Raw genomic sequence first — 55972 nt, 5'->3', positions numbered from 1 at the left:
ACGGTCACGCTGAACACCGCTCTCGACCTCACCTACCGGGTCCGGTCGTTGCGCCCGCACACCACGCACCGCGTCTCCGAGGTGACCGAACGCCCCGGCGGCAAGGGCCTGAACGTCGCCCGGGTACTGACGGCCCTCGGCCACCGGGTGACCGTCACCGGATTCACCGGCGGCGCGACCGGCGGGGTGGTCCGCGAACTGCTCGCCCTCGCCCCCGGGGTGCGGGACGCCCTGGTCCCCGTCGGCGGCCCGACCCGGCGCACCGTCGCCGTGGTCGACGAGCGCACCGGTGACACCACCCAGCTCAACGAGCCCGGCCCGACGGTCACGCACGCCGAGTGGTCCGCCTTCCGGGGGGCGTACGAGGATCTGCTCGCGTCGGCGTCGGCCGTGGCCCTGTGCGGCAGCCTCCCGCCGGGGGTGCCGGTGGGGGCGTACGCCGGCCTGGTGCGCGCCGCGCGGACGGCGGGGGTGCCGGTGCTCCTGGACACCGGCGGGGAGGCGCTGCGCCGGGGGGTCGCCGCCCGCCCGGACGTCATCAAGCCCAACGCCGCCGAGCTGGCCGAACTCACCGGCTCCCACGAGCCGTCGCGCGCGGTGCGGGACGCCCGCGGGCGCGGCGCCCGGTCCGTGGTGGCCTCCCTGGGCGAGGCGGGGGTGCTCGCCGAGACCCCCGAGGGGCGCTGGCGGGCGGCGCCGCCGACCCGGCTGCACGGCAATCCGACGGGCGCCGGCGACGCGGCCGTGGCGGGACTGCTGTCGGCCCTGGTCGAGGGCCTGCCGTGGCCCGAGCGCCTGGCCCGTGCGACGGCCCTGAGCGCGGCGAGCGTCCTGGCACCGGCGGCGGGCGAGTTCGACCGCGGGACGTACGAGGACCTGCTGACCCGGACCTCGGTGACCGCCGAGGCCACCGCGGCCTGAGCGCGGGGCCTACTTGACCCAGCCCTTGACCAGCCACACCTGGTCGATGAGGGCGTCGCACTGGTTGCCCTGCTCGCAGGAGACCTTGACGGTGTTGGTGCCCTTGTTGAGCTGGATCCAGTTGTAGGTCTTCGTCCAGCCCTTCTCGAAGTCGCCCTCCGGGGCGTTCGCCCAGTTCTTCAGGCCGACCGGGGTGGTGGACGCGGTGCCGTTGACGGTGAGCGTGGCGTTCATGTCCTTGCCGGGCACGCTGTAGCCGACGTAGACGGTGTACTTGCCGCTCTTGGGGATGCCGTTCATGGACCAGGTGAGCGAGGAGCCTGCCTGGTTGAGGCCGCCCACGTAGACGCCGCCGTCGGAGCGGGCGCCCTTGACGTCGGACGCGGCCGCGGCGCTGCCGCCGAGGGCCAGCGTCTTGGCGTCCGCCTTCGGCAGCTCGGCCTCCGTCTCGGCGCCGCCGCCCTGCGTGGGCTTGGACGGGGCGGCCTCGGACTGCGTCGGGGTCGTCTTGGCCTGGTCGCCGGAGCCGCCCGTGTTGTCCTCGCCGCCCAGCATGGCCACGCTGATGCCGATGACGACCGCCGCGACCACGGCGATGGCGCCGATCAGCAGGCCCTTGGTGTTGGGCCCGCGGCCGCGTCCGCCGCCGGAGCCGGAGCCGGAGCTGTAGGACACGTGGGTCGTGGGGGCGCCGCCGGGCAGCGTCTCGGGGGCGGCGTAATGGGCGCCGGACTGGCCGTGGGCACCCGGCTGCTGCGGTATGCCGGGCGGGGCGGCCTGCTGCTGGCCGTACTGCCGCTGGCCGACCGTACGCACCCGGTTGACGGTGTTCGGGTAGCCGTAGCCCCCGGACGGGGGCTGGGCGCCGTTGGCCTGCCCGTCGGCGTAGAGGTAGCCGAACGGGTCGTCGTCCTCGGGCGTGGTGCCGCCGTTGTTGCCGGACGTCATCCCTTGGTACTCCTCACCAGGTGCGGGCTTCGATGCATGGGGTCAGAAGGGCGAGCCTACCCGCTCCGGCGGACCCAAACGGGTGACTCACACCGCATCAGCTCGCTGACCTGGACTTCATCCAGCTCGTCTGTGCTGTTTGGGACGAGATCGTTTCTCTACGTACATCCGCTCGTCAGCGGACTTCAACACTTCGTCCGCGGTCATTCCGCAATGTGCCCATCCGATGCCGAAACTGGCGCCCACGCGCACGCCGCGCCCCTCGGCGCTGATGGGCTGGATGATCTCGTTGCGCAGCCGGACCGCGAGGTCCTGGGCGTCGGCCCGGCCGAGCCCGTCCGCGAGGATCACGAACTCGTCGCCGCCGAGCCGCGCCACGGTGTCCCCGTCGCGCACGCCCCGGGTCAGCCGCCGCGCGACCTCGATGAGCACCGCGTCACCCGCGTTGTGCCCGAAGCGGTCGTTGATCGACTTGAAGCCGTCGAGGTCGCAGAAGAGCACCGCGAGCCCCTTGGCGCCGTCGTCCCGCCCGGCCTCCTCCGGTGCGACCGTGTGCACGTGGTGGTCGAAGCCGTCGGGGGAGGGGGAGCCGGGGAAGTCGAAGCCGTGCCCGTTGGCGTCGAAGACGGCGGGGTGGCCGTAGGCCGTGTCCATGGACTCCAGGGCCCCGGCGGGCGTGGGGCGCCGGCACAGCCGGGAGGACAGCCGCGCGCGCAGCTCCGCGGAGTTCGGCAGGCCGGTGAGCGAGTCGTGCGAGGCGCGGTGGGCGAGGTGGAACTCGCGGCGCTTGCGGTCCTCTATGTCCTCGACGTGGGTCAGCAGGAAGCGGGGCCCGTCGGCGGCGTCCGCGACCACGCTGTTGCGCAGCGACACCCAGACGTGGGTGCCGTCGCGGCGCCCGAGCCGCAGCTCGGCGCGGCCGCCCTCGGCCGAGGTCCGCAGCAGGGTGCCGATGTCCTCGGGGTGGACGAGGTCGGAGAAGGCGTAGCGGCGCATCGCGGAGGCGGGACGGCCCAGCAGGCGGCACAGGGCGTCGTTGGTGCGCAGGATGCGGCCGTGCTGGTCGCCGCCCATCTCGGCGATGGCCATGCCGGAGGGGGCGTACTCGAACGCCTGCCGGAAGCTCTCCTCGCTGGCGCGCAGGGCCTGCTGGTCGCGCTCCAGGCGGACCAGTGCCCGCTGCATATTCGCGCGTAGACGTGCGTTGCTGATGGCGATCGCCGCCTGGAAGGCGTACATCTGGAGCGCCTCGCGGCCCCAGGCGCCCGGCAGCCGGCCGTTGCGCGGGCGGTCCACGGACAGGACGCCGATCAGCTCACCGCACGCGCCGCCCTTCCCGCCGGGTGTGTACATCGGCGCGAAGAGGCGGTCGGAGGGGTGCCACTCGTCCTCGAAGCGGGGGGCGGGACCGTCGGTGTACCACTGCGGGACGTCGTCGTCGTCGAGGATCCAGCCCTCGGTGTGGGGTATGAACACCAGGTCGCCCCAGCGCTCGCCCATGTTCAGCCGGCGGTCCCAGGAGTCCCGGGAGCCGACGCGGCCGGTGATCAGGGCCTCGGCGGCGGGGTTGCCGGCGAAGGCGGCGACGACGAGATCGCCGTCGGGGCGCACGAAGTTGACGCACGCGAGTTCGTAGCCGAGGCCGTCGACGACGCCGTCGGCGACGTTCTGGAGTGTGTCCGCCAGGCTTCGGGCCGTGTTCATGTCGGCCATGACCTGGTGGAGTTGCCGCAGGGTCGCAAGGCGGACGTAGGGCTCCGACTCGGTCTCCATGCTCGCCCTCCCCCCGAGACCTCACAGCGAATCAAGGGTTCTCTTCGGCGTATCGTCCTTGCTGGGTCTACGCCACTGAATCACAGCGCGCTGCCCACTCGGTACACAGGGTCAACAATTATTGGCTCTTGTGACTCAAGTCACAGCAAAACATGAGCAATTGAGCGACTTTTCTGCGTTTTTCCTGTGCTTTTACCGAACGCGACCGTGCGGCTCGCGTGGAGAAACCGCCCGCCCTCCGGGCCACGGTACGTCGCGAGTCCTAGGTCCGTTCTCGGGCGCAGGCCCGATGTGCCGCGCGCGGGAGGGAGATTAGCGTTTCCGGCGTGCCGAAGTCTTCCTCCCCCGCTGCGCCCGTGACCGCCGTCCTCCCCGCCTCCCTCGGCGGTGCCCGGCATGCTGAGGGGGTGAGCAACGACGAGTTCCGTGCCGCGATGTCGCGGCTGGCCGCCGGTGTGGTCCTGGTGACCGCGCTGGAGCCGCCGCTGGACCCCGACGACCCGCACGCCCCCGCCGGCGAGGACGTCGGCATGACGGCCACGGCGTTCGTGTCGGTGTCGCTGGACCCGCCGTTGGTGCTGGTCAGCCTGCGGGAGGGCTCGCGCATGGACGACCTCCTCGACGAGCAGCCGCTGTGGGCGGTGTCGGTCCTCGCCGAGAGCCAGCGGCACATCGCGGGCCGCTTCGCCATGAAGGGCCGCCTCAGCGACCGGCTGCTGTTCGCCGACATCCCCTACACGCGCGGGACCGAGAGCGGCGCCCCGCTGGTGGGCGGCGCCCTCGCGACGCTGGAGTGCCGTACCGAGCGGCGGGTGGCGGCGGGCGACCACACCCTGGTGATCGGCCGCGTCCTGGCCGCCTCGCTGCCGAGCGCGGAGGGCGGGCCGCTGACGTATTTCCGGGGGCGTTACCGGCATCTGAGGTGAGTACGCCCGCGGGTGGGGCTCCCGCACGCACGGGAGAGGGCGCCGGGCGCGAGGAGGGGGCGGCGGGCGCCGGAGTTCACGCCGGGGCGCGGCGGAGAGGGCGCCGGGCGCGAGGAGGGGGCGGCGGGCGCCGGAGTTCACGCCGGGGCGCGGCGGAGAGGGCGCCGGGCGCGAGGAGGGGGCGGGGCCGGTCAGCCCCAGTCCCGGCCCGAGCGCCCCCGCTTGGTCTGCGAGCGCTGCTTCTTCTCCCTCAGCCGCCGCTCGTTGATCCCGCGCGGGACGCGGGTCGCCCGGCGCGGCCTGGGCGGCGGCGCGGTCGCCTCGGCCAGGAGCGCGGCCAGCCGGACCGCGGCGGTCTCCCGGTTGCGCCACTGGGAGCGGTGCTCGGAGGCGCGCACGGCGATCACGCCGTCGGCCAGGCGGCCGGCGAGCCGCTCCAGCGCCCGGCGCTTCCACACCTCGGGCAGCGCCTCGGTCGCCGCCAGGTCGAACCGCAGCTCGACCTGCGAGTCCGTGGTGTTGACGTGCTGGCCGCCCGGACCGCTCGACCTGGAGAAACGCCACATGAGCTCGGCCTCGGGCAGGGAGACGGAGCCGCGCACGACATACGGACCGGACATGCCGTCCATGGTCCCCCGCCTGTCCGGTCCACGTCACGCGAATATCGCCCGGGTGCGGCCTACGGGTGCTCTTTGGTAAAGAAAGTAAAGACACCTGGAACCTGTGGCACCCCTCTCCGCGTTCATAGGGGTAGCTGTAGCTTCTAGCCGTACCGCAACGAGGGAAGGGACTCCCAACAATGGCTGTAAGCCTGTCCAAGGGTGGCAACGTCTCGCTCACCAAGGAGGCTCCGGGCCTGACCGCCGTCACCGTGGGCCTCGGCTGGGACGTCCGCACCACCACCGGCACGGACTTCGACCTCGACGCCTCGGCGATCGCGGTCAACAACCAGGGCAGGGTCTACTCGGACGCCCACTTCGTCTTCTTCAACAACAAGCAGACCCCGGACAGCACGATCGTCCACACCGGCGACAACCGCACGGGTGAGGGCGAGGGCGACGACGAGTCGATCAACGTCAACCTGGCGGGTCTCCCGGCCGACATCGACAAGATCGTCTTCCCGGTCTCGATCTACGACGCCGAGTCGCGCACGCAGAACTTCGGCCAGGTCCGCAACGCCTACATCCGCATCGTGAACCAGGCCGGCGGCGCCGAGATCGCGCGCTACGACCTGTCGGAGGACGCGGCCACCGAGACGGCCATGGTCTTCGGCGAGCTCTACCGCAACGGCGCCGAGTGGAAGTTCCGCGCCGTCGGCCAGGGCTACGCCTCGGGCCTGGTCGGCATCGCCCAGGACTTCGGCGTCAACGTCTGACGCCCACCGCCTCCTGGAGCCCCCGGCAGCGCAGGCTGCGGCCGGGGGCCTCCGGCGTGCCCCGGCCCGGATCGATCCGCCCCGGCGGCTCACCCGGCTGTTCGGGCCGCCGTTCGATAGGTTTGCCGGTGTGATCCTCGACCCCCTCCCCCGCAGCCCCGACCACGGCATCCCGGCCCCGCTGCTCACCGAGCTCACCGCCCTGTACGCCTCCCACCGGGACTTCCACGCCCTCAGCGGCGACTTCCCGGACCCGGACGACGTCCGGCCGGAGCAGGTGGCGGCCGCACTGGCCGGCGAACTGGCGCAGCCGGAGGCGGACGTCCTGCTCGCACGCAGCGCGGGACGGCTGATCGGCGTCGTCATCACCCTGGGCCGCCACCCGGAGCCGTCCGACCCCGACCCCTGGATCGGGCTGCTGATGATCGACGCCGCCGCACAGGGCCAGGGCCACGGCAGACGGCTGGCCGCCCTGGTGGAGGAGCGGTTCCGCGCCGAGGGCCGCGCAGCGGTGCGCCTCGCGGTCCTCGACACCGACCCCGCCGCGCTCGCCTTCTGGACCGCTCTCGGCTACGAGACGATCGGCCACGGCAGGGACCGCGAGCGCGACCGCCCCTGCACCGTCCTGCGCAAGCCGCTGACCCCGGTGCCGCGCACCCCACGCCACGCCGCCCGGGTGGTCGTGCTGGACCCCGAGGGCTCGGTGTTCCTGTTCCGCTACGACAACTCCGAGGTCGGCGTCCACTGGGCGCCGCCCGGCGGAGGGCTGGAGGCGCAGGAGACCCCCCGCGAGGGCGCCCTGCGCGAACTGCGCGAGGAGACCGGCTGGACGGACCTGGAACCGGGCCCCCTGCTGTGCACCTGGGAGCACGACTTCACCCACACGGGCACGCCGGTGCGCCAGCACGAGCACGTCTACCTCGCCCACGGTCCGCACCGCGAGCCGACCGGCGACGGGCTCGCCGCGGCCCACGCCGCCGACGGCATCCTCACCTGGCGCTGGTGGCCCCGCACCGAACTGGCCGACGCCCCGGAGCCGTTGTGGCCCCCGGACCTGGCCCGCCTGCTGGCCGAGCGGGACCCGGACGAGGACGCCTGAACCGACGCCGGCCTTGGCGGGGCGGACGATGCGGGGGTGCCCCGGGGCGGGCGCACCGGTACCGAGAGGCGGCGCGGCGGGCAGCGCGTGGCCGGGAGCGGGCCCGGCCCCCGGCCAGGCGTGCGCGGGCAGCGCGGGACCGGCGCCGCAGCCCATCCGGCGCCGGGCCGGGTCGGTGCGGGTCGGGGCGGTACGGGGCGGGCCGGGGCGAGGCAGGGCGGTACGGGTCGGGCCGGTACGGGTCGGGCCGGGGGTGGGGCGGGCCGGTACGGGTCGGGGTGGGGCGGGTCGGGGCGGGTCAGGGCGGGGCGCCCCCGGGGTTCACGGCTTGCCCGGCTTGCCGTCGCCGTAGAGCCAGACGCGCCAGATCTCGCTGAAGTCCTCGCGCGGGGCGTGCTTCTCCACGTACGCCGTGAAGTCGGCGGTGGTCGCGTTGCCGTGGCGGCGGGCCGCCGCCCAGCCGCGGAGGATGCCGCGGAAGGCGTCGTCGCCGACCGTCCGGCGGATCTGGTGGAGGACCATCGCGCCGCGCTGGTAGACGGGCGCGCCCGAGAGGGTCCCGGCGCCGGACGGCTCGGCGGGCGGGAAGGACCAGAGGTCCTCGTCCTCCTCGTCGCCGCGGTCGTACACGGCCCGGAAGGTCTCCTGGGCGCTGTCGCCGCCGCGGTCCTCCTCCCACAGCCACTCGGCGTAGGTCGCGAACCCCTCGTTGAGCCACATGTCCCGCCAGCTCCCGGGCGTCACGGAGTTGCCGAACCACTGGTGCGCCAGTTCGTGGACGAGCAGTCCGGTGCCGGGGGCGCCGGGGAAGACGGGCCGGTTCTGGGTCTCCAGGGCGTAGCCGGAGACGCCCTCGTCGGCGACGATCGCACCGGTGGAGGCGAAGGGGTAGGGCCCGAAGTTCTCCTCCCCCCACCGCACGACCTCGGGCAGCCGGGCCAGCGCCCGGCGGCCGGGGCCGGACTGGGAGGGGGCCACGGCGGAGTACACGGGCAGTTCACCGCCCTCCTTCGTGGTGACGGTGGAGCGGCTCACGGCGTAGTCGCCGACGGCGAGGGTGGCCAGGTAGGTGGCCATCGGCTCCGCCGTCCGCCAGCGGAAGCGCACCCGGCCGTCCCGCACCGTGGCCCGCTCGGCCAACTCGCCGTTGGAGACGACCTGGAGCCCCCGCGGCACGGTCACGGCGATGTCGTACGACGCCTTGTCGGACGGGTGGTGGTTGCCGGGGAACCACGCCATGGAACCGACCGGCTCCCCGAGCGCCAGGACCCCGTCGCCGGCCGGGAGCCAGCCCTCCTTCGAGCCGTCGGGGTCGGTGATCGTCTCCGGGACGCCGGAGTAGCGGACGGTCACCCGGAACGTCCGGCCCCGGCCCGGCTCGTCGCGCGGGCGTACGACGAGTTCCTGGCCGCTGCGGCTGAAGCGGGCCCGGCGCCCGTCGACGACGACCTGCTCGACGTCCATCCCCCTGAGGTCGAGGTCGAAGGCGGACAGGTCCTTGAGCGCCCGCGCGGTGATCGCGGCCGTGCCGGACAGCCGGCGGCCGGCGGGGTCGTAGGAGAGGTCCAGGGCGTAGCGGACGACGTCGTAGCCGCCGTTGCCGGCCCGGGGGAAGTACGGGTCGCGCAGGCCGGAACCGCCGGGGGTGCCGTCGACACCGCCGCAGGCCGCCGGCCCGAGGACGAGCAGCACGCCGAGCGCGGCCCGCAGGCCCCGTACGGCCGGCGGGGTCCGCGGGACCGGGCCGCGGGACGGGACGGCGGATGCGCGACGGAACACGTCAGTGATCCTATGAGCGGGGCCGCGTGACACCATGCCCAGCGTGCTCGACATCGGCTACGCCCTCTCCAACCGCTTCCCGGACCCCCCGCAGACGGACTACCGCCGCGCGGACGTCCGCGCCCTGCGCCACGACCTGTTCTGCGGCGACGTCTACCTCGCCGACACCGAGGCGGACCGCGAACTGTCCACAGCCTGGGGATGGGTGCCGGTGCTCGACTTCGCCTGGGCCCTGTGCGACATCGCCGAACGACTGGACCGCGACCCGGCCGGCTCCCGGGCCGCCCGCCCCCAGCACGCCGAACTGGACTTCACCGAGTCCACCGACCGCATGCTCTTCGAGCGCCGCTTCGGCTGGGTGGACATCGAGGCGGACTGGATGCCCGCCGAGGAGCCCCCGCTGTCCTTCTCCCACTCCGCCCTGCGCCGCGAGGCCCGCGACTTCCTGCACGACCTGCTCGCCGACCTGATCGACCTGCACGAGGACCTGGGCGAGAACCCGGCCGTCTGGACCCTCCAGGCCCGCTTCCCCCGCACCCGCTGACCCACCCGGACCCTCCCCTCCCCCTTTCTTCTCCTTCCTTCTCCTTCCTTGTCCTGCCTCCCCCTCCCCTCCGCCCTCCCTCGTCACCCCTCCACGCGAATCCCCCACTGCGCCGCCAGCACCGGGGCCAGGTCGAGCAGTTGGGCCGCGCTGATCACCGCGCCCGCCAGCCGGTCCAGCCCCCGTACGATCTCCAGCTGGGCCGCGCCCCGCAGATCGACGTCGGTCAGGCTCGCCCCCGTCAGGTCCGCCCCCCTGACCGCGCAGTCGGCGAACTCCACCCGCTCCAGCCGGGCGCCCCCGAAGTCCGGCTCGACCAGGACGCACCCCTCGAAGACGACGTCCCGGAGCCGTGCCGTGCGCAGATTCAGGTAGTCGATCTTGCCGCCCCGGATCACCACCCGCTCCAGCACCGCGCCGTGCAGCTGCACCCCGCCCAGCCGGGCGTCGGTCAGCTCCACGTCCCGCAGGGTCGCCTCGGCGAGATCGGTGCCCACCCCCCGGGGTGCCGTGAGCACCGAGTCGAGGAAACGGGCGTGCCGCAGCCTCGTCTCGTCCAGGACGCAGCCCCTGAGCGCGCAGTCCATGAACCGCGCGCCCCCGCCGTCCTGACCGCTCAGATCCTCCTCGCCGAACTCCAGCCCGTCGTAGTCCCCGTCCGGTTCCAGGACGCCGCCGCCGAAGGGGTCCAGCGGCGGCAGCCGCACCCCGGGCCGCCGCGCGGCCCGCACCGCTCCCCTGCCCGGTCCGCCGCCCGCACCCGTCGCTCTCCTCACCATGCCCCCATGCTGCACCCCGGCACTGACAGTCCCCCCGCCCGAGCCCGGCCGTGCGGCGCGTCCCGCCGGCCCCGCCGGCCGCCGCCCCGCCCGGCGGACCGGTCCGCCCCAGATGCGACGCGACCCGAACCATGGTCTTCTGGCGAGATGACAGTCACCCGAACGGGTGAATCAGCCCGGGAAGCAGATCCCCGCCGCTGGTGGGGACTCGTGGTCATCGCCCTCGCGCAGCTGATGGTCGTCCTCGACGCGACCATCGTGAACATCGCACTCCCCTCGGCCCAGGAGGACCTGGGCATCTCCGACGGCAACCGGCAGTGGGTGATCACCGCCTACACGCTGGCGTTCGGCGGGCTGCTGCTGCTCGGCGGCCGGATCGCCGACCTCGTCGGCCGCAAACGCACCTTCGTCATCGGCCTCGTCGGCTTCGCCGCCGCCTCCGCGCTGGGCGGCGCCGCCACCACGGCCGGCATGCTCTTCGGCGCCCGCGCCCTCCAGGGCGTCTTCGCCGCCGTCCTCGCCCCGTCCGCGCTGTCCCTGCTGACGACGACGTTCAGCGACCCCAAGGAGCGCGGCAAGGCGTTCGGCATCTACGGCGCCCTGGCCGGCAGCGGCAGCGCGATCGGGTTCATCGTCGGCGGTCTGCTCACCGAGTACCTGGACTGGCGCTGGTGCCTGTACGTCAACGTCCCGATCGCGGTGATCGCCGTGATAGGCGCGCTCGCCCTGCTGCACGACAGCCCCACCCACGAGGGCGCCCGCCTGGACGTGCCGGGCGCGGTGCTCGGCTGCGGCGGCCTGGTCGCCCTCGTCTACGGATTCGCCGAGGCCGAACCGCGCGGCTGGACCGACCCCCTGGTGCTCGGCCTCTTCGCGGGCGGCATCGCCCTGCTCACCGCGTTCGTGTGGTGGCAGACCAGGGCACCCGTGCCGCTGCTGCCGCTGCACATCGTCAAGGACCGCAGCCGGGCCGGCTGCTTCCTGACCATGGCCCTGGCCGTCATCGGGATGTTCGGCCTGTTCCTGTTCCTGACCTACTACCTCCAGGTCATCCTCGACTACTCGCCGGTGCTGACCGGGCTCGCCTTCCTGCCCCTGACGGCCGCGATCATCATCGGCTCCACCCAGATCGCCGCTCGCCTCATGAACCGGGTGGCCCCCCGCCTGCTGATGGCCCCGGGCGCCCTGCTCGCGGCGGTCGGCATGGTGCTGCTGACCCGGCTGACCGTGGACTCCTCGTACTCCGGCGACATCCTGCCCGCGCTGATCCTGCTCGGCCTCGGCATGGGCCTGATCTTCATGCCGGTGTTCGCGACGGCGACGGCGGGCGTGGCCCCGCAGGACTCCGGAGTGACCTCGGCGACCGTCAACACCGCCCAGCAGGTGGGCGGTTCCATCGGTACGGCCCTGCTCAACACGATCGCCACGACCAGCAGCACGGCCTGGATCGCCGCCCACCTCACCGACCCCGCGCAGCGGGAGCTGGTGACCAAGCAGGGGATCGTGCACGGCTACACCGTCGCGATCTGGTGGGCCGCCGCCATCATGCTGCTGGCCGGTGTGGTCGCGGCCCTGATGGTGACGGCGAAGGCACCCCGGCACGGGACACCGCACCAGGAGCAGCTCGCGGAACGCGCGGTCTGAGCCCTGCCCGCGGGCGCCCGGCCCGGCACCGGGGTCCGGGCCCCGCGGCAGGGGCCCGTCGCGGCACCGGCCGTCCACGCTCCGCGCCCGGCACCGGCGCTCAGTGCCGCCCGGCGACCCGGTCCGCGATCCGGGCCAGCCGGGAGGACCCGGCCCCGCTGGTGCGGCGCTCGCGCCGGTCCGCCGCCCGGTAGGCGGCGTACAGCCCGTGCACCCCCAGCCAGCGCAGCGGCTCCGGCTCCCACTTGCGCACCTTGTGCCCCGCCCACGGCAGGTCGGTGAGTTCCGTGCGCCCGCCCTGCCCGGAGTCGAGCTGTACGAGGTCCCGCAGCGTGCGCGCGGCGAGATGGGCGGTGGCGACGCCCGAGCCGACGTACCCGCCCGCCCAGCCGAGCCCTGTCGAGCGGTCCAGCGTCACCGTCGCGCACCAGTCGCGCGGCACGCCCAGCACCCCGGACCAGGCGTGCTCGACCCGCACCCCGGCGAGCGCCGGGAAGAACGCGACCAGCAGCTCGCGCAGGGCCTCCACCGTCTCGGGCCGGGTGCGCCCGTCGTTGTCGGTGCGCGACCCGTAGCGGTACGGCACCCCGCGCCCGCCCAGCGCGATCCGCCCGTCGGCGGTGCGCTGCGCGTACATGTAGGCGTGCGCCATGTCGCCCAGCGTCTCGCGCCCCGCCCAGCCGACCGACGCCCACTGCGCGTCGGTCAGCGGCTCGGTGGCGATCATCGACGAGTTCATCGGCAGCCAGGTCCGGCGCTGGCCCTTGAGCCCGGCCGTGAAGCCCTCGGTGCAGCGCAGCACGTAGGGCGCGCGCACGGTGCCGTACGGGGTGACCGCGTGCTGGGGCCGGATCTCCGTCACCGGTGTCAGCTCGTGGATCGTCACGCCCAGCGCCTCGACGGCCGCCGCGAGGGCCTTGACCAGCTTCACCGGGTGCAGCCGCGCGCCGTGCGGCGTCCACGTCGACCCGACCGCGTCGGCCACCCGGATGCGCTCGGCGGTCTCCCGGGCGCCGAGCAGTTCGCGGTCCTTCTCCCCGAACGTCAGCTCGTGCGCGTGGAAGTCCTTCAGCCGCGCCCACTGCGCGGGGGTCCGGGCGACCTCCAGCACCCCGCCCTTGTGCACGGCGGCGTCGAAGCCCTCCTCGTCCGCGACGCGGATGACCTCGTCGACGGTGTCGTTCATGGCCCGCTGAAGCCGTACGGCCGCCTCCCGGCCGTGCAGCTTCGCGTACCGGTCGCGGCCCGCGACGCCGTTGTAGAGCCAGCCGCCGTTGCGCCCGGAGGCGCCGTAGCCGCAGAACCGCCGCTCCAGCACGGTGATCCGCAGGAAGGGGGCCGCCTTCTTCAGGTAGTACGCGGTCCACAGTCCCGTGTACCCGCCGCCGACGATCACCACGTCCGCCGCGGAGTCGCCGCCCAGCGGCTCCCGCACGGCGGGCAGGCCGTCGTCCGCGTACCAGAAGGAGATGCCGCCGTTCACCGTGCCGCTGACCGATCCGCTCATGCGAGGACGGTAGTTCGCGGCCGCCGATTCCGGGAGCCCCGGACGGCCCACGAGGTGATCGGCGCCCGTACGACGCCCCCGCGCGGCCGAGGCCCTGCCCGGCCGTACGACGCCCCCGCGGCCGAGGCCCTACCCTCGCGACCATGATTCGCACCGCCACCCCGGCCGACGTCCCCGACCTGCACGCCCTGATCCGCGAACTCGCCGAGTACGAGAAGGCCGTCGAGGAGGCCAGGGCGACCCCCGGGCAGCTGCACGAGGCCCTGTTCGGCGAGCACCCCGCGGTCCACGCCCATGTCGCGGTCGACGACCGCAGCGGCGAGACCGTCGGCTGCGCCCTGTGGTTCCTGAACTTCTCGACCTGGCGCGGGGTCCACGGCATCTACCTCGAAGACCTCTACGTCCGCCCCACCGCCCGCGGCGCCGGCCACGGCAAGGCCCTGCTCACCGAGCTGGCCCGGCTCTGCGTGGCCCGCGGCTACCAGCGCCTGGAGTGGTCCGTCCTGAACTGGAACACCCCGTCCATCGCCTTCTACGAGTCCCTCGGCGCCCGTCCCCAGGACGAGTGGACGGTGTACCGGCTGACGGACGAGTCCCTCACGGCCCTCGGCGGCGAACGCCGCTGAGTCCCGCGGAACGCACCTACCCCGCCCGCACCGCCGGCGCCCCGCACGCGGCCAGCTCCGCCAGTTGCCCGGCGACGGCCTCGCCGATCGACTCCGCGTCGGCGGGCCGCAGGTGGCTCACCACGGTGAGGGTGTACGTGTCGGCCGAGTGCACCAGGCACAGGTTCGCCGTGCCCGGCGGGGCGAGCTGCGGCAGCGGCACGATCCGCGCCAGCCCGCGCCCGTGCAGCCGGGCGGCGCCGTCGCGCCACTTGAACGCCGTGCACAGGCTGGTGGTGAGCTCGGGGCGGGCCAGCCGCCGGGCCATCACGTCGGCCAGCCACGGGAGCCGGCGCGCGGTCGCGAGCAGCGGCGGGAGGATCGCCCGGTGCGCGGCGCAGCGGTGCTCGAACCCGGCCACCTCCTCCTGGCAGGCCCGCAGCCGCGCCACCGGCGAGTCGAGGTCGACCGGCAGCGGGACGCGCAGCGCGGTGACGCCGTTGCCGAGTCGCTGCCCGTCCCGGCGCTCGCGCAGATCGACGGGCACGGTGGCGAACAGCGGGGCGCCCGCGGCCGGCCAGGCGGACAGCGGCCCGTGGCAGGCGCGCAGGGCACCGGCGTACGCGCTCAGCAGCAGCTCGTTGAGGGTGGCGCCGCGCCCGCCGGCCGGCTGTCTGCGGGCCTGCCGCATCACCTGCGGGTCCAGCGGCACCACCGCCACCGAGGGCCGCCGCTCGCCGGCGGCGGAGGCGGGCAGCGGCCGGCCGGAGGCGCCGATGCGGCGCAGCTCGCGTCCCACGGTGGCGAGTCGGACGGGCGGGCGGGGCGGCACGGCAGCGGCCGGTGACGGCGGACGCGGCGGCGCGGCGTCGTCCATCAGCATCCGGAAGAGGGTGTCCAGGGAGCGGCCGTCCAGCAGCGCGTGGTGGGCGAGCAGGACGACGGCGCACTCACCGGCCGCGGTGGCGTCGCGCGCCACCAGCAGCCGCCACAGGGGCCGGTCGTCGGGCAGCGCGTGCGCGACGCCGTCGGCCAGCAGGGCGTGCAGCGGCCGGTCGGTGGCGGTGACGTGCGCGACGGGGTCGAACGGCCGCGGCGTCCACCGGTGCCCCCGCAGCGCGGCCGGCCCGGCGGGCGGTGCGAGGACGAGGCTCATCCGGTCCAGGCCGCCCCATCGCTCCCGGACCCGGGACCGCACACGGGCCAGGTCGAACGGCGCTCCGCCGCCGGGGAACAGCGCGGCGATGCCGATCGTCCCCGGCAGCCCGTTGCGCAGGTGCCCTTCCTCGATGGCCGTCAGCCTCATCTTCCCCAGCCTTCCGTTCCCAGATCCCCGCCTGCCGCCCCGTCCCGCCGCCGCTCAGCCGGCCGGCCGGGCGTCCGGTGAGTCCAGGACGACACAGGCGTTGTGTCCTCCGAAGGCGAAGCTGTTGCTGAGCACCGGCCCGTCGGAGATCTTGCGCGCCTCGCCCGTGACCACGTCCAGCTCGCAGCGCGGGTCGAGCCGGGTCAGATGCGCCGTCGGCGGCGCGAGCCCCTCGCGTACCGACAGGGCGGTGATGACGGCCTCCAGCGCGCCCGCCAGCCCCAGTCCGTGCCCGGTCACCGCCTTGGGCGCGGTCACCGGCACCCCGGCCGGTCCGAACAGCGCCGTGATCGCGCGCGCCTCGGCCAGGTCGTTGAGCTCGGTGCCGGTGCCGTGCGCGTTGACGTGGGTGACGGCGTCGGCGGTGGTCCCTGCGTCCGCGAGCGCCTGTTCCATGCACGCCCGCGCACCGGCCCCGTCCGGATGGGGGGCCGTGAGGTGGAAGGCGTCGGAGGTGCGGCCGTAGCCGGTGAGCGTCGCGTGGATGCGGGCGCCGCGCGCGCGGGCCAGGTCCAGCCGCTCCAGCACCAGGAAGGCGGCGCCCTCGGCGAGCACGAACCCGCGCCGCGCGGCGTCGAAGGGCCGGGACGCGTACGCGGCGTCCTCGCGGGCGGTGACCATCGCGCCGGCCCGTCCGAAGGCCAGCGCGGTCGTCGCCGTCAGCGGGCTGTCGTGGCCGCCGGCGACGACGACGTCGGCGCAGCCCGCGCGGATCATCTGCATCGCCTCGCCCACCGCGTGCGTACCGGAGGCGCAGGCGGTGGAGACCGTCAGACTCGGGCCGGTGACACCGAGCCTGCTGCTGATCCAGTACGCGCCGGCGTTGTTCATCAGCCGGGGCGCGTACAGCACGTCGGGGTGCCCGATGCCGTTCTCCTGGCTGATCACGCCGCCGTAGCCGGTGCCGGTGACCACCGCCCGCCGGGCGCCGGGGACCTGGAGGCCGCCCGCGTCCTCGGCCGCGTCCAGGGCGGCGCACACGGCGAGCTGCACCGACCGGTCCGCCCGCCGCAGCTCCTTGGGCGCCAGGTACCCGGCGGGGTCGAAGTCGCGCATCGGGGCGGCGGGGTGGACGACGGCGCCCTCGTCGTCGAAGGTGTGCGCGGTGATCGCCGAACGGCCGTGCAGCAGGCTCTCCCACAGCGCCTCGGGGCTGGCCCCGGCCGCGCAGCGAACGCCCAGGCCGGTGACGGCGACCGCGTGCCGGCCGGTCACCGGACGAGCGGGCTGGGGACGTCGGGAGCACCGGCGCGCAGGCGCACGATCAGGTCGGCGACATCACCCACGGTGGACACCCGGGTCTTGTCGGTGCCCCGCAGGACCACGCCGAACAACTCCTCCGACGCGGCCTCCAGTTCGGTGATGTCCAGGCTGTCCGCCCCGAGATCGGCGACCAGCCGGGCCTGCGGCACCACCGCCTCCGCCGGCACCGACATCACCTGCGCGCACAGGGGGCGCAGCGCTTCCCATACGTCGCCGTGTTCCGCTTCCATGCAACTGCCTCCATCTCGTGGTGCCGTCAGGGAACCGACGGCGTCGCCGTGCGGGCCCATGTCTCGAACTCCGTGACGACCGCGTCGGCGAGCCGTCCGGCGTCGTCCGGGCGCAGGTGGCACACCACGGTGAGCGTGAACGCGTCCCCCACCTGTGCCAGGGCGAAGCTGGCCGTGCCCGGACGCTGGAGCGGCGGCAGTCCCACCGTGCGCACCAGCGGGCGCCCCTCGAAGGCGCCTGTTCCGCCGGGCCACTTCATGGCCGTGGTCGCGGTCGCCGAGAAACAGGTGTGGCGGCCCCGGTCGGTGAGCAGCCGGGTCACCCACGGCCCGGTGCGGCGAACCGCTTCTGCAGCGGGAAACAGCACACCGGCGTGGACGGCGGCCCGCTCGGGGACCGTGGCCATCGCGGCCTGGCAGGCCCGCAGCCGGGCGACGGGCCCCGTCACGTCCACGGGCAGCGGCACCCGAACGACCGTGACGGTGTTGCCCAGTTCCGCGGTGTTCGCGCCGGTGCGCAGATCGCACGGTACGGCCGTGTAGACGGGCTCGGTCCGCGAGCGCCACCGCTCCACCGGCCCGAACTCGGCGCGCAGCGCCCCTGCGACGGCGCCCACCAGCAGCTCGTTGAGCGTCGCCCCCCGGCCGTCCGCGGGTTGCCGCCGCGCGGAACGGACGGTCCGCGCGGGGAGTTCGCGCACATGTACCGACGCGCACGCCTCGCCGGGCGAACGCAGCGGTACGGACTGTCCGGTGGCGGTCAGCGTCCGCAGTTCCCGGCCCGCCTCGCGCAGCCCGCCGCGCACCGCGGGGGCCGGCCGCGCGGACTCCCGCGCGGTGGCGGGGCCGTCCGTGAGCCGGCGCATCAGCGTCGCGAGGGAACGGCCGTCCAGCAGCGTGTGCTGTGCCACGAGGACCAGCGCGAAGTCGCCGCCGTGCCCGGCGTCCGGGACGACGAACAGCCGCCAGGGGGGCGTCCCGTCGGGAAGCGGCCGGTCCACACTGCGTGCCAGCAGGTCGTCGAGGCCGCCGCGGACCACGGACACATGGGCGGCGGCGTCGAACGGGCCGGGCAGGGTCCAGCGGGCGGCGCGCGGGCCGAACGGCAGCCGCCGCGCGGCACCGTGGCCGCTCGCGGGCCGCTCCAGTACGCGGCTCAGCCGCTCCAGGCCCGACCAGCGCTCGGCGACCCGCGCCCGCACGAGGTCCGTCGCGGGCGGCTCGCCGGAGAAGACCGCCGCGAGGGCGATGACGCCGGGGCAGCCGTTGAGCAGCAGCATCTCGTCGGCGTAGGACAGTCTGCTGCGGGGGATCTTCAGCAAGGCCGACTTGCCCAAGGGACCACTCCTCGCCGTCCGTTCCGTCCAGCCTCGTGAGCCGACGAGATCACCATACACGTAGAGTCACGCCTCATCGACCGAGCGTCGCCACACGGTCCGTCCCGCTCCCGGAGGGGCCGGACGGCAGTCCGACGCCCGCCCCGTGACGGAGCGGGCGTGGAACGGAACGCCGTGGGCGGCTACTTGAGCGCCGAGCTGTTGCAGCCCATGTCCGAGCCGAGGTTGCTGGGCTGGGAGCCCGGCGAGCCCTCGCCGTTGAGCGCGTTGGCCAGGGCGCCGTTGAGAGCGCCGAGGTTGCCGAGGACGTCGATGTTCATGTCGTGCGAACGGCACTCGATGCCCTGCGTGACGTCGACGTCGTGGGCCGCCGCCTCACCGTGGGCGAAGGCGGTGCCCATGCCGAGGGAACCGACACTGCCGAGGACGGCGCCGACGAGGGCGGCCTTGTGGAGCTTGCGCATTTCTTCTCCGTTGGTCGAGCTGTTGGGGGGGGTGCGGCGGATCGACTCGGGCGCGGAAGCGCGCGGACGGCCTCAGCCGAGCCGGGGCAGGCCGAGCTGGCCCACCGGAGGCGCGGCGACCTGCCCGAGCCCCAGGCCGGGCACCTGCGGGGCGCTGGCCGGCGAGATCAGCGGGTTGATCAGCGGGTTCACCTCGGGGTTCACCTGCGGGTTCACCTGGGGCGCGACACGCGGCGCGGGCTCCGGGCTGAAGACCTGCGGCGCGGAGACCTGCGGCGCGACCTGCGGCATGACCTGGGGGGCGGCCTGCGGGGTCACCTGGGGCACGACCTGCGGCGCCTGGGGGGCGGCCTGCGGGGCGTTGGATGCCTGCGCGAAGCCGCCGGACGTGGCGGAGGCGGAGGCGTAGCCGCTCTGCTGCTGCGGGGCGGGCGCCGGGGCCTGGTACTGCGGCGCCTGCTGGTACTGCGGAACGCTCGCCTGGGCGGTCCCCGCGGACCGGGCCGACGCCGTCATCTGCGGAGGAGCCTGGTACTGGGGGGCCGGCGCGGGCGCGTACTGCGGGACCTGCTGGTACTGCGGGGCGGGCGCCGGGGCCTGGTACTGCGGAGCCTGCTGGTACTGCGGGGCCGGCGCGGGAGCCTGGTACTGCGGGGCCTGCTGGTACTGCGGCGCGGGCGCCGGCGCCTGGTACTGCGGAGCCGGGTACCCGGGGGCGGGCGCCGGGGCGGCGGGGCCGCTGTACCCGGCGGGATACTCGGCTGCCTCGCTCACGCCGGCGCCGATGGCGGTCAGACCGCCTGCTGCCGCCACGACGAGCGCGGCCTTGTGAAGCTTGCGCATGGAAACCCTCGGCCCTTCATTACCTGTACGGGGAAAACCGTTGCATTTCAGTGCAGTCGTGCGTGCGCTCAGTCTGATATTCGTACCGCGCCCTTACAGGGGTAATGCCTGAGCTGTCATGTGGACTTCACGCCGGAGTCGGCAGCGGATCCCGTTTCCCGTCTCCGCCATCCGATCACTGCCCTCACGGATGGCAACGACTTCCCCCCGCACAGGTCACGGGATCCTTAATTCCGTTCACCCCATTGCCGCGGTCCGATAAAAGGTTCTGCGGACTTTCAAAGCCGCGGAAAACCCCGTTTCATCGGGCACTTCTCATCGTTGATGATTTACACCCTGCGGCATACGGGTGAGGGGACCGCGCGGCACGTGACCGCGTCCGCCGCGATCTCGTTGCCCGCACAGGGTCGGAGCGATCGTCCGTCGCAGCCGAATTTCCGCACATTCCATGCACAGGTCAATGAAGGGCCGATTTCCATGCGCAAGCTTCACCAGGTCGCGCTCGTCGTAGCGGCAGCCAGTGGTCTGTCGGCCATCGGAGCCGGCCCCAGCGTCGCCGGAGACATGCCCGCCGGATACGGCGGCGGCGCACCCGCCGCCCCGCAGCAGGACGCCCAGGCCGCCTCCTGGACCAACGCGCAGGCGACCGCGCAGTCCTCCAACGTCCCGCGGACACAGCGGCAGGCGCCCGCCCCCCAGGCCCAGCGCGGCGCCGACGTCAGCCCGCAGGTCAACCCCCAGCTGAACCCGAAGCTCAGCCCCCAGCTGTCCCAGCAGCCCGCCGCCGCCCCTGCGGCCTCGGGACCGGTCCAGCAGGCCAACCTGTTCCGCCCGTACCAGGAGTGCAGCCCGCAGAGCCTGCTCAACGCCGCCGTGCCGGTCGCCGTCCTGGCCGCCGCCGAGACCAAGGGCGTCGACTGCGGCCAGGCCAACAGCCAGGCCAACTCGCTCTCCACCGCCCGCTCCACGCGCTAGCGGCGGCGCGGCGCGCGCTCCTCGCCGGGTCCGCGGGCCGAAGGCCGCGCTGGTCACAGCACTGGATCAGCGGGTGCGATGCGACGTCCGGGTGCTTCCGCGAGGAGGCCGCACATCTCGGCGTGCCTACGGGACATATCTGGATACTTCTTATTAATCTCCGGTAACTGTACGAAGTCGATCTCTCACGGATCGCACCCCACCTCACTCCACCGGAGATGACATGCACAAGCTTCGCAAGGCCGCGGTCGTGGCCGTCGCCATCGGCACCGTCGGCCTCCTGGGCGCCGGCACGGCCACCGCGCACGGCGACGGCGGCCAGGGCGGCAAGGGCGGCGACAAGTACAGCGTCCTGCAGAGCTCGAACTGCAAGTCGCACGACCTGAACCTGGACGTCCTCGGCCAGGTCGGCGTCCTCAACGGCCTGCTGGGCAGCGCGCTCAACGGCGAGGGCGACCCGGGCGCGCAGAGCACGAGCCTCGGTTCGACCATGGGCTGCAACAACAGCGCCTTCTGAGACCGGCGGTCGGACAGCCGACCTGAGCGGGACTCAGTCCCGGTGCCGAGCCGCGAGCTCGGCACCGGGACTTCTTTCTGCGCCGAATTCACTCGCACCGGCACACCATTTCCGAAAGATCGGCCAACGCGGTGAGACTTTTCCGAATTCGGGCGTGCCGTCCATTGCTCAGGGATATTTCCTATTAGCCTCTGTAACCGTACGAACTCGGTTCGCCACGGACCGAAACCCCTCCACTCCACCGGAGATGAACATGCACAAGCTCCGCAAGGCCGCCGTCATGGTCGCCGCTCTCGGGAGCGTCGGAATCCTCACCGCCGGCACCGCGACCGCCGGCGAGGGCGACTACGGTCAGACGGGCAGCAGCCTGAGCGTTCTGCAGAGCAGCAACTGCCGCTCGCACGACGCCAACGTCGACATCCTGGGCCAGGTCGGCATCGCCAACGGCCTGGGCGGCAACCTGCTGAACGGCGAGGGCAACCCGGGCTCGCAGGAGACCGGCCTCGGTTCCTCGATGGGCTGCAGCAACAGCGCCTTCGGCAAGTGACCTAGGGGAAGCCCTCCCCCAGGTGCCCCGGCCCCCGGCCGGGGCACCTGCCGTCGGCGGCCGTCGAGGCCGGCCCGCGCGGCGCCACGAAACGGTGAATGCCGAACCGGGAGCAGTCACCCGGTCCGGCATTCACCGTTCGTGCGTCAGAACTTGAACTTGGGGAGCTTCACACCCTTGGGCAGCTCGGCCCGGTTGTTGCACTCCACCGACGGACCGGACTGGGTCTTCCCGTCGCTCGCCGCCTGCGTGTTCGGCAGGATGAAGCGGGGCCGCTCGGTCGTCGAGCAGTCCTGCTTCTGGCGGACCACGTAGCCGGCGTCCTTGTCCTTGCGCACGACCTCGCTCTTCTTGACGCAGATGATGTCGCCCTGGTCGGAGATCGTGCAGGCGCCCTTGGTGTCGTCCGCGTACGCGGGCGCGGCACCGCCGCAGATCACCGCGAGGGCTCCGACGAGCCCCGAGACGGTTGCCATCCTCTGTCGACCGTTCATGTGCTGCTTTCCTTTTCGCGTAGGGGAGGGTCAGGACACGAAACCCGTCGCCTTACGCGTTTCGGATCGTCCGACGACGGCACCGCTGCAGCCCGGCCGCGCACCCCGAGGGGTGTTCCGCGCGTCCGGGCTGCTTCGGCTGATGAATTTCCGATGGATGTCGATGCGCCTCGCGAGACGGCCTGGGAGGCCCGCGGCGGTCCGGGATGCGGAACCGCGGGGCCGGCCGTCACAGCGACGACCGCGGTGCCCTGAAACTCGCGCACCGAACCCTCGGCGCTGCCTTACTGAGCGACGTACTCGCCGTAGCCGGACTCCGGGGCAGCCTGGGGGGCGGCCTCGGGAGCCATCTGCGGAGCAGCCTCCGGGGCGGCCTGCGGGGCAGCCTCGGGAGCCATCTGCGGGGCGGCCTGCGGGGCGGCCTCGGGAGCGATCTGCGGGGCGGCCTCGGGGGCCATCTGGGGCGCGGCCTCAGGAGCCATCTGCGGAACCGCCTGCGGAGCCGCCTGGGGGGCGACCTGCGGAGCGGCCTGCGGAGCGACGGCGGCCTTGTCGGACGGAACGCCCCACGTGCCCACCGCGTTGGCCGTCGAGTTGGCGACCGCGGTCACGGCCTGGCCGTTCCAGTCGCCCTCGCCGGCGAAGGCCGTACCGGCACCGACACCGAAGGCGGACAGACCGGCAACCACGGCGGCCACGGCCGCGACGCGCTGAATCCTGCGCATGTTCAACCCTTTCTTCCCAGGGCACGAAGCCCTTACTTGACTACTTAGTGTGAGCATATACACGCAATCTGTAGCAATTAGGGATCTATGGGTCTTCGCCGTGTCGGCTGTGGCTGTCCGCAAACGAAAACGAGCGGCGCCGATAACGGGTCATGGGAGCCTGGAAATCGTCACCCGTTTGCTTATCGGAGGGCACCGGCCGGGAAATATGAAAAAAGGGCCGGACCGGGGTGCCCCGGTCCGGCCCTTCGTATTTCTCCGCCGCGCTCAGCCCAGCAGTCGCGAGATGAGCGGGCTGCTCTCGTCCTGGTCGGCCGACTGGGCGCTGGGCGCCGGCGCCTGCTTGTTCATGTCGGCACAGGTGATGTCCGGGCCGATCCGGGTCTGCCCGCTGGACAGGACACCGGCGGTGGGCAGGGTCAGCGGCTTCGTCGGCTGGCAGTTGACCGTCCGGCGCAGGACGAACCCGTCGCCCTCGGGCGTCTGGCCCGTGACCTGCTGGGTGCAGATGATGTTGCCCTGGGCGTCGAGGCCGCAGACGGCCGTGTTCGCGGCGTGGGCCTGGCCGACGCCGATGCAGGTCATGGCGAGGCCGCCGAGCAGACCCGCGGCGGCGATCTTCTTCCCGTTGAACATGTCTTGCGTCTCCTTTGTGGGGGTGCGCCCGGACGCAGTGCACCGCGAACCGGTCGCGCCGGGCCGTGGGGGTGTCGAAGAGACAGGCCCTGGCGCCCGTTCCACACACAGGGGAACGTCGGGGGCCGTTTCGCTGGCGAAAAGCAGGACCGACCTGGGGCGACTGATCTGCGAGGGCCCAACCGCCCGTCGGATCAGCGGAGTTCAGCGGCGGCGCGCACGCCCGCGGACGCCGGGGGCGATCCCGCGCTCCGGGTGGCCGCACAGGAGCGGGCCCCCTCGGGAACGACCCCGAAAGGGCCCGCGGAAGGCGTCGCGCACGACTACGCGGCCGACGTCAGCCGGTGAAGGCGTTGTTGAACTGACCGCAGGTGGTGTCGAAGGTCTCGGAGAGACCGAGCACGGCGACCGGGACGTCGGTCGCGGCAACCGTCTGCGGGCTGCACTCCTGGTAGGGGCGGTACATGTCGGTCACGCTCGTACCGCCCTCGTACGCGACACCGGTGCCGGCGCCGATGGCGGACAGGCCGCCGGCCGCGGCCGCGACGATCATGACCTGGTGGAGCTTGCGCATGGAACCCTCGAATTTCATTACATGTACATGAGGCTGATTGCCTACAGTGACTGCGTGAACACTAGCAGTAGCGAACCTATTCCATGCCGGCACATGTCCCGTGTTCCGAAAGGGACATGGGGCGTACGGAGGTGAAGGGAAGGTCGCTCGAAAGGACGCTCGGCGAAGAAATGAAAAACGGCGGCGGGGCGGTGTCCGACGACAACCGCCCCGCTGGGGGAGCCCCCTGTCGGATTCGAACCGACGACCTGCTGTTTACAAGACAGCCGCTCTGGACCAACTGAGCTAAGGAGGCAGCACGCGCTCGTCCTCACGCACGCGCCCGTGCAGTGTACCCGCGTTCCGAGGGGGGCCTGTCGAAAATTTCCGCGAAGTTCACATGCCCCCGGGTACTGACAGAACAGGCGAACGCCAGGTACCGTCCAGAGCCAGTCCGCTCATGTGGACTAAACCAACCACCTTCCTACAACGGATCGTCCGGCACGTTCCTGCCGGTAGAAGGGGGCCCATTCACCATGGCCACTGTCTCGTTCGACAAGGCGACCCGGATCTACCCGGGCACCGAGAAGCCCGCCGTGGACGCGCTCGACATCCACATCGAGGACGGGGAGTTCCTCGTCCTGGTCGGCCCGTCCGGCTGCGGCAAGTCCACCTCGCTCCGGATGCTCGCGGGGCTCGAGGACGTCAACGGCGGCGCCATCCGCATCGGTGACCGCGACGTCACGCACCTGCCGCCGAAGGACCGGGACATCGCCATGGTGTTCCAGAACTACGCGCTGTACCCGCACATGACCGTCGCCGACAACATGGGCTTCGCGCTCAAGATCGCCGGCGTGCCGAAGGCGGAGATCCGCCAGAAGGTCGAGGACGCGGCGAAGATCCTCGACCTCACCGAGTACCTCGGCCGCAAGCCGAAGGCCCTGTCCGGCGGTCAGCGCCAGCGTGTGGCCATGGGCCGCGCCATCGTGCGCGAGCCGCAGGTCTTCCTCATGGACGAGCCGCTGTCGAACCTCGACGCCAAGCTCCGCGTCTCGACCCGCACGCAGATCGCCTCGCTGCAGCGCCGGCTCGGCATCACCACCGTCTACGTCACCCACGACCAGGTCGAGGCCATGACGATGGGCGACCGGGTGGCGGTCCTCAAGGACGGCCTGCTCCAGCAGGTCGACACCCCGCGCAACATGTACGACCGCCCCGCGAACCTCTTCGTCGCCGGCTTCATCGGCTCCCCGGCCATGAACCTCGTCGAGGTCCCGATCGCCGACGGCGGCGTGAAGTTCGGCAACTCCGTGGTCCCGGTCGACCGTGACGCGCTCGCCGCCGCCACCGACAAGACCGTCACCGTCGGCGTCCGCCCCGAGCACTTCGACGTGGCCGGCTCCGAGTCGGACCAGGGTCTCGCGGTCACCGTGAACGTGGTCGAGGAACTCGGCGCCGACGCGTACGTCTACGGCTCCGCCAAGGTGGGCGCCGAGACCAAGGACCTCGTGGTCCGCGTCAGCGGCCGTGCCGTCCCGGAGAAGGGCAGCACGCTGCACATCGTCCCGCGGTCCGGCGAGACCCACGTGTTCTCGACCTCGACGGGCGCGCGCCTCTCCGACTGAGCCGAGGCCGCCGTGCGGCAGCACAAACCCGGGTAATTCACCCACGTTGACGAAGAGGGCCCCGCAGAGCGCTGCGGGGCCCTCTTTCGATGTCGACAAATACCCCGGCATACCGGGCCATTTCGAGCGGCGTGCGTCAACGCCGCGGAGGGGTCCGGGAGTCGCAGGTCCCCCGAACCGGTGACTAAATGTCGCCATATCCGCACTGAACGCTACCCTCACTCGCGTGAAGCACTCCACCATCCAACAGACACGACGCGGTCACCGGGGCCCCGCCCGACAGCTCGGCCGCACGCTCGCCCTCGTCCTGCCCGTCGTCCTGGTGCTCTCCGGGACGCTCGCGGTCACCCGGGTCAACTGGTCGGGGAAATCCTCGGACTCGGTGCTCACCGCGACCGAGGTCTCCGGTGCGGGCGACGCGAAGAACCCGACGCCGCGCGCGCCGCAGGAGGTGCTGCGCGACAAGCTGCTGAGCGACCTCCAGGAGAAGAGTCCGGGTGCCGCCCTGACCGAGCTCCAGCAGGCGGTCGACGAGCGTCCCTCGCTCGCGCGGCACTGCGCGTCGATCGCCCGCTCCCTGGGGCGCGCTGCGGTGCGCATCTACGGGCCGACGCGCGCGCAGTCGTACGCCCGGCCCGTCTGCGACACCGCCTTCGCCACGGGGGTGGCGGCGGCGCACAGCTGACGGCCCGCGGTCCCGTCGCCCGGAACGGGGCGCCGCGTACAGTTCGGGCATGACTGATCCGAACGCCGCGTCCCGCCCCGTTCAAGCCGTGATCCTGGCCGGTGGCCAGGGGTCTCGGCTGCGCCCGTACACCGACGACCGGCCGAAGCCGATGGTCGAGATCCCCGGGACGGGGACGCCGATCATCGGCCACCAGCTGGTCTGGCTCGCCGAAGAGGGTGTGACGGACGTCGTGGTCAGCTGCGGGCATCTCGCCGAGGTGCTCCAGGACTGGCTGGCGGGCGCCGACCTTCCGGTGCGGGTGACCACGGTCGTCGAGACCGAGCCGCTGGGGCGTGGCGGCGGCCTGAAGTACGCGGCCGCGCATCTGCCGCACCCTGACCGGGCCTGGTACGCCACGAACGGGGACATCTGGACCCGGTTCTCGCTGCGGGACATGGCGGACTTCCACGCGGAGCGTGATGCCGTCGCCACGCTCGCGCTGGCGCGGCCGCGGCTTCCCTGGGGCGCGGTCAAGACCGACGGCTTCGGGCACATCACGGACTTCATCGAGGCGCCCCCGTCGACGTTCGAGATCAACGCGGGTGTCTACGTCTTCTCACCGGCGTTCGCCGGGCTGCTGCCCGAGCGCGGGGACCATGAGCGCACCACGTTTCCCCATCTCGCCCGTGAGCGGCGCCTTGCCGGCTTTCCGCTGCCGCAGGGCGCCTATTGGCGTGCCATCGACACGGCCAAGGATCTGACCGAGGCCGCCAGGGAGCTGCGGGCCCAGGGGCGCTGAGGACGCGCTGAGGGGCTGAGGGGCTGAGGGGCGGTTCTACGGCCGGGCTTGTGCCTGTGGGCGCTGTGCGGCTCTGCCGGCGGGCGGCTGTGCGGCTCTTGCCTGCGGGCGCCCTGCCTCCGTGCCTGCGGCGCCTGTGCCGGTACGTGGGGGCTTGTGGCGCGTGTGCGGTGCGTTGTGGGGCGGGGCGGGGCCGTGCCGGGGGTCCGTCCTCGGTCCGGCGGTTCTGTGGGCTCGGGGAGTGCAGCCCCTTGTGACGCCGGACGCTGCGGGCGGGCACCCCCCGGCACGGCCCCTCCTCGCCGTACGCGGGCGCCTGCGCCTCCCGGCCGGATGTCTTCTCGCCGTACGCGGCTGCCGGGTCCGCGTCCCCCGGCGCCGGCCCTTCCAGCCGTACGCGGGCTTCCGCGTGTTCGGCGCTGCACGGCGATGGGCCCCGGAGGGTTCCGGGGCCCATCTTGGTGGGGGGCGTCAGCCCAGGAGGCCGCCTACCAGACCTGGTTGGTCCGGGGATGAGCCGCCGCCTGTGGTGCCGCCGCCCGAGGTCGGGCCTCCGGAGGTGGGGCCTGTGGTGGTGCTGGGGGCCTCGTCGGCCGGGGTGGACTGCTGGGGCGGGGCCTGGCCGGCCGTGCCCTGTGTCTGGCTCGGTGTGCCCGCGCCGGTGCGTCCCGTGTCGCGGGTGGCGCCCGGTGCGCTCGCGGGGCCGGACGGGGTGGCGGAGCCCGATGTGGCGCCCTGTGTCGGCGAGTTGGAGGCCGACGGGGTGTTCTGGCGGGTCTCGGGCTCGTCGGGGAGGGGGGAGCCGGGCAGTTCGTTGCGCGGGGCCTCGCCGGGGCCGGGGACGACCACGCGGTCGGCGTCGCGCACGGCACCGCCGAGCACGGAACCGACGAGGAGGGTCAGGCCGATCACGATCGCCGAGACCAGGGCGCCGCGGCGCAGGACGTAGCTGCGCAGCTCCCAGATGTCGGAGCGCGGACCGAGGCGTCGCCACGCCATGCCCGCCAGCCGACCGTCGATGGAGTAGACCGGGGCGCCCGCGATGATCAGCGGGGACCAGGCGGCGAGGTAGATGATGTCGGGGGCGTCGTAGACGGGGACGCTCTTCCAGCTGACGGTGACCAGGAGCGCGGCCGACAGCAGCGCGCCGACGATCGCGGCGACCCGCTGCCAGCAGCCGAGGACCGTGAGGACGCCCACGATCACCTGGAAGAAGGCGATCACGAGGCCGGAGCCGACCGGGTGCGCGAGGGCGAACTGGCGCAGGGGCTCGGCGACTTCCCACGGGGGGTGCAGGGTGTTGAGCCAGGTGACCATCGAACCGCGCTTGCCGCCGTCGAAGTAGACGGGGTCGCACAGCTTGCCCATGCCGGCGTAGATGGAGATGAAGCCGAGGAAGACGCGCAGCGGGAGCAGGACGACGCCGAGGTTCATCCGGCGGCCCGGGTAGTACGCGTGGCGTGCGGGATCGTCGCCGGTGCGCCGGGGCGGGCCGTCGGGGTCCTCGTCGGTCTCCGCGGGCGTCTCGCGCCGGAAGTCCTCGGCGCGGTAGGTGAACTCCTCGTCGTACGCGCTCTCGACCGAGCGCATGCTGGGCAGCAGCCTGGTGTCGAGGGACTCGTGCCTGCGCTGCGCGCCCACGATCGGGGTCTCGACCGTGCGGGTCAACTCGTCGTCGTAGTCGTCGACTCGGGGGATGACCTGGGTGCCGACCGGGGCGGACTCGTCGCCGTGGCGGACGCTGCCGTCCCGCGCGGCCTGGAGGAGGCGGTGGGCGCCGGTGTCGTCCGGCGCGGACGTGCCGTTCCACACGGAGACCCGGCGGCGGGCGGGGGAGGCCGCGCCCGCCCTGCCGGCCGCGCCGACGAGCGGGACGCGGGCCGTGTCCTCGGTGGCGCTCAAGTGCCGTGCGATCCGCGGGGATCCGGTGCGCCCGGACGACGCGCCCAGCAGGACGCGGAAGCTCGCGTGATTGACGATGATCTGCGCCGGATCGCTCGGCACCTTCACCATGCTCAGCGCGGGAGCGTCGTCGTATCCCGACGAGCGGTCCCCCGTGGGTGTGCGGGGTGTTCTGGTGTCCACACTCAACTAACCGAGTGACGTGTGGTTAGGACACTGCCTTGACCGGTCCGATCTGTCCGGACCCCGTCAAAGATGCGCAGGTCGCACCACTGTCACCAGAATTAACCCGCACGGGTGATGCCACGCATGTCTGTTCAGACGCGTCGGCGAGCCGCCTCGTAGAGCACGATGCCCGCGGCCACACCGGCGTTCAGCGACTCCGCGCCGCCCGGCATCGGGATGCGGACCCGGATGTCGCACGTCTCGCCGACCAGGCGGGACAGGCCCTTGCCCTCGCTGCCGACCACGATGACCACCGGCCCGCCGAGGGCCGCCACGTCACCGAGTTCCGCCTCGCCGTCGGCCGCGAGGCCGACGACCACGACCCCCGCCTTCTTGTACGCCTCCAGGGCGCGCGTCAGGTTCGTGGCGCGGGCGACCGGGGTACGGGCCGCGGTCCCGGCGGAGGTCTTCCAGGCGCCCGCCGTCATGCCCGCGGCGCGGCGTTCGGGCACGACGACGCCGTGGCCGCCGAAGGCGGAGACCGAGCGGACGACGGCACCCAGGTTGCGCGGGTCCGTCACGCCGTCGAGGGCGACGATCAGCGGGTCCTCGCCCGCGCCGGCGGCTGCGCCGGCCAGGTCCTCGGGGTGGGCGTACTCGTACGGCGGGACCTGGAGGACCAGGCCCTGGTGGTTGAGGCCGTTGGTCATGCGGTCCAGCTCGGGGCGCGGGGCCTCCATGAGGTTGATGCCGCCGCGCTCGGACGCGAGCTGGAGCGCCTCGCGCACCCGCTCGTCGTTGTCGATGAACTGCTGGACGTAGAGCGTGCTCGCGGGGACGCCCTCGCGCAGCGCCTCGACGACCGGGTTGCGGCCGACGACGAGCTCGGAGGTGCCCTTGCCGCCGCGCCGCGGGGTCTGCGGACGCCCCTGTGCGCGACGCGTCTTCGCCTGGGCGGCGCGCTGCTTGGCGTGCCCCTTGCGCATCTCGGCCGGAGGCGTGGGCCCCTTGCCCTCCAGGCCCCGGCGCCGCTGGCCGCCACTGCCGACCTGCGCGCCCTTCTTGCCGGACATGCGGCGGTTGTTCGCGGCCATGAGCTACCTGTCTGTCGTGAGCGTTCGAATGTACGTCTATGAAGTGTGCCGCCCCCGGGGCCGGGCGGCACAATCGATCTTCCCGGGCGGCTGCCCGGTCAGCGCGGGCCGAGGGTCCAGCGCGGGCCCTGCGGGCCGTCCTCGATGGCGAGCCCGGACTGGTTGAGCTGGTCGCGGATGGCGTCCGCGGTCACCCAGTCCTTGCGCGCGCGGGCGGCCTCCCGCTGGTCCAGGACCATGCGTACGAGGGTGTCGACCACGCCGTGCAGATCCTCGCCGCGGTCGGTCTCGCCCGCCCAGTGCTCGTCGAGGGGGTCCAGGCCGAGGACGCCGAGCATGGCCCGCACCTCGGCGAGGCGGGCCACGGCGGCTTCCTTGTCGTCGGCGGCCAGCGCGCTGTTGCCCTGGCGGACGGTGGTGTGCACGACGGCGAGGGCCTGCGGGACGCCGAGGTCGTCGTCCATCGCCTCCGCGAAGGCGGGCGGCACGTCGGCGGACGGCTCGACGGGGCCCGCCTTCTCCACCACGCGCTGCACGAAGCCCTCGATGCGCGCGAACGCCGACTCGGCCTCGCGCAGGGCCTCGTCGCTGTACTCGATGGTGGAGCGGTAGTGCGGGGTGCCCAGGTAGTAGCGCAGGACGATCGGGCGCCACTGCTTGACCATCTCGGACACGAGCACGCTGTTGCCGAGCGACTTCGACATCTTCTCGCCGCTCATGGTGACCCAGGCGTTGTGCACCCAGTACCGGGCGAAGTCGTCGCCGTACGCCTTGGCCTGCGCGATCTCATTCTCGTGGTGGGGGAAGATCAGGTCGAGGCCGCCGCCGTGGATGTCGAAGGCGGGGCCGAGGTACCTGTGCGCCATCGCCGAGCACTCCAGGTGCCAGCCGGGACGGCCGCGGCCCCACGGCGTCTCCCAGTCCGGTTCACCGGGCTTGGCGGCCTTCCACATCGCGAAGTCGCGCGGGTCGCGCTTGCCGGAGATGCCGTCCTCGGCGGGCTGGCGCATCTCGTCGAGGTCCTGCCGGGACAGCTCCAGGTAGGAGGGCCAGGAGCGGACGTCGAAGTAGACGCTGCCGTCCGCCTCGTAGGCGTGCCCGCGCTCGATGAGCCCGCGCATCATCTCGACCATCTCGGTGACATGGCCGGTGGCGCGGGGCTCGTAGGTCGGCGGGAGGCAGCCGAGGGCGGTGTAGCCGTCGGTGAAGGCACGCTCGTTCTCGTAACCGATGGACCACCACGGGCGGTTCTGGCCGGCCGCCTTCGTGATGATCTTGTCGTCGATGTCCGTGACGTTCCTGACGAAGGTCACGTCGTGGCCGCGGTACGCGAACCAGCGGCGCATGATGTCGAAGTTGAGGCCGGAGCGGATGTGCCCGATGTGCGGGGCGGCCTGCACGGTGGCGCCGCAGAGGTAGATCGAGACGCGGCCCTGCCGGAGCGGGGTGAAGTCACGGATCTGCCGGGCGCTGGTGTCGTACAGGCGAATGGTCACGACACCAGGGTAGTGGGCCGGGGGTGGTGGATCGGCCGCTTGCGGGCAAGTCCGTCCGGGGGTGGGCGGAAATCGTCTGCCGGTGCCTCAGCCCTCCCGGACCACCAGTGCCGTGGCCACCGCCATCAGCCCTTCGCCCCGGCCCGGGAAGCCGAGCCCGTCCGTGGTCGCGCCCGACACCGACACGGGTGCGCCCGCCGCCTCGGAGAGGACCTTCTGCGCCTCGTCGCGGCGCTTGCCGATCCTGGGCCGGGAGCCGACGACCTGGACCGCGACGTTGCCGATCCGGAAGCCCGCCGCGCGCACGATCCGGGCCGCCTCCGCGAGGAGGACGGCGCCCGGGGCGCCCGACCACTCGGGACGTCCCGTGCCGAAGTGCTGCCCCAGGTCGCCGAGGCCGGCCGCCGAGAAGAGGGCGTTGCAGGCGGCGTGGGCGACGACGTCCGCGTCGGAGTGGCCGGCGAGGCCGGGCCCCTCCCCCTCCCACTTCAGGCCCGCGCACCACAGCTCGCGGCCCTCCTCGAAGGCGTGGATGTCGGTGCCGATGCCGACCTGCGGCAGCGGAACGGTCCGCTCAGAAGCCATCGTTGAGCCTCCGCCGGGCCAGGACCGCCTCCGCGAGGACCAGATCCAGCGGGCGGGTGACCTTGAACGCCTCCTCGTGGCCGGGGACGGCCACGACTTCCACGCCGAGCCGCTCGACCATGCCCGCGTCGTCGGTGACGTCCCCGGTCACCTCCTCGTGCGCGCGGATCAGCGTGGCGCGGTCGAAGCCCTGCGGGGTCTGCACGGCCCGCAGCCGGGCGCGCTCCGGGGTGGCCACGACCGGCTCGGGCAGGCCGGGGCCGGCGGCCGGCTCCACCTCCTTGACCGTGTCCGCGAGCGGCAGCGCGGGGACGACGGCCCGCGCTCCGTCCCGTACGGCCTCGATGACCGCGTCCACGGTGTCCACGGGGACGAGGGGGCGGGCGGCGTCGTGCACGAGGACGACGCCGTGGTCCGGCGGCAGGGCGTCCAGGCCGAGGCGTACGGACTCCTGGCGGGACTCGCCGCCGGGGACGACCAGGAAGTCGGTGCGCTCGGGCAGGGCGTGCGCGTCGAGCAGGCTCTTGACCTCGGCGGCGCCGTCGGGCGGGGCCACGACGACGACCAGGGAGACGGACCGGGAGGCGGCCATGGCGCGGACGGCGTGGATCAGCATGGGGGTGCCGTTCAGCGCGCGCAGCGCCTTGGGGGCGCCCGGACCGAGGCGTACGCCCCGTCCGGCGGCCGGGATCACGACGGCCGTACGGGTGCCGGCGGGGGCCCCGGTACTGGCTTCCGAGGGCGTGGGACGCGAATCGTCGGACATCGGTTCCTGTCAGGTTTGTGTGCTCGGGCTAGGTGGGTATGGCCCTGGGGGCACCCCCTGCTCAAGCAGAGCCGAGAGCGCGGGGAGTGCCGGGCGCGGGACTCGACCGACCCTTCCGTGACAGCGGTCGAGTCAGCCGGGGCCCGGCACGTCCAGTATCGGGGGCGCCCCCGAGATCAGACGGACGATCAGGCGAACTGCGTCTGGGAGCGAACATGCCGCAGCGCCCGGCGACAGCAATCGCGTCATCGGGCACCGCGGCACTTTTTCAATCACTCAGCGCTGTGCTGAACTGAGGCGGATGGACCGCGTCAGGAGGCGAGCACCTCGTCGAGCAGGGCCTCGGCCTTGTCCTCGTTGGTGTTCTCCGCGAGAGCCAGCTCGCTCACCAGGATCTGGCGGGCCTTGGCGAGCATGCGCTTCTCACCGGCGGAGAGTCCGCGCTCGCGCTCACGACGCCACAGGTCACGCACGACTTCCGCGACCTTGATGACATCGCCGGAGGCGAGCTTCTCCAGATTTGCCTTGTAGCGACGCGACCAGTTCGTGGGCTCCTCGGCGTACGGCGCGCGCAGCACCTCGAAGACCCGGTCCAGCCCGTCCTGACCGACCACATCACGCACGCCGACGAACTCCGCATTGTCCGCTGGCACACGTACCGTCAGGTCGCCCTGGGCGACCTTCAGCACCAAGTAGGTCTTGTCCACGCCTTTGATCTGGCGAGTTTCGATGGCCTCGATCAGCGCGGCCCCGTGATGGGGATAGACCACGGTGTCGCCAACCTTGAACGTCATGTGACAGGTACCCCTTCCGTGGCTATCCAGGGTAACACGGATACGGCGTCTTCTGAATGACGTTTTCGCAGGTCAGGGCATATCTCGGGGCTTGACAACTCCAACCGGAACGTGCTGCGGAGGCCGACCGGAAGCGGGTATTCGCAGGTGGGAGGGGCTGTCCGGGCGGGGAGAAACCCGCACGTTACACGCATCCGAAGCCCCCTCACGACGGCTGAACGTACACATATGTCCGGTTCCAACTGTGCGACTTCCGCTACTCCGTTCGATGCCCCGCGGAGGGTGCCGGCCGAATCCGGAATTGATCACGACCCGGTCGGCGGTACGGCCGGTGATCAATTCCGGGAGGTCCGCGCATTCCGCAGCGGAAATTTCGCGCCCGCGGCCGTGAGGGACTTATGTGAATGGCGGACGGGTCCGCGGGCAATGTGACGCGCGGGTCGCTTGCGGGTGAAGGGACGGGTGGTGGAAGAGGGACTTCGGCGCCACTTCGCCGCCCAGGGGAGGGTCGGGTGCGGCCGGGCGGGAACGGCTCGGTAACCTAAGGCCGCTGACAGACACTTAGGGCGGCTTTATGCGCCCGCTCCGTTCGAGTCAAGGAGTTGCCGCCGCCGTGAGCAGCAGCATTCGACGCGGTGCACTCGCCGCCGCCGCCCTCGCGTTCTCGATCCCCTCGCTCGCCGCGTGCGCCGCCGGAAACAACGCCCAGACGCTCCAGGTCAAGCCGGACAACGCCGCCACCAGCGTCGGCGACATCAAGGTCCAGAACGCGCTCGTGGTCACCCAGCCGGACCAGGAGTCCACGGGCCCGGCCGCGATCGCCGCGACGCTGTTCAACAACGGCAGCACTCCGCAGACGCTGGACGCCGTCAAGGTGGCCGCCACCGGCGCGACCGCCCAACTCAAGGCGGCCAAGGGCGGGAGCCTGACCATCCCGGCCGGCGGCTCGCTGACCGTCGGGGGCAAGGGCAACGCCTCCGCGTCGCTGCCCAGCAGCCGCGAGGCCATCCAGGACGGCAACGCGCAGAAGATCACCTTCACCTTCAGCAAGACCGGTGACGTGAGCCTGCGCGCGTTCGTCGTACCCGCCCAGAGCTACTTCAAGGGCTGGGGCCCGACCGAGATCCCCGCGGTGCCGGGCGCGGGCGCCGAGCCCGGCGGCACGCCGGGAACGGCCGAGGGCAGCGGCACCACGCCGACGGGTGAGCCCTCCGCGGGCACCGCGGCGACGGGCGGAGCCGGGACGGGCGAGGCGGGGACCGGCGAGGGCACCGGGACCGGCGAGGCGGCCGGCACCGCCGCCGGGACCGGCACGGGCGTGACCCCGTCCGACAGCGCCTCGCAGTCCGCCGCGGGCCGCTGAACGGCCGCGACAGCCGAGGAGAAGGGCGGGGCCCCGGGTCTGATGACCGGGGCCCCGCCCTTCTCGTCGTACGGACACGGCTGCGTGCGGACGCGGCGGCCCCGTGTGCCCGCGGCTGCGTGCGCGCGGGGGTCGCGTGCGGACGCGGCCGGCTCTACGGCTCGAACTTGTAGCCGAGGCCGCGCACCGTCACCAGGTACCTCGGCGCGCCGGGGTCGGGCTCGATCTTGGCGCGCAGACGCTTGACGTGGACGTCGAGGGTCTTGGTGTCACCGACGTAGTCGGCACCCCAGACCCGGTCGATGAGCTGCATACGGGTCAGGACGCGGCCGGCGTTGCGCAGCAGCATCTCCAGCAGGTCGAACTCCTTCAGCGGCAGATCGACCTTGGACCCGGAGACCGTGACCACGTGGCGGTCGACGTCCATCCGGACCGGGCCCGCCTCCAGAGCGGCCGGGGTCACCTCCTCCGGCTCGCCCCGGCGGCGCAGGACGGCCCGGATACGGGCGACCAGCTCGCGCGAAGAGAAGGGCTTGGTGACGTAGTCGTCGGCTCCTATCTCCAGGCCGACGACCTTGTCGATCTCACTGTCCTTGGCGGTGACCATGATCACCGGAACGTTCGAGCGGCCGCGCAGCTGGCGGCACACCTCGGTGCCCGGCAGGCCGGGCAGCATCAGGTCGAGGAGGACGAGATCGGCGCCGTTGCGCTCGAACTCGTCGAGTCCCTCGGGGCCCGTGGTCGCCACCGCGACCTCGAAGCCCTCCTTGCGGAGCATGTACGACAGGGCGTCGGAGAAGGACTCCTCGTCCTCGACGACAAGCACTCGGGTCACGGAAGGACCTCCGGGGCGGAAAGCGTTTCGTACGCGGTTGACTCGGGGGATGTGCGGGAATGCGTGGGGGCTGAGTGGCCGGCCTCGCCGTCGAGACCGGAGGGCTGCTGGGCGCGGTCGCGGGCGGCGCCCGCCTCCGGCAGCCGCAGCGTGAACGTGGAGCCCTGCCCCTCGGAGCTCCACACCGTGACCTCCCCGCCGTGCGAGGCGGCCACGTGCTTGACGATCGCGAGACCGAGGCCGGTGCCACCGGTGGCACGGGAACGGGCCGGGTCGACGCGGTAGAAGCGCTCGAAGATGCGCTCCTTGTCCTTGTCCGAGATGCCGATGCCCTGGTCGGTCACGGCGATCTCGATGTGGTCCCCGCCCGGTGCGGTGACCCGGCGGGCGGCGATGCCGACGCGGGTGCGGGCGGGCGAGTAGTTGACGGCGTTCTCGACGAGGTTGCCGAGCGCGGCGGCGAGCTGGCCGCGGTTGCCCCACATGCTGAGGTCGGCGGGGCCGCCCGAGGCCATGGTGATCTGCTTGGTGCCGGCGGCGTGCCGGCAGCGGTCCATGGCCTCGGCGACGAGCTCGTCCACGCGGACGGGCTCGGCGTCCTCCAGCGGATCGTCGTTCTGCACCCGGGAGAGGTCGATCAGTTCCTGGACGAGGTTGGTCAGCCGGGTCGCCTCGATCTGCATGCGTCCCGCGAAGCGCTGGACGGCCTCGGGGTCGTCGGAGGCGTCCATGACGGCCTCGGACAGCAGGGAGAGCGCGCCGACCGGCGTCTTGAGCTCATGGCTGACGTTGGCGACGAAGTCCCGTCGCACCGCCTCTATCCGCCGGGCCTCGGTGAGGTCCTCGACGAGGAGGAGGACGAGGCGGGAGCCGAGCGGCGCGACCCGCGCGGAGACGGCGAGCGCCTCGCCGCGCCCGGTGCCGCGGCGGGGCAGGTCCAGCTCGACCTGCCGTATCTCGCCGTCGCGCCGGGTGTCGCGGGCCATCTGGAGCATGGGCTCGACCGAGAGCTTGCCACCGCGGACCAGTCCGAGGGCGTACGCCGCCGAGCTGGCCTTGACCACGGCGTCCCCCTCGTCGAGCACGACGGCGGAGGAGCGCAGCACCGACAGGACCGTGTCCACGCCCGGGGGCAGGGCGGCCTCGGTGTGCAGGGAGGTGCGGGTGGGGCGTTTCAGGTCGCGCTCGCTCCAGCGGAACGCCAGCATGGCGATGACACCGGTGAGCACCCCGGCGATCGCTGCCGCTGCGGCGACCGCCGCGTTCACGTCCATGCGACCAGGTTAGGCATGGCGCGGGTCATGCCCACAGCCGTCGGAGTGCGACCTCGAACACTCGTCGCCCAGAGTTCACCTTGGAGCCAGTACCGGTTCATTCGGGGTGGCGGAAACGGACGCGTTGGAGCCGGATCGTGGAAGCGTCGGGCCGGCCATGGCGTTCGGCGTGGCCGACACACCGGCGATGACCTGACGGTCGGACCGTATTTCTCGCGACAGTCCTACTGTCGGAGTGTCGGAGTGCACGACTGTAGGACGGTGGGACCGGTGGCGCCGCCGCGGGTCCCACCGGTTCGCCGCCCGGCTCGGCGGCGGCGCCCGGCCCGGAACACCCGAGGCGGACGTACGAGGCAGACGTTGAGAGAGGGACCCTGATGCGGGACGCGTACCACGAGGAACTGGATTCGATCGGCGACGGTCTGGTGGAGATGGCCCGGCTGGTCGGCTCGGCGATCGGGCGCGCCACGACGGCGATCCTCGACTCCGACCTGAAGCTGGCCGAGAGCGTGATCGAGGCCGACCAGAAGGTCGACGACCTCCAGCACGACCTGGAGGCCCGTGCCATAGCCCTGCTGGCGCGCCAGCAGCCGGTGGCGACCGACCTGCGGATCGTCGTCACCTCGCTGCGCATGTCGGCGGACCTGGAGCGGTCGGGCGACCTGGCCCAGCACGTGGCCAAGCTCACGCGGCTGCGCTACCCGGAGCGGGCGATCCCGCAGGACCTGCACGCGACCATCCTGGAGATGGGGCAGCTCGCCCAGCGGCTGATGGCGAAGGCGGCCGAGGTGATCGTCACCAAGGACGTCGACCTCGCGCTCCAGCTGGAGCAGGACGACGACGCGATGGACCTGCTGCACCGCACGCTCTTCCAGCACCTCATGGACGAGCGCTGGAAGCACGGCATCGAGACGGCGGTCGACGTGACGCTGCTCGGCCGCTACTACGAGCGCTACGCCGACCACGCGGTGGCCGTGGCCAAGCGGGTCGTCTACCTGGTGACCGGCGAGCACGCGGACGAGCTCCAGGCCGACCTCCAGCCGGAGATCCAGGCGGTTCCGGGGGCCGACGGGGCGTAGGGCCCCGGGCGGTACCGGGCCCGGGAGCGGAACGGCGGGTTCCGCAGGGGGCGCGGAAAAAACCCCGGTGCGCCGTTGATGCGCCCGGCGGGACGGGCATGGAATGGGCACAGGCACGAGCCCTGAGGAGGGACCATGGCCGAATCCCCCAGCACCCCCGGCACGACGCCCGACCCCACCCGGGAACGCCCGACCGAGCAGCCCGCCGACATCCGGAGCCTCCCGCTCTTCGGCGCGTGCGGCTGCGGCTCGGGCTGCGGGTGCGGGTGCCAGTCCGGAGGCCCCTGCCAGTGCGGCTGAGGGCACGGGAGACGGGTGGCACCGCGGCGTAGGACGCCGTACGACGACGAGGGGCTCCGGCGGCTGCCGCCGGGGCCCTTCGCCGTACGGGGTCCGTCAGTGCCTCTCGTCGGGCGGGGCCGCGGGGGCGGGGAAGGGGGCCGCGGGCTCCGGGAGGGCCTGCTCGGCCCAGATGACCTTGCCCTGGGAGGTGTACCGGGTGCCCCAGCGCTCCGTCATCTGCGCGACCAGGAACAGTCCGCGCCCGCCCTCGTCGGTCGTCGCGGCGTACCGCAGATGCGGCGAGGTGCTGCTGCCGTCGGAGACCTCGCAGATCAGCGTGCGGTCGAGGATCAGCCGGACCCGGATCGGCTCGCAGCCGTAGCGGATGGCGTTGGTGACGAGCTCGCTCAGGACGAGTTCCATGGCGAAGCCGAGCTCGGCCAGGCCCCAGTCGCCGAGCCTGGCCGAGACCGCCTCGCGCATCCCCGCCACCGCCGAGGGATCGCACGGCACGTCCCAGGAGGCGACCTGGCCGGGCGGCAGGGCCCGGGTACGGGCGATGAGCAGGGCCACGTCGTCCTTGGGGCCGGCGGGCAGCAGCGTCTCCACCACCGCGCGGCAGCTGTCCTCCGGCGAGCGGTCGGGGCGGCCGGACAGGGCGCGGCGCAGCAGTTCCTGCCCCACGTCCAGGTCACGGCTGCGGTCCTCGATCAGGCCGTCGGTGTACAGGACGAGCTGGGTGCCGTCGGCGAGGTCGAACTCGGCCGTGCGGAACGGCATGCCGCCCAGGCCGAGCGGCGGCCCGCCGGGCAGGTCGGGGTAGTGGACCTCGCCGTCCGGGCGGACCAGGGCGGGTGCCGGATGGCCCGCGCGGGCCATGGTGCAGCGGCGCGTGACGGGGTCGTAGATCGCGTAGAGGCAGGTGGCGCCGACGATCGGCGCGTCGCCGTCCGCGGGGGACTCGTCCTGGTCGATGCGGCCGACGAGATCGTCCAGGTGGCTGAGCAGTTCGTCGGGCGGCAGGTCGAGCGAGGCGAAGGTCTGCACCGCGGTGCGCAGCCGGCCCATCGTGGCGGCGGCGTGCAGTCCGTGCCCGACCACGTCGCCGACGACCAGCGCGACCCGGCTGCCGGGCAGCGGGAGTACGTCGAACCAGTCCCCGCTGACGCCGGACTGGGCGGGGATGTAGCGGGAGCCGACGTCGAGCGCGCTCTGCTCGGGCAGCGCCCGGGGCAGCAGGCTGCGCTGGAGGGTGACCGCCATGGCGTGCTCGCGGGTGAAGCGGCGGGCGTTGTCGATGCTGACCGCGGCCCTCGCCACCAGTTCCTCGGCCAGCGACAGCTCCTCCCCGTCGAAGGGGTCGTGCTGCTTGGTCCGCCAGAAGTTGACCATGCCCAGCACCGCGCCGCGGGCCCGGATCGGGGCGGCGATCAGGGAGTGGATGCCGTAGTCGATGATCTCGCGGGTGCGCTCCGGGTCCTGCGCCTGCCAGCCGGTCGCCGCCGACAGGTCGGTGACCAGCTCGGAACGGCCGCTGCCGTAGCCGCGTGCCTGGGGCGTGGAGGGCAGGAAGTCGATCAGCCGGTCGACCTCGTAGAGGGGGTGGTCGTCCCGGGTGCCGTGGGCGGCGACGCGCCGCATGTCGGTCGCCGTGCGGGCCGGCTCCTCGCCCTCCAGGACGCCGTCCGCGAGGTCCACGGTGACGAAGTCGGCGAAGCGGGGGACGGAGATCCGGGCCAGCTCCTCGGCGGTGCGGATCACGTCGAGGGTGGTGCCGACGCCCAGCCCGGCGTCGTACAGCAGCTTGAGCCGTTCGCGGGCGACCTCCGCCCGGCCGGACACGGCCTGGAGTTCGGTGGTGTCGCGGAGGGTGACCACCGTGCCGCGGGGGCCGGAGACCTGGTCGGTGCGGCGCTGGTTGACCGCCAGCAGCCGGTCCCCCGCGAAGTGCACCTCGTCGTTGGTCTCCCGCCCGGAGACGAGCAGGTCCACGGTCTCGGGGTCGAGGCCGGACAGTTCACCGACGTGCCGGCCCTCGGCGTCGGGGGACAGTTCCAGCAGCCGCCGGGCCTCGTCGTTGACGAGCAGCAGGCGGCCGTCGTCGACGATGAGCACGCCCTCGCGCACGGAGTGCAGCACCGCGTCGTGGTGCTCGTACATGCGGTTCATCTCGTCCGCGGCCAGGCTGTGGGTCTGGCGCCGCAGCCTCCTGCTCACGAGGGCCGTGCCGGCGGTCGACACCGCGAGCGCGCCGGCTCCGGCGCCCAGGATGATCGGCAGCTGCCGGTTCACCTGGCTGGTGACGCTGTTGACCTTCAGCCCGGCGGAGACCAGGGCGGTGACCTTGCCGTCGGGGCCGGCGATGGGGACGGTGGCCTGCACCTCGCGGCCCAGCGGCCCCTGGACGCTCTCGGTGAAGACCCTGCCCGCCAGCGAGGGCTCGATCGTGCCGACGAAGCGCTTGCCGATACGGTCCGGCAGGGGGTGGGTGTAGCGGATGCCGTTGGTGTCCATGACGACGATGAAGTCGACGCCGGCGGCCCTGCGGCCCGCCTCGGTGAGCGGCTGGAGCACCTTCGAGGGTGCGGGGGACTTCAGCGCCTCCCGGACGCCGGGCGCGTGGGCGAACGTCTGGGCCACGGCGATCGAGCGGCGCTTGGCCTCGGCCTGGTTGTCCCGGCTCGACTGGAGGATCAGGGCGACGACGGCACTGACCACGAGCAGCAGGACGAGAGCCACCTGGAGCACGAACACCTGACCGGCGACACTGCGGGGACTCCTGCCGACCAGCGAGCGCCACGACATCCGTCTGAATCGCCCGAACCGGTCGAGTCTGTCCGACATGTCGATATTTCTACCATCGGCACTTTCCGCTGGCTACGGCCTGTCCACGCACTGGACCGGCCGTGGGACGGGTCTGCGCCGGTCAGGGGGATTGCGCGGTGGGTTTGCGCGGTGTGCTGCTGTTCGCCGTCTTCAGCGGCGGCGAACAGCAGCGTCCAGCCGCGGCGAACAGCGGCGTCCAGCGCGGCCGGGGGCGGGCTGTTCCCCTTCCCGGCCCCCGGCCCGGTCCGGCCGCGCCGTGGACGGCATCACCCGCCCAGGGCAGGGTGATGCCGGACTCCCGGGGGTGCGCCGTGAGGATCAGGTGGCGCCGCAGTCCTGGGCGGGGGGCCGTTCCGCCGTGGCGTCGAGCGGCAGGAAGCCGGCCGTGTTCGCGTACTGCGCGCCGGCCCGCCCGTTGGTGTTGATCATCAGTTGCCAGGGCCGGTTGTTGCTGTCGTTGAGGGTGCAGTAGACGCGCAGCGTGTCGCCCGCCCGTGCGAGCCCGGTGTTCGGGGCGTCGGTCCCCGGAATCGGCTTCATGTCGGCCTGCACGATGCCGGCCGCGGGATGGGCCTGGTACTGCGACACGTAGTCACAGGAGACCATCACCGTCCCGTCCGGGAGGGTGAGTTGGTCCCCGCGGATGAATCCCGCGGTGTTGGGGTACTGCTGCCCGGCCCGCCCGTTCCGGTTGAGGCTGAGTACCCACACCACGTTGTTGTTGTCCCTCAGGAAACAGATCGCGGCGACGTTGTCGCCGGGCCGTGCGAGCCCGGTGTTGGGGGCGTCGGTCCCCGGAATCGGCTTCATGTCGGTCGTGGTGCGCACCGACGTGCCGCGGCCGATGCCCGTGACGCCGAGGTCCGCGGCCTTGACGGCGGGCCCGGCGGCGGCCGCGTACGGCGCGGCCAGCACCGTACTGATGGCGATACTGAACAGACTGACCGCAGTGGCGACGATCCTTCTCACAGTCCTTGCTCCTCCCCAGTCGAATTCTTGATTCGCGAGGATGCCGCGCCGCGCCCGCCACCGGTCCTGACGGACATCAGGGCAACCGGCCACAACCGGGGCCGGCGGCCCGACGCGGCGGGCAGGCCGGCCGACGTCGGGCCGGGCTGGGCCGCGTCGGGCCGGGCTGGGCTGGGCTGGGCCGCGTCGGGCCGCGTCGGGCCGTGAAAACGCCCCTGACGTGCGCGGCGTGCGCGGGTCAGGGGCGTGATCGGGAGTTCTACTTCTTCTTGCCTGGGTCTTGCGGGATATCACGCCGACCAGGGTTTTTGCAGTTGGGGACGCTGATCGACTCCGGGTGAGTGGTCGGCATTGGTCGTGATCGGGTGCCGTTGAGCAACCTCGGACGGCCCAGAGACGGCCCAGACAGACAACCGTCGGTCTAGGTACTGATGGGCAAGTCGCGAGCTCGCTGGCGTGCTTGGGCCCGCAGCTCCTTCAGACGGCTGTGATACGCGTTGTGGCGGTTTTGGTCGAGGTTCAGTGGGAGGTCGAGTCGGGAGATGAGTTGTGACTCCAGCTCCCACGGTCTGTCCTGCTCCATCCAGCACACTCGCGCGTTGTCAGCCATCCACTGGCTCAGGGTGGCTTCGCCTGCCTTGCCAAAGGTCATCCGCCTACCGCTGCCCACGCGGCGTAGTTCAAGTCCGAGCAGACACCCCAGAGTGAGCCGCAGCGTCGAGCCGGCCGCATTGCCCCGGTAGTGATAGAGCACGCGCTTGCGCAGGTTCTGGGTACTGGTCCGGTTCGCCATGTACCGCGGGGCTATCCCGACGTAGAGGAGGCGCTCGGCTGGCATGTCCTTATGGGGTGTCTGCTCGAAGTGCCACCCATAGACTCCTGGCGCCGCTGGCACAGGACTCGGCCGCAGCAAGACTTCATGCGCCGACCACAACCGGTCGGGATCGATGAGTGAAGTGGTTTCCACGAAGCCTCCAGTCGCGCAACGGCTGACCACCGCAGGCTACTGGTCGAGGGCAGCCGTTTTCACAGCTAGCTGCGGGTACGACGCGACTGTGTGGTTCCGCTGTCACCACGATCGGGCGAGGTGCCCATGTGCGCCCGCGCCCGGCTTCGTTGATGCCAGACGTGGATGCTGAGCACCTTGCTGTCGGGGTCTTGAGTGCGCAGCTACTAATGTAAGGCTGTGGTCGCCGCCTTTGAAAAGGCCCGATCACGCTTCTGAGGCTCCAGCGAGGAAAAGAGCCCTCCACCTCGCGGTGTACGCGGGTGGAGGGCTTCCCCGGTCAGGATCCGTATTCGCGCAATAGGGCAATCATGTTGCGAATCTTCTGAATGGCGTCATCTGGGATGGGGTCTGGGTTGAAGTGCATCAGGTCGTTCCTGATAATTCGAATTTCACCCAAGCGTTTCCCGAATACCTTGCGATCGAGCGGCCAGCCGAGCTGATTCCACAACTCAGGAGTTTCCAGGACTCGCTGGTAGTCGCCGATCGAAAGGTCGTCGAATGAAGTGATACCTCGTTGTCCTTGAGGGTCGCAAGTATGTTGGACGTCGGACAGTTCGAATGTGCGCATGACGACTCGGCGAAGGCGTTGGTCGAGCTCGCCAACCAGGAAAAATGGGCTCGCAAGCGAACCGTAGGCGGCTGCTACATCGCTGGCTGTGACGATCCCGGCGATTCTCTGCGTTTGATCCCTGACGAGAACGAACTCAGAATCTGCAAGAGCTGGCAAAATGTCGATCAGGTCATGGTCGTAGGAGACTTCGCTCGCAGTAATGATCGCATCGGAGAATGTCGCGTCAGGCTTGGCGTGGCGGGCGCGAGCGATCGATTTCCATGTGACAGCACCTCGAACGTTCCTGCCGTTAATGACAGGCAGTTGTGAATAGTCATTTATGACCATCAGTGTAATTGCCTGCTCGTATGTTGCATCTGGTGGGACGCTGGTGACTTCGGAGAGCGCGGATGGAAGGTTTCCAACTGTCAATCCTGTCTCCGGTTCGTCTTCATCATCAAGGTCGCGAGGTGGTGTGTCGGCGACCAGGACGCTTGTCGGTACAACCTCATCCGTACCGTCCTCTTCCTCTTGTGCAGTAGTGACCAGTTGAACCGTCGAGTCGAAGTGCACTTTCTCGAAGTCTGGAAGGGTAGTGAGGCTGTGGTTGGCTAGCTCCGCATCGATCTGCTTGGTGATCAGGTATCCGCGTCGCATAGCGCCCCACCAGCCGACGATCTCGCGCACAGTAAGGGTGAGCGGTTTTCCCGCGTCAGCCAACTGGCGAGCGCGTTTGAGCCGCTCGTGCCGCTCGGCGGGGGTGAACAGTTCGCTCCCGGCCTCCACTTCGTCTGGTGTTTTCGAGACTTCCTCGGCGGCTTCGTCGAGTAGCCGCTGACGTAGGTCATCCAGAGTCTTGCCGTCATCGAGCACCCACGCGTGCCAGCCGTCGAATGATCCTCCTCCGACGGCTGCAATGGCAGCTCGCGACGGAGACCGAAAGAGTTGGCCGTCGGGTAGCTGCAACTTCCCACCCGCCGCGACCTCCGCCTGGTGCTTCTCGCCTCTGCGGGGTCGTTCGAACGTCAGCTTGGCCCCTACATCGAGGTAGTGCGCCTCCAGCAGGTCGCCGACTGTTACCCGACGCCCTTCCAGGAGATATGACTCCCGCCCCATCTGCCCCACCTCACCCTAAGCACTCGATACACGCTGTGGGTGATCCATCTTCATGCATGTGTGGCTAATACGCTTGGAGTTGGCGTCATTGGGAGGGCGCCGATAGACGATGAAGACTCCGGCCGCATTGTGCTGTCAGGTCCAGTGTGAAGGGGGCGCACCCTCGCGGTGGTCCGCCTCCCGGCATCTCCCACGGAAGTGCTGTTCGGGTCTGCGGCCCAAGTGTCCGATGTGTGTCCGTGCTAGGTCGTGGGAACGCTGTGCCGGCTTCGCGCTTGGCGGCGTAGTCAGGATGGTCGACACCTTCTGATCACCTGACGGCCCACACACGGCCCAGCGCACCAAGAAGCCCCCCAGCAAGCGGAAAACCCGCAGGTGGGGGGCTTCTTCGGTCCTGCTTACTTCTTCTTGCCCTGGGTCTGGCGGGCCCGGTTTTCGGCCCTGGTCAGAGGGGTGCACTCACCAACTGACCTGCGGCTGAGCGGTTGTTGGCTGTCGTTATTGGTCGTTGTCTGTCGTCGTCGGAGGTTCCACAGAGGTCCCGGCATGGGGCCCCGGAGAGCCGCTAGCGCTAGCGGCAGGGGTCGCTAGCGTTAGCGACCCCGCTAGCGGCCAAAACCGCTGGTGACCAGCATGTTAGCGGTTAGCGGCCCACCTGGGCAGACTTCGGAATCGGCCCGCTGGACGCCTCTGGACAGGGGCCGCCGGATCGCTAGCGGGCCGTGCCCGGCCGCCGGACCGTCGTGGGGAAGAGCGAGAAGGAGCGGCCTACGGCCGCACGTCTTCGGGCTCGCTCCGCTCGCACGCCAGCCGTCACCTGGTGTTGAGCCCCATGGGCGCCTGCCCCTTGGAAGGCGCCTGAGAACGGCTTTTACCTTCGGGGGACTGACCGACCGCCCCGCCGGTAAAAGCCGTCCTGGGGGCCTTCCAAGGGACAGACGGCAGACGTGGGCAGGGGCCGCCGGGCCTCTCCCGCTCCCCGCCGGTCCCCAACGCTCTTCAGGAGGGAGAGAGGGCCGTGAACGCCGCGATCCGCCCCCGACTGAAGAGCGCTCTTCCCCTCTTACTAGAGAGTTTAGAGAGAACAGCGTCCGCAGCGTCCGCCGGACATCGCTCACCCTCTCTGACCTGCACCGTTCGTGTGGACGCTAAACAATCTGTTTAGCGTCCGCTAGCGTCCGCAGCGTCCGGACACGCTCCGCCACTAAGAGCGTCTTTCCGCAGGTCAAAGCGGCTCTTAGGGGGAGATCGGTTGCGGACGCTAGCCCCCGGAACAGCGAAGAGACCACCCCCGCGCGGCAGGGTGGTCTCTTGGTCCGTGGCACACAGCAAGAGGAGCACCACGGCCGGGGGTGCTCCTCTTGCTGTGAACCTGTTCGCGGCAGACCGCACAGCGCGGCGCGCCTGGCCCGACACGGCGGCCGTCGCGCGCGAGCGCAGCTCGCTGCCAAAGGTCGCGCGACCGCAGGGCGCACCTTCTATCTCTTGCCCTGAGGGGCGGCTTCTTCCAGCGCCTTCAGTACCGAATCGGGGTCGCCGCTGTAGACGATGTGTGGCTCGTTCGGCTCCGGAGGTACGAACCGTGTTCGGTAGCGGGTCAGGTCGCTTTCGGCGAAGTAGATCGAGTTCGGATCGGCCGCATGCTGCGCATTGCGAGCGCTCACGCGGGCCCACAGTTCTTCGTGACTCGCCTCCAGGTAGACGAGCACTGTGCTTGCCCCCGCGTCGGTCGCGATCGAACGCCATCGAGCACGGTCGTTGGGCGTCCAGAAACCGTGATCGACCACCACGTCATGCCCGGCCCGAAGTTGCTCGCGGAGTTCCTCGGAGATCTCTTCGAGGACAGGGCGTTCGAGGGTCGGAAAGATGCCTCGGGGAAAGTCGACTCCGTACACGCCGTGTCGGCGGAACATCTCTTCGTCTGGGCAAAGCCGCACGAAACCGCGAGCCGTGAGCGCACGGGCAAGTGTCGTCTTGCCTGAACCGGGGAGTCCTGCCATCAGGACACAGAACGGCCCGGACGTGTTGTCAGCGGCCGTCACGGAGCGACTTCCGATTCCGTGCGCCAAGTGCGGCCGGGGCCCCCGAGGTCAACGCCGTACTCCACGATGTTGCTCTCGCTGTCGACGAACTTTGCCGTCATCACGACCACCGGTTCGGCCGGCGGCTTCGCAGGGTCCAGTTCCAAGAGCCGCGCATCCTCAGGCGTCAGCAGGCGCGCCGACGCGGTGTCGATCCTGTGAGTGATCGGGCGGCCGGTGGCCTGAGTGATGAGTTGTAGCGACGTCCCGCCGCCGGTCAGACGCTCGCTCTTCACCAACTCCGGGATCAGCCTTCCGTATCGGGCGGGGATCCACGATGTGGAGTGCGCGACGATTCCGTGCCGGTCGCGATACACACGGCATCGCCTGATCACGTCCGAACCGGGCTCGATGTCCAGTACCCGCGCTACGTCTGCGGGTGCCGACACCACAGCGGCCTGGTGGGAGTCGGACCGTTCGCCGGAACCCCAGCTCGACCCGCTGCGGCGACCTCGGTCCTGCCGTTGTGATCCCGAAGACATCGGAGAGGGACGGTCCAACACCTCTGTCCCGATCCCGTGAATCCCCCTGACGAGCCCATCAGTACGAAGCTTCCGCAATGCCTTTTCGGCGGTCCCGGTGCTGACTTTCCAGTCCTGCGCGAGGTTCTTGATGCTCGGCAGAAGCGACCCCGGCTCCAATTCGCCGGATGTGATCAGCTCCGTGTAGTGGGCGGCGATCTGCGCGTACGGCGCGCGATTGTCGGCCTGATCCGACATCTCCCGTGCTCCCTTACCTCAGTGGACGACATCCCTACTGTACCCCTTGACGCCCTAGGTTCCCTATGGAACCTTAGGGATGTGCCCGCCGGTCGGATCGGTCGATCGGAGACCACTTTCTGGCGCGCACTGAAACGCGAAAAGCCCTGGTTAAAGGCCAGGGCGTCGAACAGGGAGCGGCCTCCCACCGCCAAGTAGTCAGCCGCTCCCCGACCCTCGAAGGGGTGTGTCCATCATGCCTGGAACCATCGCGGAACAGTCCACTCAGCAGCACACCGCCCTGTACACCGCTCGCATGGAGCGTGGGTGGGAGGTGTCGGAGCTGATCCACCGGATGCGGGTGGAGGCCAAGACGCAGGAGGCCAAGCTGCCGTGCGCTGACCGGCCGCTGGTCGTGCACATCGCCAAGTGGGAGCGCGGGGAGAGCGTCCCCCGTGCCCGGTACGCGGACGTCCTGATCGCCGTGTTCGGCAAGTCCGCCACGGAGCTGGGTCTGCCGGACCGGAGCATCCCGCCGATCGACTCGGAGCTGTGGGGGCGGCTGTACGCCCGCTACTACGACTGGACCGTCAAGTTCCTGTGGAACCGGGTGCATGACCGTGAGCTGGCGCAGGACCTGGCGCAGGACACATTCATCGAACTCGGCAAGACGCTGCACAAGATTGACCCGTCCAAGCCCGAAGACAAGCTGTACGGGTTCGTGGCGCAGCAGGCGCGTTGGACGCTGGGCCTGTACCGGCAGGGCTCCCGGAGCTGGCGCGAGACGACGCCGGAGGGCTACGACGACCTCACCACCGACGTGGCGGCGCGCGACGACCGCTCACGGCCGGAAGAGTCGGTGCGGCTCACGGTCGACCTGAACCGCGTACTGGCCACCATGCCGGAGCGGCAGCGCCAGGTGATCGCGCTCACCATCTTCGACGACCTGCCGCGCGAGGCGATCGCACGCGTCATGGGCCTGTCCGTGATCCAGGTCGGGAAGCTTCACCGTGCGGCCGTGACCGAACTGCGGGCCCGGCTGACCGGCACTCCGATCACGTGGACCATCCCCAACTCCGTGGGCGCCCTGGGACAGGCGGCATGAGCCACAAGCACAAGCTGAACTCGGGGCGGCGCCGCGTGCGTAAGGAACAGCTCGCGCGCCGCCACGAGCAGCGCTGCGCCTACTGCCGCCGCCCGTTCGCCAACCTGCGGGAGGCCACCCTCGATCACGTCGCGCCCTACTCGCTGTGGCGCACCTGGACGGTCACCGCCCTCGTTCTGGCGTGCGAGTCGTGCAACAACGCCAAGGCCGACCGCTTCCCGCTGTCGCTCGCGCTCGTGCTGCTGCGGTCGGTCGACCCGAGTCGGCCGACCGTCGGCCTGATCGACTGGCGCCTGTTGGCCCGACTCGCCCACGCCAACAAGTCGGCCTACGAGGCGGTGTGGTCGCCCGACTCGATCGGCCCTCGGTCTACCCCTGACCTGCGTGACGAGCCGCGTCACACCCCGCGTCACAACGCCGTGCGCGGGGCCCGACCGACCTGCCGCACGATCGACCGCCGGCCGTCGATCCGCCCCGACTGCCTGCGCGCGCCCCACCCCGTGCGGGTGTGCGCGGGCCCGACCGGAGAGGCGGTGTTCGCGTGACGAGCACCCGATCCGAACGACCCGTCAACGGCCACCCCCACCCCGGCAAGAGTCGGGCAGTGGTCGACCCGGCCAAACCGGCCGCCCGCCGACCGGCCCACACCACGGACGAGAGCAGCAAGCCGCCGCCCATCGCCGCGCGGATCGTGGCCATGGCACGCGAGGAATACACGTTCGTCATGTCCGCCGACGGCCGCCCCTACGCGGTCGCCATCGACGGCCCGAACCTCGCACTCCCCCTACGCGGCCGGGCCGGACTGCGCCAGCGTCTCGCCCGCCGGTTCGCGGACACCTACCCCGGAGAGGTCGCCTCACAGTCCGCGCTCGCCGACGCCATGACCGTCATGGAAGGCATTGCCGAAGACACCGACCCCGTGGCCGTGCACCTGCGGGTGGGGCGCGCCCCCGCCGGCGCCATCGTGGTCGACCTCGGCACCGCCGACGGCCGCGCGGTCGAAGTCACCCCCACCGGCTGGAACGTCGTTGACCGCTCCCCGGTGCTCTTCCGCCGCTCCGGAGCCATGGCACCCATGCCCTCCCCGGTGCTGGACGGAGACGGGCTGGCCAAGCTCCACTCCCTGCTGAACATGGATGTGTCGGCGTTCCGTCAGCTCGTTGCGTGGCTGGTCGCTGCCTGGATTCCCGATATCCCGCACCCGATCCTCACCTGCAAGGGCGAGCAGGGCACGGGTAAGTCCAAAGCGGCGCAGATGTTCATCAACCTCATCGACCCGTCCCCGGCCGCCAAGCGCAGCCAGCCCCGCGACCCCCAGGAATGGAACACACAGGCGTTCTCCTCATGGGCGCTGTGCCTGGACAACGTCAGCACCATCCAGCCGTGGCTGTCGGACACCCTGTGCAAGGCGGTCACCGGTGACGGAGTCGTCAGCCGCGCCCTGTACACCGATGACGACGTGGTGGTCCTCACCTTCCGGCGAGTGCTCGCCATGACCACCATTGACGCCGGGGCGCTCGCGGGGGACCTCGCCGAACGGCTCCTCATGCTCGACTTGCAGCTCATCGACGCCGAACGGCGCCGCTCGGAGGAAGAGCTGGACGCCACGTTCGCGGCCGTCCGCCCAGCCGCCCTCGGGGCCCTGTTCGACGTGCTGGCGTGCGTGCTCGCGGTACTGCCGTCCGTGCGGCTGGAGTCCATGCCCCGCATGGCCGACTTCGCCCGCGTGCTCGCTGCGGTTGACCAGACACAGGGCTGGAACACCCTGGGCGACTACCTGGCGACCTCGGAGAACGTGGCCACCGACGCGTTGGAGGGCGACCCGTTCGCCGTCGCCATCGGCCGCCTGGTCGACGAGGCGGGAATCTGGCAGGGCACCGCCGCACAGCTGCTGGAAGCCCTGCCCCTGCCCGGCGGCATCCGGCCGCCGAACTGGCCCAAGGACGCCACCCGCGCGAGCGGCAGGGTCAAACGGCTCGCCCCGCTGCTCCGGTCCACCGGCATCACCGTGGACGACACGCAACGTAGCCGCGACCGGCACCGGAACAAGCTCCTCACCCTGGCCCGTGCGGCACCCGAGGACGACACAGCGTCCGCACCCGAACAGCGCCCTCCGTGGCCGGAGGTGGCCCCGCCGGGGCACCTTGAAACCCCGCCTGACCAGTACTGACGGAGCCGGAGACACCGCCGGGCCGGGCCTCACAACAGAGGCCCGGACACGTCGAACCTGCGGACGCTACAGCCGTCCAGCGTCCGCAGCGTCCGCACTAGCGTCCGCACCCCCACCCCCTCTGAACTGCCGCGATGCGGCCGTGTGGACGCTGGGTCGCTGCGGACGCTGCGACACACCAACTCTCTAGGACAGCGACCGGCACCACTCCCACGCATCGCACCCCGGACACGAGGAGTCACCATCGCCATGGCCAGCCCTGAGCCGACCGACCCCCGCGCCACCCTGCGCGGCGGCCTCCCCGACCGCTATCTCACCCCCGAAGACCTGGTCACCATGTTCAGCCTCCCGAGCGTCGAAACCGTCTACCAGTGGCGCCGCAAGCGCATCGGCCCGACCGGCTTCCGCGTCGGCCGCTACCTCCGCTTCAACCCCGCCGCCGTACAGGCATGGGAAGCGGAGCGGACCGCCCTCGAAGACGCCGCGTGAGCCCTGCTTGCGCAAGCGACCCCCGCCGCTTGCGCAAGCAACCCCGCTAGCGACCACAACCCGCACTGATCAGCAGCGAAGCAGCAAGCGACCCGCCCGCCGACGACCCCGAAACCGGCCCCGCCCGGCGGGGAGGCACCGCCCGCCGGACGGGGGAGGCGGGGAGAACTCCCCCACCGGCTCCCCGCCCCGTCTCCCCCGCGCTGATCAGCGCAAACAGCACTTTGGGGAGGCGGGGAGACACCACTCGCAAGCCCCGAAAACAGCTCCTGGAAGCCACCCCGGGACCCCTGCCTCAGCCTCCCCGCCGGGCCCGGCGGACACCGTGAACGGCAGGGAGGAACCGCCCGCCGACACAGGGAGGCAGGGAGAACTCCCTGACCGCCTCCCTTACCCGCCTCCCTCTGCCTGACCAGCACGGACACCCCCTCAGGGAGGCAGGGAGGCACCACCTCACCACCCCCGAAAACCCCCTCAGGAAGCCACCCGAGACCCCGTGTCACAGCCTCCCTGAACCCCGCCCGAACGCTGCTACCGGTAGCAGCCCGACCCGCTACCGGTAGCAACCCCGCTAGCACCCCAAACCCCCAGTGATCAGGCCCGTAGCGAGTAGCGGGCCCGGCACCCCACACCCCAAAACCGGCCGGACGGCCCCCACCGGACCCCGCCCCGCCCTGCTACCGAGGAGGGACACAGCCCCCATGGCTGGCCACATCTTCGACCGATGGATCAAGACCACCACCGACGCCGACGGCAAGAGCGTCCGCGTCAAGACCGACCGTCACGGCGTGGGCATGCGCTACCAGGCGCGCTACCACACGCCCGACGGCCAGCGGAAGAACAAGTCCTTCCCCGACGGACAGAAGCGTCTCGCCGAACAGTGGCTGAGCACCATGCAGGCGGACTTGGCTCGCGGCGACTTCATCGACCCGGACGCGTCCCGCACGACGTTTCAGGAGTTCGCAGAGAAGTGGCTCGCGAACCAGAGCGGCGACCCGAACACCCGGGCGTCGATGGAGTCTCAGCTCAAGCTCCACGCCTTCCCTCGCATCGGGTCGCGTCGGCTCGGGTCGTTCCAGCCGAGTCACATCCGCGAGTTCGTGACGCAGCTCGAAGCGACCGGCATGTCCGGCGCGTACGCCCGTGTGATCTTCTCCAACGTCCGTGCCGTGCTCTCCGCAGCTGTCGAGGACGGATGCTTGCGCCAGAACCCTTGTAACTCGCGCACGGTGTCCCCGCCGGCCGTTGGCGCGCGTCGGGTCGTTCCGTGGGAGCCGGAGCGCGTGTTCGGCGTGCGCGGCGCGATGGTCGAACGGTTCCGGACCATGGTCGACCTGGGCGCCGGTTGCGGTCTACGGCAAGGCGAGATTCTCGGACTTGCGGTCGACTCCATCGACTTCGACAGCGGCACCCTGCACGTGGTGCAGCAACTCAAGCTGAGCCTGAGCAAGGCCGTGTTCGCCCCGCCCAAGGGCGGCAAGCTCCGTGACGTACCGCTGCCCGATCCCGTGGCCGAAGCGCTCAGGGAGCACATCAAGCGGTTCCCGCCGGTAGAGATCACCCTGCCGTGGATGCGGGCCAACGGCCAGCCCGTGACGAAGCGGCTCATCTTCACGGGCCCCAACGGCGGGCACGTCTGGCGCACGTCCCTGAACGAGGACCACTGGAAGCCCGCTCTCGCGAAGGCGGGCGTCATCCCGAAGGCCAAGAGCCGGGAGCACGCCGCCGCTCGCGAGCATGGCATGCACGCGCTCAGGCACTTCTACGCGTCCGTGCTCCTGGACGCCGGGGAGAGCATCAAGGCCCTCGCTGAGTACCTCGGACACTCCGACCCTGGCCTGACTCTCAAGGTGTACGCGCACCTCATGCCGAGCAGCCGGGAGCGGGCCCGGAAGGCTATTGGGCAGGTTCTCCGGCCGCAAGATCCCACGGGCTGAGGTTCCAGGGAGGTTCCAGAGCATGAAAATGCCCCTGAGCCGCGCCGTGTGCGCAGCTCAGGGGCATGATCACAAACCCTACTTCTTCTTGCCCTGGTTCCTGACCGCCTCGATCGCCGCCGCTGCCGCCGTCGGGTCGAGGTAGGTGCCGCCGGGGGTGAGGGGGGTGAAGTCGGCGTCCAGGTCGTAGTGGAGGGGGATGCCCGTGGGGATGTTCAGGCCGGCGATGTCGGCGTCCGAGATGCCGTCCAGGTGCTTGACCAGGGCGCGCAGGCTGTTGCCGTGGGCGGCGACCAGGACCGTGCGGCCGGTCAGCAGGTCGGGGACGATCGCGTCGAACCAGTACGGGAGCATCCGGACGACGACGTCCTTCAGGCACTCCGTCCGCGGGCGCAGCTCCGGGGGGAGCGTGGCGTAGCGCGCGTCGTCGAACTGGGAGTACTCCGCGTCGCGGTCCAGCGGCGGCGGCGGGGTGTCGTAGGAACGGCGCCACAGCATGAACTGCTCCTCGCCGAACTCGGCGAGCGTCTGGGCCTTGTCCTTGCCCTGGAGGGCGCCGTAGTGGCGCTCGTTCAGGCGCCACGACCGGTGGACCGGGATCCAGTGGCGGTCGGCCGACTCCAGCGCCAGCTGGGCCGTGCGGATCGCGCGCTTCTGGAGGGACGTGTGGACCACGTCGGGGAGAAGGCCGGCGTCCTTCAGCAGCTCGCCGCCGCGGACCGCCTCCTTCTCGCCCTTCTCGTTGAGGTTGACGTCCACCCAGCCGGTGAACAGGTTCTTCGCGTTCCACTCGCTCTCGCCGTGGCGGAGGAGGATCAGCTTGTACGGTGCGTCGGCCATGCCCCAGAGCGTAATCCACGCTTTCGGGCCCCAGACGGTCCGCCCATCAGCCGGACAGTTGACGTGATCTGTTAAATGAGTGGCCTTCCCGCGGACCGTGTTCGTAAGTTGCTGATGCCTTCGTGGCTGCTTACATCCGCTGCCGGTGTCCGGCTGTCTCCGGGGGGACCCCATGTCACTCGCCGCCGTGCGCCGCGCCACCCGGGAAACCGTCTCCGGGCTGCCCCGCGAGTTCTGGTGGCTGTGGACGAGCACGCTGGTCAACCGGCTCGGCGCGTTCGTGGCCACCTTCATGGCCCTGTATCTGACCCTGGACCGCGGCTACTCCGCCTCCTACGTGGGTCTGGTCGTCGCGCTCCACGGACTGGGCGGGGTCGTGTCGTCGATCGGGGCCGGGGTCATGACCGACCGGCTCGGCCGGCGTCCGACCCTGCTCGTGGCCCAGGCGTCGACCGCCGTGTCGGTGGCGGTGCTCGGGTTCGTGCAGCATCCCGCCGCCATCGCGGGCGTCGCCTTCGCCGTCGGCGCGGCCTCGAACGCCTCCCGGCCGGCCGTGCAGGCGATGATGGCCGACATCGTGCCGCCCGAGGACCGGGTGCGCGCCTTCTCCCTGAACTACTGGGCGATCAACCTCGGTTTCGCCGTCTCCTCCATGGCGGCCGGTTTCATCGCCGAGGTCAGCTATCGCGCCGGGTTCCTGGTGGAGGCCGGGATGACGGCGGTGTGCGCGGTCGTGGTGTTCGTGAAGCTGCCCGAGTCGCGGCCCGAGCGCACCGAGAAGGAACGGGCCGCGGACGAGACCGGGATCGGCACCGTACTGCGCGACCGGCGCTTCATGACCGTGGTCGGGCTGTCCTTCCTGGTCGCCCTGGTCTTCCAGCAGGGCGCGGTCGGACTGCCCGTGGCGATGGGCGCGGCCGGGTTCTCTGCCTCCGACTACGGTCTCGCGATCGCCGTCAACGGCTTCCTGATCGTCGCGCTGCAGATCCCGGTCACCCGGTTCATCGAACGCCGGGACACCGGCCGCGTCCTCGTCGTGTCCGCGCTGCTCGCCGGCTACGGCTTCGGGCTCACCGCGTTCGCCGGGTCGGTCGGCGTCTTCGCGCTGACGGTGTGCGTGTGGACGCTCGGCGAGATGCTGAACGCGCCCACCCAGACCGGGCTGGTCGTACGCCTGTCCCCCGCCCACGGGCGCGGCCGCTACCAGGGCGTGTACACGCTGTCGTGGTCGGTGGCGGCCCTGGTGGCGCCGCTGATGTCGGGAGTCGTCATCGACCGGTACGGCGCGGCGTGGCTGTGGGCGCTGTGCGCGGTGGTCGGGACGGCCGCGGCGATCGGGTACGGCGTGCTGATGCGGGGGCTGCCGCCGGACGCCGTCGCCTCCGAGGTCGCCTCCGAGGTGTCCGCCGAGGTGTCCGCCGGGAGCGCGGCCGAGGCCGCTGCCGGCGCCTGCGCGGGCGCTTCGCGGGAGGCCGCGGCCGGCGCCCTGCCGGGGACCGTCATCGCCGGTGACCCCGCCGTCGTCCTTCCGGACACCCCCTCCGGCGCCCCGGCCGTGTCGCCGGAGAGCCATGCCGTCCTCCCGGCCGCGTCTGCCGGGGGCACC

Annotated in this window: 52 protein-coding genes and 1 tRNA gene (1 of these 53 cut by a window edge); 21 read left to right on the top strand and 32 right to left on the bottom strand. The window is 71.6% G+C overall.

The window, feature by feature from the left end; genetic code table 11:
- A protein-coding gene (locus tag SZN_RS08280; protein WP_007493256.1) for a 1-phosphofructokinase family hexose kinase crosses the window boundary here: on the top strand, nt 1-921 show its 3' portion. It extends 9 nt beyond the left edge of the window; only the last 921 of its 930 coding nucleotides appear in the window; its start codon lies off the left edge, out of view; its stop codon occupies nt 919-921.
- A gap of 9 nt (nt 922-930) precedes the next feature.
- On the opposite strand, the gene SZN_RS08275 is transcribed toward SZN_RS08280, so the two are convergent.
- Both SZN_RS08275 and cdgB read right to left on the bottom strand, forming a co-directional pair.
- Nucleotides 931-1869 carry a CBM35 domain-containing protein gene (locus tag SZN_RS08275; RefSeq protein ID WP_007493254.1) on the bottom strand — a complete coding sequence of 313 codons (939 nt, stop codon included), beginning with the start codon at nt 1867-1869 and terminating at the stop codon, nt 931-933.
- 117 nt (nt 1870-1986) lie between these two features.
- Complete coding sequence (gene cdgB / locus SZN_RS08270) at nt 1987-3642, bottom strand: diguanylate cyclase CdgB (RefSeq protein ID WP_007493253.1); 1656 nt, start codon at nt 3640-3642, stop codon at nt 1987-1989.
- Between the two features lie 356 nt (nt 3643-3998).
- Here cdgB and SZN_RS08265 point away from each other — a divergent pair, with 356 nt between their 5' ends.
- Nucleotides 3999-4568, top strand: a complete 570-nt coding sequence (locus SZN_RS08265; RefSeq protein ID WP_086021351.1) for a flavin reductase family protein — start codon at nt 3999-4001, stop codon at nt 4566-4568.
- 191 nt (nt 4569-4759) lie between these two features.
- Here the strand turns inward: SZN_RS08265 and arfB are convergent, their stop codons facing one another.
- Nucleotides 4760-5197: an alternative ribosome rescue aminoacyl-tRNA hydrolase ArfB gene (gene arfB, locus SZN_RS08260; protein WP_007493249.1), complete on the bottom strand. Its 438-nt coding sequence runs from the start codon at nt 5195-5197 to the stop codon at nt 4760-4762.
- A gap of 170 nt (nt 5198-5367) precedes the next feature.
- Here arfB and SZN_RS08255 point away from each other — a divergent pair, with 170 nt between their 5' ends.
- The gene (locus tag SZN_RS08255) at nt 5368-5943 is read left to right on the top strand and encodes a TerD family protein (RefSeq protein ID WP_007493247.1); all 576 of its coding nucleotides are present in this window, start codon (nt 5368-5370) and stop codon (nt 5941-5943) included.
- Between the two features lie 130 nt (nt 5944-6073).
- On the top strand, nt 6074-7042 hold the full coding sequence (locus SZN_RS08250) for a bifunctional GNAT family N-acetyltransferase/NUDIX hydrolase (protein ID WP_007493245.1): 969 nt from the start codon (nt 6074-6076) through the stop codon (nt 7040-7042).
- A gap of 321 nt (nt 7043-7363) precedes the next feature.
- Here the strand turns inward: SZN_RS08250 and SZN_RS08245 are convergent, their stop codons facing one another.
- Nucleotides 7364-8875: a M1 family metallopeptidase gene (locus tag SZN_RS08245; RefSeq protein WP_425274421.1), complete on the bottom strand. Its 1512-nt coding sequence runs from the start codon at nt 8873-8875 to the stop codon at nt 7364-7366.
- On the opposite strand from SZN_RS08245, the gene SZN_RS08240 reads away from it, so the two are divergent.
- The gene (locus tag SZN_RS08240) at nt 8865-9365 is read left to right on the top strand and encodes a hypothetical protein (protein WP_043729285.1); all 501 of its coding nucleotides are present in this window, start codon (nt 8865-8867) and stop codon (nt 9363-9365) included. The two genes, SZN_RS08245 and SZN_RS08240, sit on opposite strands and share 11 nt — an antisense overlap.
- Before the next feature lie 83 nt (nt 9366-9448).
- Here the strand turns inward: SZN_RS08240 and SZN_RS08235 are convergent, their stop codons facing one another.
- On the bottom strand, nt 9449-10144 hold the full coding sequence (locus tag SZN_RS08235) for a pentapeptide repeat-containing protein (RefSeq protein ID WP_050815030.1): 696 nt from the start codon (nt 10142-10144) through the stop codon (nt 9449-9451).
- A 147-nt stretch (nt 10145-10291) separates the two neighbouring features.
- Between SZN_RS08235 and SZN_RS08230 the strand changes: the two genes are divergently transcribed.
- Complete coding sequence (locus SZN_RS08230) at nt 10292-11788, top strand: MFS transporter (RefSeq protein WP_078508493.1); 1497 nt, start codon at nt 10292-10294, stop codon at nt 11786-11788.
- Nucleotides 11789-11888: 100 nt separating this feature from the next.
- Here the strand turns inward: SZN_RS08230 and SZN_RS08225 are convergent, their stop codons facing one another.
- Complete coding sequence (locus tag SZN_RS08225) at nt 11889-13295, bottom strand: NAD(P)/FAD-dependent oxidoreductase (protein ID WP_007493236.1); 1407 nt, start codon at nt 13293-13295, stop codon at nt 11889-11891.
- Between the two features lie 143 nt (nt 13296-13438).
- Between SZN_RS08225 and SZN_RS08220 the strand changes: the two genes are divergently transcribed.
- Nucleotides 13439-13921 (top strand): GNAT family N-acetyltransferase, encoded by a 483-nt coding sequence (locus SZN_RS08220; protein ID WP_007493233.1) that lies wholly within the window; start codon nt 13439-13441, stop codon nt 13919-13921.
- A gap of 16 nt (nt 13922-13937) precedes the next feature.
- Here the strand turns inward: SZN_RS08220 and SZN_RS08215 are convergent, their stop codons facing one another.
- The 6 genes from SZN_RS08215 to SZN_RS08190 all read right to left on the bottom strand — a co-directional run bounded on the left by SZN_RS08215 (nt 13938) and on the right by SZN_RS08190 (nt 19403).
- Nucleotides 13938-15206: a wax ester/triacylglycerol synthase domain-containing protein gene (locus SZN_RS08215; RefSeq protein ID WP_007493231.1), complete on the bottom strand. Its 1269-nt coding sequence runs from the start codon at nt 15204-15206 to the stop codon at nt 13938-13940.
- Nucleotides 15207-15260: 54 nt separating this feature from the next.
- Entirely contained in the window at nt 15261-16481 is a 1221-nt protein-coding gene (locus SZN_RS08210) for a beta-ketoacyl-[acyl-carrier-protein] synthase family protein (protein ID WP_007493229.1), read from the bottom strand.
- Nucleotides 16478-16759 carry an acyl carrier protein gene (locus SZN_RS08205; RefSeq protein ID WP_007493228.1) on the bottom strand — a complete coding sequence of 94 codons (282 nt, stop codon included), beginning with the start codon at nt 16757-16759 and terminating at the stop codon, nt 16478-16480. Before SZN_RS08205 ends, SZN_RS08210 begins: the two co-directional genes overlap by 4 nt.
- 26 nt (nt 16760-16785) lie before the next feature.
- Nucleotides 16786-18096, bottom strand: coding sequence for a WS/DGAT domain-containing protein (locus tag SZN_RS08200; RefSeq protein WP_007493225.1), 1311 nt, complete (start codon nt 18094-18096; stop codon nt 16786-16788).
- 182 nt (nt 18097-18278) lie between these two features.
- On the bottom strand, nt 18279-18560 hold the full coding sequence (locus SZN_RS08195) for a hypothetical protein (protein WP_007493223.1): 282 nt from the start codon (nt 18558-18560) through the stop codon (nt 18279-18281).
- A 72-nt stretch (nt 18561-18632) separates the two neighbouring features.
- On the bottom strand, nt 18633-19403 hold the full coding sequence (locus SZN_RS08190; protein WP_007493222.1) for a hypothetical protein: 771 nt from the start codon (nt 19401-19403) through the stop codon (nt 18633-18635).
- A gap of 477 nt (nt 19404-19880) precedes the next feature.
- Here SZN_RS08190 and SZN_RS08185 point away from each other — a divergent pair, with 477 nt between their 5' ends.
- The 3 genes from SZN_RS08185 to SZN_RS08175 all read left to right on the top strand — a co-directional run bounded on the left by SZN_RS08185 (nt 19881) and on the right by SZN_RS08175 (nt 21442).
- Nucleotides 19881-20378, top strand: a complete 498-nt coding sequence (locus tag SZN_RS08185) for a hypothetical protein (protein WP_007493220.1) — start codon at nt 19881-19883, stop codon at nt 20376-20378.
- A 223-nt stretch (nt 20379-20601) separates the two neighbouring features.
- Nucleotides 20602-20895: a hypothetical protein gene (locus tag SZN_RS08180; RefSeq protein WP_007493218.1), complete on the top strand. Its 294-nt coding sequence runs from the start codon at nt 20602-20604 to the stop codon at nt 20893-20895.
- A gap of 253 nt (nt 20896-21148) precedes the next feature.
- Nucleotides 21149-21442 carry a hypothetical protein gene (locus SZN_RS08175; RefSeq protein WP_007493217.1) on the top strand — a complete coding sequence of 98 codons (294 nt, stop codon included), beginning with the start codon at nt 21149-21151 and terminating at the stop codon, nt 21440-21442.
- Nucleotides 21443-21588: 146 nt separating this feature from the next.
- Here the strand turns inward: SZN_RS08175 and SZN_RS08170 are convergent, their stop codons facing one another.
- The 5 genes from SZN_RS08170 to SZN_RS08150 all read right to left on the bottom strand — a co-directional run bounded on the left by SZN_RS08170 (nt 21589) and on the right by SZN_RS08150 (nt 24166).
- A complete protein-coding gene (locus tag SZN_RS08170; RefSeq protein ID WP_244313321.1) occupies nt 21589-21936 on the bottom strand; it encodes a hypothetical protein in 348 nt (115 codons plus the stop codon).
- Nucleotides 21937-22220: 284 nt separating this feature from the next.
- Nucleotides 22221-22661, bottom strand: a complete 441-nt coding sequence (locus SZN_RS42375) for a hypothetical protein (protein WP_007493213.1) — start codon at nt 22659-22661, stop codon at nt 22221-22223.
- Between the two features lie 267 nt (nt 22662-22928).
- Nucleotides 22929-23297 (bottom strand): hypothetical protein, encoded by a 369-nt coding sequence (locus tag SZN_RS08160; RefSeq protein ID WP_007493211.1) that lies wholly within the window; start codon nt 23295-23297, stop codon nt 22929-22931.
- A 337-nt stretch (nt 23298-23634) separates the two neighbouring features.
- Nucleotides 23635-23871, bottom strand: coding sequence for a hypothetical protein (locus tag SZN_RS08155; protein ID WP_007493210.1), 237 nt, complete (start codon nt 23869-23871; stop codon nt 23635-23637).
- 220 nt (nt 23872-24091) lie between these two features.
- A tRNA-Thr gene (locus SZN_RS08150) sits at nt 24092-24166 on the bottom strand.
- Between the two features lie 220 nt (nt 24167-24386).
- Here SZN_RS08150 and SZN_RS08145 point away from each other — a divergent pair.
- The 3 genes from SZN_RS08145 (at nt 24387) to SZN_RS08135 (ending at nt 26941) form a co-directional block, all read left to right on the top strand.
- A complete protein-coding gene (locus tag SZN_RS08145; RefSeq protein WP_007493208.1) occupies nt 24387-25475 on the top strand; it encodes an ABC transporter ATP-binding protein in 1089 nt (362 codons plus the stop codon).
- A 226-nt stretch (nt 25476-25701) separates the two neighbouring features.
- A complete protein-coding gene (locus SZN_RS08140) occupies nt 25702-26160 on the top strand; it encodes a hypothetical protein (RefSeq protein WP_007493206.1) in 459 nt (152 codons plus the stop codon).
- Between the two features lie 49 nt (nt 26161-26209).
- Complete coding sequence (locus SZN_RS08135; RefSeq protein ID WP_007493204.1) at nt 26210-26941, top strand: nucleotidyltransferase family protein; 732 nt, start codon at nt 26210-26212, stop codon at nt 26939-26941.
- 471 nt (nt 26942-27412) lie between these two features.
- On the opposite strand, the gene SZN_RS08130 is transcribed toward SZN_RS08135, so the two are convergent.
- The 6 genes from SZN_RS08130 to SZN_RS08105 all read right to left on the bottom strand — a co-directional run bounded on the left by SZN_RS08130 (nt 27413) and on the right by SZN_RS08105 (nt 33743).
- Entirely contained in the window at nt 27413-29026 is a 1614-nt protein-coding gene (locus SZN_RS08130) for a DoxX family protein (RefSeq protein WP_078508492.1), read from the bottom strand.
- A 134-nt stretch (nt 29027-29160) separates the two neighbouring features.
- On the bottom strand, nt 29161-30102 hold the full coding sequence (gene rlmB / locus SZN_RS08125) for a 23S rRNA (guanosine(2251)-2'-O)-methyltransferase RlmB (protein ID WP_007493200.1): 942 nt from the start codon (nt 30100-30102) through the stop codon (nt 29161-29163).
- A 98-nt stretch (nt 30103-30200) separates the two neighbouring features.
- Complete coding sequence (gene cysS / locus SZN_RS08120; protein WP_007493198.1) at nt 30201-31598, bottom strand: cysteine--tRNA ligase; 1398 nt, start codon at nt 31596-31598, stop codon at nt 30201-30203.
- Nucleotides 31599-31685: 87 nt separating this feature from the next.
- Nucleotides 31686-32183: a 2-C-methyl-D-erythritol 2,4-cyclodiphosphate synthase gene (ispF, locus tag SZN_RS08115; RefSeq protein WP_007493196.1), complete on the bottom strand. Its 498-nt coding sequence runs from the start codon at nt 32181-32183 to the stop codon at nt 31686-31688.
- On the bottom strand, nt 32173-32949 hold the full coding sequence (ispD, locus tag SZN_RS08110) for a 2-C-methyl-D-erythritol 4-phosphate cytidylyltransferase (RefSeq protein ID WP_007493193.1): 777 nt from the start codon (nt 32947-32949) through the stop codon (nt 32173-32175). Before ispD ends, ispF begins: the two co-directional genes overlap by 11 nt.
- A gap of 311 nt (nt 32950-33260) precedes the next feature.
- Nucleotides 33261-33743 carry a CarD family transcriptional regulator gene (locus tag SZN_RS08105; protein WP_003953493.1) on the bottom strand — a complete coding sequence of 161 codons (483 nt, stop codon included), beginning with the start codon at nt 33741-33743 and terminating at the stop codon, nt 33261-33263.
- Between the two features lie 613 nt (nt 33744-34356).
- Here SZN_RS08105 and SZN_RS08100 point away from each other — a divergent pair.
- A complete protein-coding gene (locus tag SZN_RS08100; RefSeq protein ID WP_007493191.1) occupies nt 34357-35106 on the top strand; it encodes a copper chaperone PCu(A)C domain-containing protein in 750 nt (249 codons plus the stop codon).
- Between the two features lie 154 nt (nt 35107-35260).
- Here SZN_RS08100 and phoP read toward each other — a convergent pair whose 3' ends face one another.
- Together phoP and phoR are read right to left on the bottom strand one after the other, a co-directional pair.
- Entirely contained in the window at nt 35261-35932 is a 672-nt protein-coding gene (gene phoP, locus SZN_RS08095; RefSeq protein ID WP_483027199.1) for a two-component system response regulator PhoP, read from the bottom strand.
- A 5-nt stretch (nt 35933-35937) separates the two neighbouring features.
- A complete protein-coding gene (phoR, locus tag SZN_RS08090; RefSeq protein ID WP_007493187.1) occupies nt 35938-37215 on the bottom strand; it encodes a two-component system sensor histidine kinase PhoR in 1278 nt (425 codons plus the stop codon).
- A gap of 377 nt (nt 37216-37592) precedes the next feature.
- Here phoR and phoU point away from each other — a divergent pair, with 377 nt between their 5' ends.
- Nucleotides 37593-38294 carry a phosphate signaling complex protein PhoU gene (gene phoU, locus SZN_RS08085; protein ID WP_007493185.1) on the top strand — a complete coding sequence of 234 codons (702 nt, stop codon included), beginning with the start codon at nt 37593-37595 and terminating at the stop codon, nt 38292-38294.
- Between the two features lie 396 nt (nt 38295-38690).
- Here phoU and SZN_RS08080 read toward each other — a convergent pair whose 3' ends face one another.
- From SZN_RS08080 to SZN_RS08060, 6 genes are all read right to left on the bottom strand, one after another.
- A complete protein-coding gene (locus tag SZN_RS08080; RefSeq protein WP_007493183.1) occupies nt 38691-41381 on the bottom strand; it encodes a SpoIIE family protein phosphatase in 2691 nt (896 codons plus the stop codon).
- Nucleotides 41382-41720: 339 nt separating this feature from the next.
- Entirely contained in the window at nt 41721-42371 is a 651-nt protein-coding gene (locus SZN_RS08075; protein ID WP_007493181.1) for a hypothetical protein, read from the bottom strand.
- 421 nt (nt 42372-42792) lie between these two features.
- Nucleotides 42793-43338, bottom strand: coding sequence for a GIY-YIG nuclease family protein (locus tag SZN_RS08070; RefSeq protein ID WP_043729246.1), 546 nt, complete (start codon nt 43336-43338; stop codon nt 42793-42795).
- 319 nt (nt 43339-43657) lie between these two features.
- On the bottom strand, nt 43658-45046 hold the full coding sequence (locus tag SZN_RS38365; protein ID WP_078508497.1) for a restriction system modified-DNA reader domain-containing protein: 1389 nt from the start codon (nt 45044-45046) through the stop codon (nt 43658-43660).
- A gap of 1478 nt (nt 45047-46524) precedes the next feature.
- The gene (locus tag SZN_RS38360; RefSeq protein WP_279627013.1) at nt 46525-47088 is read right to left on the bottom strand and encodes a P-loop nucleotide/nucleoside kinase family protein; all 564 of its coding nucleotides are present in this window, start codon (nt 47086-47088) and stop codon (nt 46525-46527) included.
- Entirely contained in the window at nt 47085-47846 is a 762-nt protein-coding gene (locus SZN_RS08060) for a GntR family transcriptional regulator (protein ID WP_007493173.1), read from the bottom strand. The genes SZN_RS38360 and SZN_RS08060 overlap by 4 nt, the downstream gene beginning before the upstream one ends.
- A 235-nt stretch (nt 47847-48081) precedes the next feature.
- Here SZN_RS08060 and SZN_RS08055 point away from each other — a divergent pair, with 235 nt between their 5' ends.
- The 5 genes from SZN_RS08055 (at nt 48082) to SZN_RS08035 (ending at nt 53526) form a co-directional block, all read left to right on the top strand.
- Nucleotides 48082-48930 (top strand): sigma-70 family RNA polymerase sigma factor, encoded by an 849-nt coding sequence (locus SZN_RS08055; RefSeq protein WP_139063538.1) that lies wholly within the window; start codon nt 48082-48084, stop codon nt 48928-48930.
- Nucleotides 48927-49475, top strand: coding sequence for an HNH endonuclease (locus SZN_RS08050; RefSeq protein ID WP_007493169.1), 549 nt, complete (start codon nt 48927-48929; stop codon nt 49473-49475). Before SZN_RS08055 ends, SZN_RS08050 begins: the two co-directional genes overlap by 4 nt.
- Nucleotides 49472-51100 carry a hypothetical protein gene (locus tag SZN_RS08045; protein WP_063741739.1) on the top strand — a complete coding sequence of 543 codons (1629 nt, stop codon included), beginning with the start codon at nt 49472-49474 and terminating at the stop codon, nt 51098-51100. The genes SZN_RS08050 and SZN_RS08045 overlap by 4 nt, the downstream gene beginning before the upstream one ends.
- 249 nt (nt 51101-51349) lie before the next feature.
- Nucleotides 51350-51589: a helix-turn-helix transcriptional regulator gene (locus SZN_RS08040; RefSeq protein ID WP_007493165.1), complete on the top strand. Its 240-nt coding sequence runs from the start codon at nt 51350-51352 to the stop codon at nt 51587-51589.
- Between the two features lie 701 nt (nt 51590-52290).
- Nucleotides 52291-53526 carry a tyrosine-type recombinase/integrase gene (locus SZN_RS08035; RefSeq protein WP_007493163.1) on the top strand — a complete coding sequence of 412 codons (1236 nt, stop codon included), beginning with the start codon at nt 52291-52293 and terminating at the stop codon, nt 53524-53526.
- Between the two features lie 78 nt (nt 53527-53604).
- Here the strand turns inward: SZN_RS08035 and SZN_RS08030 are convergent, their stop codons facing one another.
- A complete protein-coding gene (locus SZN_RS08030; RefSeq protein WP_007493161.1) occupies nt 53605-54366 on the bottom strand; it encodes a phosphoglyceromutase in 762 nt (253 codons plus the stop codon).
- Between the two features lie 172 nt (nt 54367-54538).
- Between SZN_RS08030 and SZN_RS08025 the strand changes: the two genes are divergently transcribed.
- On the top strand, nt 54539-55972 hold a 1434-nt coding region (locus tag SZN_RS08025), incomplete at its 3' end, for an MDR family MFS transporter (RefSeq protein WP_007493159.1).

The organism is Streptomyces zinciresistens K42 (genome assembly GCF_000225525.1).
In the GTDB taxonomy this organism is placed as follows: domain Bacteria; phylum Actinomycetota; class Actinomycetes; order Streptomycetales; family Streptomycetaceae; genus Streptomyces; species Streptomyces zinciresistens.
Note: the sequence above shows the minus strand (reverse complement) of the source record. Positions and strands in the feature narration are given on the sequence as shown.

What these genes read in the sequence shown, in the direction of transcription:
- SZN_RS08275 (WP_007493254.1), bottom strand. Translation starts at nt 1,869, where the DNA reads ATGACGTCCGGCAACAACGGCGGCACCACGCCCGAGGACGACGACCCG.
- cdgB (WP_007493253.1), bottom strand. Translation starts at nt 3,642, where the DNA reads ATGGAGACCGAGTCGGAGCCCTACGTCCGCCTTGCGACCCTGCGGCAA.
- arfB (WP_007493249.1), bottom strand. Translation starts at nt 5,197, where the DNA reads ATGGACGGCATGTCCGGTCCGTATGTCGTGCGCGGCTCCGTCTCCCTG.
- SZN_RS08255 (WP_007493247.1), top strand. Translation starts at nt 5,368, where the DNA reads ATGGCTGTAAGCCTGTCCAAGGGTGGCAACGTCTCGCTCACCAAGGAG.
- SZN_RS08245 (WP_425274421.1), bottom strand. Translation starts at nt 8,875, where the DNA reads ATGTCGAGCACGCTGGGCATGGTGTCACGCGGCCCCGCTCATAGGATC.
- SZN_RS08235 (WP_050815030.1), bottom strand. Translation starts at nt 10,144, where the DNA reads ATGGTGAGGAGAGCGACGGGTGCGGGCGGCGGACCGGGCAGGGGAGCG.
- SZN_RS08230 (WP_078508493.1), top strand. Translation starts at nt 10,292, where the DNA reads ATGACAGTCACCCGAACGGGTGAATCAGCCCGGGAAGCAGATCCCCGC.
- SZN_RS08225 (WP_007493236.1), bottom strand. Translation starts at nt 13,295, where the DNA reads ATGAGCGGATCGGTCAGCGGCACGGTGAACGGCGGCATCTCCTTCTGG.
- SZN_RS08220 (WP_007493233.1), top strand. Translation starts at nt 13,439, where the DNA reads ATGATTCGCACCGCCACCCCGGCCGACGTCCCCGACCTGCACGCCCTG.
- SZN_RS08215 (WP_007493231.1), bottom strand. Translation starts at nt 15,206, where the DNA reads ATGAGGCTGACGGCCATCGAGGAAGGGCACCTGCGCAACGGGCTGCCG.
- SZN_RS08205 (WP_007493228.1), bottom strand. Translation starts at nt 16,759, where the DNA reads ATGGAAGCGGAACACGGCGACGTATGGGAAGCGCTGCGCCCCCTGTGC.
- SZN_RS08195 (WP_007493223.1), bottom strand. Translation starts at nt 18,560, where the DNA reads ATGCGCAAGCTCCACAAGGCCGCCCTCGTCGGCGCCGTCCTCGGCAGT.
- SZN_RS08190 (WP_007493222.1), bottom strand. Translation starts at nt 19,403, where the DNA reads ATGCGCAAGCTTCACAAGGCCGCGCTCGTCGTGGCGGCAGCAGGCGGT.
- SZN_RS08185 (WP_007493220.1), top strand. Translation starts at nt 19,881, where the DNA reads ATGCGCAAGCTTCACCAGGTCGCGCTCGTCGTAGCGGCAGCCAGTGGT.
- SZN_RS08180 (WP_007493218.1), top strand. Translation starts at nt 20,602, where the DNA reads ATGCACAAGCTTCGCAAGGCCGCGGTCGTGGCCGTCGCCATCGGCACC.
- SZN_RS08175 (WP_007493217.1), top strand. Translation starts at nt 21,149, where the DNA reads ATGCACAAGCTCCGCAAGGCCGCCGTCATGGTCGCCGCTCTCGGGAGC.
- SZN_RS08170 (WP_244313321.1), bottom strand. Translation starts at nt 21,936, where the DNA reads ATGAACGGTCGACAGAGGATGGCAACCGTCTCGGGGCTCGTCGGAGCC.
- SZN_RS42375 (WP_007493213.1), bottom strand. Translation starts at nt 22,661, where the DNA reads ATGCGCAGGATTCAGCGCGTCGCGGCCGTGGCCGCCGTGGTTGCCGGT.
- SZN_RS08160 (WP_007493211.1), bottom strand. Translation starts at nt 23,297, where the DNA reads ATGTTCAACGGGAAGAAGATCGCCGCCGCGGGTCTGCTCGGCGGCCTC.
- SZN_RS08155 (WP_007493210.1), bottom strand. Translation starts at nt 23,871, where the DNA reads ATGCGCAAGCTCCACCAGGTCATGATCGTCGCGGCCGCGGCCGGCGGC.
- SZN_RS08145 (WP_007493208.1), top strand. Translation starts at nt 24,387, where the DNA reads ATGGCCACTGTCTCGTTCGACAAGGCGACCCGGATCTACCCGGGCACC.
- SZN_RS08135 (WP_007493204.1), top strand. Translation starts at nt 26,210, where the DNA reads ATGACTGATCCGAACGCCGCGTCCCGCCCCGTTCAAGCCGTGATCCTG.
- rlmB (WP_007493200.1), bottom strand. Translation starts at nt 30,102, where the DNA reads ATGGCCGCGAACAACCGCCGCATGTCCGGCAAGAAGGGCGCGCAGGTC.
- ispF (WP_007493196.1), bottom strand. Translation starts at nt 32,183, where the DNA reads ATGGCTTCTGAGCGGACCGTTCCGCTGCCGCAGGTCGGCATCGGCACC.
- ispD (WP_007493193.1), bottom strand. Translation starts at nt 32,949, where the DNA reads ATGTCCGACGATTCGCGTCCCACGCCCTCGGAAGCCAGTACCGGGGCC.
- SZN_RS08105 (WP_003953493.1), bottom strand. Translation starts at nt 33,743, where the DNA reads ATGACGTTCAAGGTTGGCGACACCGTGGTCTATCCCCATCACGGGGCC.
- phoR (WP_007493187.1), bottom strand. Translation starts at nt 37,215, where the DNA reads ATGGACGTGAACGCGGCGGTCGCCGCAGCGGCAGCGATCGCCGGGGTG.
- phoU (WP_007493185.1), top strand. Translation starts at nt 37,593, where the DNA reads ATGCGGGACGCGTACCACGAGGAACTGGATTCGATCGGCGACGGTCTG.
- SZN_RS08080 (WP_007493183.1), bottom strand. Translation starts at nt 41,381, where the DNA reads ATGTCGTGGCGCTCGCTGGTCGGCAGGAGTCCCCGCAGTGTCGCCGGT.
- SZN_RS38365 (WP_078508497.1), bottom strand. Translation starts at nt 45,046, where the DNA reads ATGGGGCGGGAGTCATATCTCCTGGAAGGGCGTCGGGTAACAGTCGGC.
- SZN_RS08060 (WP_007493173.1), bottom strand. Translation starts at nt 47,846, where the DNA reads ATGTCGGATCAGGCCGACAATCGCGCGCCGTACGCGCAGATCGCCGCC.
- SZN_RS08055 (WP_139063538.1), top strand. Translation starts at nt 48,082, where the DNA reads ATGCCTGGAACCATCGCGGAACAGTCCACTCAGCAGCACACCGCCCTG.
- SZN_RS08050 (WP_007493169.1), top strand. Translation starts at nt 48,927, where the DNA reads ATGAGCCACAAGCACAAGCTGAACTCGGGGCGGCGCCGCGTGCGTAAG.
- SZN_RS08040 (WP_007493165.1), top strand. Translation starts at nt 51,350, where the DNA reads ATGGCCAGCCCTGAGCCGACCGACCCCCGCGCCACCCTGCGCGGCGGC.
- SZN_RS08035 (WP_007493163.1), top strand. Translation starts at nt 52,291, where the DNA reads ATGGCTGGCCACATCTTCGACCGATGGATCAAGACCACCACCGACGCC.
- SZN_RS08030 (WP_007493161.1), bottom strand. Translation starts at nt 54,366, where the DNA reads ATGGCCGACGCACCGTACAAGCTGATCCTCCTCCGCCACGGCGAGAGC.